General features: G+C 58.6%; 41 protein-coding genes, 1 tRNA gene, 2 rRNA genes, 7 pseudogenes and 1 riboswitch (1 of these 52 only partly in view). Of the genes and pseudogenes, 23 read left to right on the top strand and 28 right to left on the bottom strand.

What is annotated here, in order from left to right; all coding sequences use genetic code 11:
• The 6 genes from menD to ACTG2U_RS15800 all read left to right on the top strand — a co-directional run.
• A protein-coding gene (gene menD / locus ACTG2U_RS15825; protein WP_439974736.1) for a 2-succinyl-5-enolpyruvyl-6-hydroxy-3-cyclohexene-1-carboxylic-acid synthase crosses the window boundary here: on the top strand, positions 1-974 show its 3' portion. 784 nt of this gene lie to the left of the window's left edge; the window shows 974 of its 1758 coding nt (coding positions 785-1758); its start codon lies off the left edge, out of view; it ends in the stop codon at positions 972-974.
• The gene (gene menH, locus ACTG2U_RS15820; protein WP_439974735.1) at positions 934-1731 is read left to right on the top strand and encodes a 2-succinyl-6-hydroxy-2,4-cyclohexadiene-1-carboxylate synthase; all 798 of its coding nucleotides are present in this window, start codon (positions 934-936) and stop codon (positions 1729-1731) included. The genes menD and menH overlap by 41 nt, the downstream gene beginning before the upstream one ends.
• 110 nt (positions 1732-1841) lie before the next feature.
• The gene (menB, locus tag ACTG2U_RS15815; protein ID WP_005354934.1) at positions 1842-2702 is read left to right on the top strand and encodes a 1,4-dihydroxy-2-naphthoyl-CoA synthase; all 861 of its coding nucleotides are present in this window, start codon (positions 1842-1844) and stop codon (positions 2700-2702) included.
• Positions 2702-3631 (top strand): o-succinylbenzoate synthase, encoded by a 930-nt coding sequence (menC, locus tag ACTG2U_RS15810; protein ID WP_439974734.1) that lies wholly within the window; start codon positions 2702-2704, stop codon positions 3629-3631. The genes menB and menC overlap by 1 nt, the downstream gene beginning before the upstream one ends.
• Complete coding sequence (gene menE, locus ACTG2U_RS15805; protein WP_439974733.1) at positions 3624-5027, top strand: o-succinylbenzoate--CoA ligase; 1404 nt, start codon at positions 3624-3626, stop codon at positions 5025-5027. Before menC ends, menE begins: the two co-directional genes overlap by 8 nt.
• Before the next feature lie 299 nt (positions 5028-5326).
• A complete protein-coding gene (locus ACTG2U_RS15800) occupies positions 5327-6562 on the top strand; it encodes a winged helix-turn-helix domain-containing protein (RefSeq protein ID WP_042053627.1) in 1236 nt (411 codons plus the stop codon).
• Between the two features lie 2 nt (positions 6563-6564).
• Here the strand turns inward: ACTG2U_RS15800 and ACTG2U_RS15795 are convergent, their stop codons facing one another.
• From ACTG2U_RS15795 to ACTG2U_RS15760, 8 genes and pseudogenes are all read right to left on the bottom strand, one after another.
• The gene (locus tag ACTG2U_RS15795; RefSeq protein WP_139741655.1) at positions 6565-7116 is read right to left on the bottom strand and encodes a fimbrial protein; all 552 of its coding nucleotides are present in this window, start codon (positions 7114-7116) and stop codon (positions 6565-6567) included.
• A gap of 11 nt (positions 7117-7127) precedes the next feature.
• Positions 7128-8156, bottom strand: a complete 1029-nt coding sequence (locus ACTG2U_RS15790; protein WP_160880975.1) for a fimbrial protein — start codon at positions 8154-8156, stop codon at positions 7128-7130.
• 5 nt (positions 8157-8161) lie between these two features.
• A complete protein-coding gene (locus ACTG2U_RS15785; protein ID WP_139741653.1) occupies positions 8162-8893 on the bottom strand; it encodes a fimbrial biogenesis chaperone in 732 nt (243 codons plus the stop codon).
• Positions 8894-8903: 10 nt separating this feature from the next.
• The gene (locus tag ACTG2U_RS15780; protein ID WP_439974732.1) at positions 8904-11438 is read right to left on the bottom strand and encodes a fimbria/pilus outer membrane usher protein; all 2535 of its coding nucleotides are present in this window, start codon (positions 11436-11438) and stop codon (positions 8904-8906) included.
• A gap of 67 nt (positions 11439-11505) precedes the next feature.
• Complete coding sequence (locus ACTG2U_RS15775) at positions 11506-11895, bottom strand: hypothetical protein (RefSeq protein WP_128815986.1); 390 nt, start codon at positions 11893-11895, stop codon at positions 11506-11508.
• 99 nt (positions 11896-11994) lie between these two features.
• Positions 11995-12393 (bottom strand): annotated as a pseudogene (locus ACTG2U_RS15770) (fimbrial protein); the annotation flags it as partial.
• A 26-nt stretch (positions 12394-12419) separates the two neighbouring features.
• Positions 12420-13562: an IS4-like element ISAs18 family transposase gene (locus ACTG2U_RS15765; protein ID WP_041204923.1), complete on the bottom strand. Its 1143-nt coding sequence runs from the start codon at positions 13560-13562 to the stop codon at positions 12420-12422.
• A gap of 92 nt (positions 13563-13654) precedes the next feature.
• Positions 13655-13807: pseudogene (locus ACTG2U_RS15760) on the bottom strand (fimbrial protein); the annotation flags it as partial.
• An 886-nt stretch (positions 13808-14693) separates the two neighbouring features.
• Positions 14694-14780: riboswitch (cyclic di-GMP riboswitch) on the top strand.
• A 91-nt stretch (positions 14781-14871) separates the two neighbouring features.
• On the opposite strand from ACTG2U_RS15760, the gene ACTG2U_RS15755 reads away from it, so the two are divergent.
• From ACTG2U_RS15755 to ACTG2U_RS15745, 3 genes are all read left to right on the top strand, one after another.
• A complete protein-coding gene (locus tag ACTG2U_RS15755) occupies positions 14872-15189 on the top strand; it encodes a hypothetical protein (protein WP_005354947.1) in 318 nt (105 codons plus the stop codon).
• Between the two features lie 469 nt (positions 15190-15658).
• Positions 15659-18418 carry a collagenase gene (locus ACTG2U_RS15750; protein WP_439974730.1) on the top strand — a complete coding sequence of 920 codons (2760 nt, stop codon included), beginning with the start codon at positions 15659-15661 and terminating at the stop codon, positions 18416-18418.
• Between the two features lie 185 nt (positions 18419-18603).
• Positions 18604-19551: an ElyC/SanA/YdcF family protein gene (locus ACTG2U_RS15745; RefSeq protein WP_439974729.1), complete on the top strand. Its 948-nt coding sequence runs from the start codon at positions 18604-18606 to the stop codon at positions 19549-19551.
• An 84-nt stretch (positions 19552-19635) separates the two neighbouring features.
• Here ACTG2U_RS15745 and ACTG2U_RS15740 read toward each other — a convergent pair.
• From ACTG2U_RS15740 to ACTG2U_RS15730, 3 genes and pseudogenes are all read right to left on the bottom strand, one after another.
• A pseudogene (locus tag ACTG2U_RS15740) lies at positions 19636-20250 on the bottom strand (superoxide dismutase).
• 17 nt (positions 20251-20267) lie between these two features.
• Positions 20268-20747 carry a hypothetical protein gene (locus ACTG2U_RS15735; RefSeq protein WP_005354955.1) on the bottom strand — a complete coding sequence of 160 codons (480 nt, stop codon included), beginning with the start codon at positions 20745-20747 and terminating at the stop codon, positions 20268-20270.
• 174 nt (positions 20748-20921) lie between these two features.
• Complete coding sequence (locus tag ACTG2U_RS15730; RefSeq protein WP_005335957.1) at positions 20922-21938, bottom strand: chemotaxis protein; 1017 nt, start codon at positions 21936-21938, stop codon at positions 20922-20924.
• Positions 21939-22139: 201 nt separating this feature from the next.
• On the opposite strand from ACTG2U_RS15730, the pseudogene ACTG2U_RS15725 reads away from it, so the two are divergent.
• A pseudogene (locus ACTG2U_RS15725) lies at positions 22140-22857 on the top strand (SDR family NAD(P)-dependent oxidoreductase).
• On the opposite strand, the gene ACTG2U_RS15720 reads toward ACTG2U_RS15725, so the two are convergent.
• Positions 22844-24910: a tRNA(Met) cytidine acetyltransferase TmcA gene (locus ACTG2U_RS15720; RefSeq protein ID WP_439974728.1), complete on the bottom strand. Its 2067-nt coding sequence runs from the start codon at positions 24908-24910 to the stop codon at positions 22844-22846. The pseudogene ACTG2U_RS15725 and the gene ACTG2U_RS15720 sit on opposite strands and share 14 nt — an antisense overlap.
• The gene (locus ACTG2U_RS15715) at positions 24907-25218 is read right to left on the bottom strand and encodes an HlyU family transcriptional regulator (protein WP_042081878.1); all 312 of its coding nucleotides are present in this window, start codon (positions 25216-25218) and stop codon (positions 24907-24909) included. The genes ACTG2U_RS15720 and ACTG2U_RS15715 overlap by 4 nt, the downstream gene beginning before the upstream one ends.
• 136 nt (positions 25219-25354) lie before the next feature.
• Between ACTG2U_RS15715 and ACTG2U_RS15710 the strand changes: the two genes are divergently transcribed.
• From ACTG2U_RS15710 to ACTG2U_RS15695, 4 genes are all read left to right on the top strand, one after another.
• Complete coding sequence (locus tag ACTG2U_RS15710; RefSeq protein WP_005335965.1) at positions 25355-25561, top strand: bacterioferritin-associated ferredoxin; 207 nt, start codon at positions 25355-25357, stop codon at positions 25559-25561.
• Positions 25562-25705: 144 nt separating this feature from the next.
• Positions 25706-26185, top strand: coding sequence for a bacterioferritin (gene bfr, locus ACTG2U_RS15705; RefSeq protein WP_429013947.1), 480 nt, complete (start codon positions 25706-25708; stop codon positions 26183-26185).
• Positions 26186-26387: 202 nt separating this feature from the next.
• The gene (locus tag ACTG2U_RS15700) at positions 26388-28499 is read left to right on the top strand and encodes a DUF885 domain-containing protein (RefSeq protein ID WP_439974727.1); all 2112 of its coding nucleotides are present in this window, start codon (positions 26388-26390) and stop codon (positions 28497-28499) included.
• A gap of 88 nt (positions 28500-28587) precedes the next feature.
• Positions 28588-29046, top strand: coding sequence for a methylglyoxal synthase (locus ACTG2U_RS15695; RefSeq protein WP_005354960.1), 459 nt, complete (start codon positions 28588-28590; stop codon positions 29044-29046).
• Positions 29047-29135: 89 nt separating this feature from the next.
• Here the strand turns inward: ACTG2U_RS15695 and ACTG2U_RS15690 are convergent, their stop codons facing one another.
• Entirely contained in the window at positions 29136-30287 is a 1152-nt protein-coding gene (locus tag ACTG2U_RS15690) for an iron-containing alcohol dehydrogenase (RefSeq protein ID WP_439974726.1), read from the bottom strand.
• 143 nt (positions 30288-30430) lie between these two features.
• Complete coding sequence (locus ACTG2U_RS15685) at positions 30431-30886, bottom strand: hypothetical protein (RefSeq protein WP_439974725.1); 456 nt, start codon at positions 30884-30886, stop codon at positions 30431-30433.
• A 473-nt stretch (positions 30887-31359) separates the two neighbouring features.
• Here ACTG2U_RS15685 and ACTG2U_RS15680 point away from each other — a divergent pair.
• Positions 31360-32830, top strand: a pseudogene (locus ACTG2U_RS15680) (C69 family dipeptidase).
• 61 nt (positions 32831-32891) lie between these two features.
• Here ACTG2U_RS15680 and ACTG2U_RS15675 read toward each other — a convergent pair.
• Genes ACTG2U_RS15675 through ACTG2U_RS15665 form a run of 3 tightly spaced genes read right to left on the bottom strand, consistent with a single transcriptional unit; the run spans position 32892 to position 34494 of the window.
• Entirely contained in the window at positions 32892-33638 is a 747-nt protein-coding gene (locus tag ACTG2U_RS15675; RefSeq protein WP_123172293.1) for an SDR family oxidoreductase, read from the bottom strand.
• A gap of 57 nt (positions 33639-33695) precedes the next feature.
• A complete protein-coding gene (locus ACTG2U_RS15670; protein WP_042053656.1) occupies positions 33696-33941 on the bottom strand; it encodes a DUF3624 family protein in 246 nt (81 codons plus the stop codon).
• A gap of 22 nt (positions 33942-33963) precedes the next feature.
• Positions 33964-34494 carry an N-acetyltransferase family protein gene (locus tag ACTG2U_RS15665; protein WP_439974724.1) on the bottom strand — a complete coding sequence of 177 codons (531 nt, stop codon included), beginning with the start codon at positions 34492-34494 and terminating at the stop codon, positions 33964-33966.
• Positions 34495-34680: 186 nt separating this feature from the next.
• On the opposite strand from ACTG2U_RS15665, the gene ACTG2U_RS15660 reads away from it, so the two are divergent.
• On the top strand, positions 34681-36120 hold the full coding sequence (locus ACTG2U_RS15660) for a RimK family protein (protein ID WP_439974723.1): 1440 nt from the start codon (positions 34681-34683) through the stop codon (positions 36118-36120).
• Between the two features lie 84 nt (positions 36121-36204).
• On the opposite strand, the gene ACTG2U_RS15655 is transcribed toward ACTG2U_RS15660, so the two are convergent.
• On the bottom strand, positions 36205-37833 hold the full coding sequence (locus ACTG2U_RS15655; RefSeq protein WP_439974722.1) for an alpha-amylase family glycosyl hydrolase: 1629 nt from the start codon (positions 37831-37833) through the stop codon (positions 36205-36207).
• 109 nt (positions 37834-37942) lie between these two features.
• Entirely contained in the window at positions 37943-39910 is a 1968-nt protein-coding gene (locus tag ACTG2U_RS15650; protein WP_439974721.1) for a TonB-dependent copper receptor, read from the bottom strand.
• On the opposite strand from ACTG2U_RS15650, the gene ACTG2U_RS15645 reads away from it, so the two are divergent.
• Complete coding sequence (locus tag ACTG2U_RS15645) at positions 39899-40159, top strand: hypothetical protein (RefSeq protein WP_141108901.1); 261 nt, start codon at positions 39899-39901, stop codon at positions 40157-40159. The two genes, ACTG2U_RS15650 and ACTG2U_RS15645, sit on opposite strands and share 12 nt — an antisense overlap.
• Here the strand turns inward: ACTG2U_RS15645 and ACTG2U_RS15640 are convergent.
• Entirely contained in the window at positions 40156-40413 is a 258-nt protein-coding gene (locus ACTG2U_RS15640) for a DUF2442 domain-containing protein (RefSeq protein ID WP_439974720.1), read from the bottom strand. The genes ACTG2U_RS15645 and ACTG2U_RS15640 overlap by 4 nt on opposite strands.
• Before the next feature lie 258 nt (positions 40414-40671).
• Between ACTG2U_RS15640 and ACTG2U_RS15635 the strand changes: the two are divergent.
• Positions 40672-42643, top strand: a pseudogene (locus tag ACTG2U_RS15635) (LTA synthase family protein).
• 91 nt (positions 42644-42734) lie between these two features.
• Here the strand turns inward: ACTG2U_RS15635 and ACTG2U_RS15630 are convergent.
• Entirely contained in the window at positions 42735-43205 is a 471-nt protein-coding gene (locus tag ACTG2U_RS15630) for an Lrp/AsnC family transcriptional regulator (protein ID WP_005336001.1), read from the bottom strand.
• Between the two features lie 143 nt (positions 43206-43348).
• Here ACTG2U_RS15630 and ACTG2U_RS15625 point away from each other — a divergent pair, with 143 nt between their 5' ends.
• On the top strand, positions 43349-43867 hold the full coding sequence (locus ACTG2U_RS15625; RefSeq protein WP_043825993.1) for a cyclin-dependent kinase inhibitor 3 family protein: 519 nt from the start codon (positions 43349-43351) through the stop codon (positions 43865-43867).
• Here the strand turns inward: ACTG2U_RS15625 and metA are convergent, their stop codons facing one another.
• Positions 43868-44815: a homoserine O-acetyltransferase MetA gene (gene metA / locus ACTG2U_RS15620; protein WP_204380282.1), complete on the bottom strand. Its 948-nt coding sequence runs from the start codon at positions 44813-44815 to the stop codon at positions 43868-43870.
• A gap of 144 nt (positions 44816-44959) precedes the next feature.
• Between metA and ACTG2U_RS15615 the strand changes: the two genes are divergently transcribed.
• The 4 genes and pseudogenes from ACTG2U_RS15615 to yidA all read left to right on the top strand — a co-directional run bounded on the left by ACTG2U_RS15615 (position 44960) and on the right by yidA (position 50241).
• On the top strand, positions 44960-46198 hold the full coding sequence (locus ACTG2U_RS15615) for an HD-GYP domain-containing protein (protein WP_439974719.1): 1239 nt from the start codon (positions 44960-44962) through the stop codon (positions 46196-46198).
• A gap of 53 nt (positions 46199-46251) precedes the next feature.
• A complete protein-coding gene (locus ACTG2U_RS15610; protein ID WP_439974718.1) occupies positions 46252-47400 on the top strand; it encodes a competence/damage-inducible protein A in 1149 nt (382 codons plus the stop codon).
• Positions 47401-47650: 250 nt separating this feature from the next.
• Positions 47651-49317, top strand: a pseudogene (locus tag ACTG2U_RS15605) (FapA family protein).
• A gap of 114 nt (positions 49318-49431) precedes the next feature.
• A complete protein-coding gene (gene yidA / locus ACTG2U_RS15600; protein ID WP_043825990.1) occupies positions 49432-50241 on the top strand; it encodes a sugar-phosphatase in 810 nt (269 codons plus the stop codon).
• A 109-nt stretch (positions 50242-50350) separates the two neighbouring features.
• On the opposite strand, the gene ACTG2U_RS15595 is transcribed toward yidA, so the two are convergent.
• The 5 genes from ACTG2U_RS15595 to ACTG2U_RS15575 form a co-directional block, all read right to left on the bottom strand.
• Positions 50351-53434, bottom strand: coding sequence for a transglycosylase domain-containing protein (locus ACTG2U_RS15595; RefSeq protein WP_439974717.1), 3084 nt, complete (start codon positions 53432-53434; stop codon positions 50351-50353).
• 208 nt (positions 53435-53642) lie between these two features.
• Positions 53643-53960 carry a PTS system regulator TmaR gene (gene tmaR / locus ACTG2U_RS15590; RefSeq protein WP_005336024.1) on the bottom strand — a complete coding sequence of 106 codons (318 nt, stop codon included), beginning with the start codon at positions 53958-53960 and terminating at the stop codon, positions 53643-53645.
• A 400-nt stretch (positions 53961-54360) separates the two neighbouring features.
• A tRNA-Asp gene (locus ACTG2U_RS15585) sits at positions 54361-54437 on the bottom strand.
• A 95-nt stretch (positions 54438-54532) separates the two neighbouring features.
• Positions 54533-54647: ribosomal RNA gene (rrf, locus tag ACTG2U_RS15580) — 5S ribosomal RNA — on the bottom strand.
• An 81-nt stretch (positions 54648-54728) separates the two neighbouring features.
• Positions 54729-57618: ribosomal RNA gene (locus ACTG2U_RS15575) — 23S ribosomal RNA — on the bottom strand.
• Between the last annotated feature and the right edge of the window lie 53 nt (positions 57619-57671).

Genomic DNA, 57671 nt, shown 5'->3' with positions numbered 1-57671 from the left:
CGCTGGCGGAACAACTTGGCTGGCCGCTGCTGGCGGATCTGCAGAGCCAGATCCGCTTCGATAGCCGCAACCTCATCCACATAGATCTGGCGCTCAACGACCCTGCATTCGTCACCGAGCTGGGCCGCGCCGAGGTGCTGCTGCAATTTGGCGCGCGGCTTATCTCCAAGCGGCTTGGCCAGTTCATAAAACACCATTCATGGCAGGATTACTGGCTGGTGGATCCGCAACCGGCGCGGCTCGATCCCGACTACCGGCTGCGCAACCGGCTGCTCTGCAGTGCCAGCGCCTTTTCTGCGGCCCATCCGGTCACCACACAAGCCTCTTGGCACACATTGGCCGAGCTGCAACACAACGCCAGCCAGCAGATCGCCGCTGCCTGCGAGCACTTCTCCGAGCTCGGGGTCTGCCATCGCCTCAACCGCCTGATCGAAGGGCAACTGTTTGTCGGCAACAGCATGCCGACCCGACTGATGGATATGCTCGGCGAAACGGGCAAGGGGCCGAGCCGGGTGATGACCAACCGTGGCGCCTCCGGCATCGATGGCCTGATCGCCACCGCCTACGGATTTGCCCAATCGGTCGAGCCAGGCAGTGATGAGCCCACCACCCTGCTGCTTGGGGATCTCAGCGCCCTGCACGATCTCAATAGCCTCGCCCTGCTCAGCAAGGCGAGTCGACCGCTGGTGGTGATCCTGCTCAACAACGATGGCGGCAGCATCTTTCGTATGTTGCCGGTGCCCACCGAAGGGGAGCTGCTGGAGAGCTACTACCGGCTGCCCCACGGTCTCAGCTTTGAACATGCCGCCGCCATGTTTGGCCTCGCCTATCGGGCGCCGACCACCCTGCCCGAGTTCGAACGCGATTACCGCGCCGCCCTCCAACATGGCGTTACCTTGATCGAGATCCGGGTACCGAGCGAGCAGGTGGCCGATGATCTCAAGGCGCTGGGGGCCGCCATCCGTGGCAAATAAAAATGCCCATGTGCCGCTGGTGTTGCTGCACGGCCTGCTGGGGGATGGCGGCGACTGGCAACCGGTGATCGACCGGCTGCCCGCCATCCGCTGCATCGCCCTCGACCTGCCGGGTCACGGCCAGCATAGCGCTCTCAACGTCAGCGACTTTGAACAGAGCCACCAGTGGCTGGTCGCCGAGCTGGCCAGCCGCAACATTGAACGCTATCTGCTGGCGGGTTACTCGCTGGGTGGGCGACTGGCCCTCTATCACGCCAGCCGCGAGCCCGCCGGGCTGCGGGGGCTGCTGCTGGAGAACTGCCACCCGGGGCTGCCAGCCGGTGAGCGGGCCGCCCGCATCGCCCACGATGAGAGCTGGGCAGGGCGCTTCGAGCGCGAGCCTCTGGCTGACGTGCTGGCAGACTGGTACCGGCAAGGGGTGTTTGCCGATCTTGACGATGCGGCCCGGGCCCGCCAGATCGCCCGCCGCCTTGGCAACGACGGTCAGGGCATCGCCACCATGCTGCGCGCCACCTCGCTCGGCAAGCAGCCGGATCTCGCCCCCTGGCTCATGGCGAGCCAGCTGCCGGTCACCTGGGTGAGTGGCAAGCGGGATCACAAATTCCATCAGCTGGCTTGCCAGCTGGCGAACCAGGATCGCAGAATCAACCACTTGGTGCTGGATGGCGGCCATAATCTGCACGCCCATCAGCCTGATAACTTTGCCCGACTCCTCGCGGAGTGGGTCAACCAACAAGAAGAGACGAGTCATGATTGAAGCAATGACGGAAGCTGAACTGTATGCACCTGTTCAACATGCCAGGATTGCTCAACTCAGAGTTCAACTCGGTGCTCAACTGCACTCTCCCAGATCAGAAGGAAAAAACCATGATTGAAGCAATGACGGAAGCGGAACTGTACGCTCCGGTTGAGTGGCAGGATTGCTCCGCCGGTTACGAGGACATCCTCTATCACAAGTCCAACGATGGCATTGCCAAGATCACCATCAACCGTCCCCAGGTACGCAACGCCTTCCGCCCCCGCACCGTCAAAGAGATGCTGCAGGCGCTGGCCGATGCCCGTTATGACGATCAGATCGGCACCATCATCCTGACCGGTTTTGGCGAGAAAGCCTTCTGCGCCGGCGGCGACCAGAAGATCCGTGGCGACTACGGTGGATACCGCGATGACGAGGGGACTCACCACCTCAACGTGCTCGACTTCCAGCGCGACATCCGCACCTGCCCGAAACCTGTGGTTGCCATGGTAGCGGGCTACGCGGTCGGTGGCGGCCACGTGCTGCACATGATGTGTGACCTGACCATCGCAGCCGACAACGCCCAGTTTGGCCAGACCGGCCCGAAAGTGGGCTCCTTCGACGGCGGTTGGGGTGCTTCCTACATGGCTCGCATCGTCGGCCAGAAGAAGGCCCGCGAAATCTGGTTCCTCTGCCGCATGTACGATGCCCAGCAAGCCCTCGACATGGGTCTGGTCAACACCGTCGTACCATTGGCCGAACTGGAGCGTGAAACCGTGCGCTGGTGCCGTGAAATGCTGCAAAACAGCCCGATGGCGCTGCGTTGCCTGAAAGCCGCCCTCAACGCTGACTGTGATGGGCAGGCGGGCTTGCAGGAGCTGGCGGGCAATGCCACCATGCTGTTCTACATGACCGAAGAGGGTCAGGAAGGCCGCAACGCCTTCAACGAAAAGCGTCGCCCCGACTTCTCCAAATACAAGCGGAACCCCTGATGACACTCGCCCTGTATCGCTATCAACTGCCTTTTACCCAGCCACTGACCTTTCACGGCAAGGTGGAGGTGGCGCGCGAGGGGCTGTTGGTGCGCATCAACGACGGCTGGGGGGAAATCGCCCCCCTGCCCGGCTTCTCGAAAGAGAGCCTGCAACAGGCAGAGGCAGAAGCCCTTGCCGCGCTGGCGGCCCTGGCCGCCGGCGACACCCCGAACCCCGTGCTGCCGTCGGTGCAATTTGGCCTCGACTGTGCGCGCCGGACATGGCCCGAACAGAGCAACCCGCTGCCGGAGCCCTATCCCCTCATTCAAGGCTCCCCCCAGGAGCTGCTGCGCAACTGGAAAGAGTGGCTGCACCGCACGCCCGGCAAGGCCAAGCTGAAAGTGGCACGCTACCCGATGCGTGACGAGCTGGCGCTGATCCGCCTGCTGTGCGACCGCCTCCCCTCCCTCAAGCTGGTGCTGGATGCCAACCAGGGCTGGACTCGCGAGGAGGCGTGGACCTTCTGCGGCCACCTCGACCCGAATCGCATCGAGTATCTGGAAGACCCTTGCGCCGACTTTGCCGACATCGCCTTTGTCGCCAACCGCACCGGCATGCCGGTGGCGCTGGACGAACTGCTGGCACAAGGCAAGCCGTGGGAACCGATCCCGCAACTGCGCGCGCTGGTGCTCAAGCCTACCCTGCTCGGTTCACTCGCCAACTGCGAAGCCCTGATCGCCCGCGCCCGCGAACTGCGGCTCAAGGTGATCATCTCCTCCTGCTTCGAATCGGATCTGGGCCTGAACCAGCTCTTTCATCTGGCGAGCGAATGGGCTCCCGAACAGGCGCCGGGTCTGGATACCCGCCGCTGGATGGCGGGCAACCTGCTGGGGGAAGATGGCAAACCGGACCTGAGCCGACTGGAGCAACTGTATTACCGTGATTGAACCCACACGTTCACCCGAACAGACACCTTGCCCGGTACGCCACCGGGCAATCACAGCCCCGAACCGCATTGCCATCCACGCCGCCTCGCCCCTCAGTTACCGCCAGCTCGATGCCCGCCTCAACAGCCTGTGCCAACAGCTGAAACAAGCCGGAGTGCGCCGTGGCGAACATCTGGCTGCGGTGGTGCGCGGTGCGCTGGAAGATGTGCTGCTGGCGTGGGCCTGCGTACGCAGCGGCGTGGTGTTCTTCCCGCTCAACCCCGCCTTTCCTCTCGAAAAGCAGAGCGAGCTGGCGCTGCAACTCGATGCCGATGCCTTCTGGTCGGCAGGGGAGATCCCGGCAGGCAACTGGCAGCCCTTGCCGCTCGACTTCACGCGCGAACTGCCGGCAAGCGAGGAAGCGTGGCCGCTGGAATCGACCCAACTCAACAACATGATCCTCACCTCCGGCTCCAGCGGCACGCCGAAAGCGGTGGTGCACCGGCTCTGCAACCACCTTGCCTCAGCACGCGGCTCTGCCACCCTCATCCCCCTCGATGAGAAGTCCGGCTGGCTGCTCTCCCTGCCGCTGTTCCATGTCGGCGGCTACGCCATCCTGTTTCGGGTCTTTCTGGCGGGCGCCACTCTGGTGCTGGACGATCGCAGTCAGCCGCTCAAGGCGCGACTTGAACAGCAACCGATCACCCACCTCTCGCTGGTGCCGACCCAGCTCTGGCGCCTGCTGGCAGAGGGCTTTGACCCCGCCCGTACCCGCCTTCGTGAGCTGCTGCTCGGTGGCGCCGCCATCCCGCAGCCGCTGGTGAGTCGCCTCTGCGCCATGGGGCTCGAACCCAAGGTGAGTTATGGTCTCTCCGAGATGGGCAGTCAGGTCTGCACCGCTATACCCGGCGATACAGGCGTAGTTGGCAAACCGCTACCGGGACGGGAAGTGTGCATCAGGGAGCAGGAGATCTGCGTGCGCGGCGCCACCCTGTTTGCCGGTTACTACCGAGATGGCGAGCTGGAACTGCCCCTCGATGACGAAGGCTGGTTTCATACTCGCGACAAGGGGAGGTTCACTGCGGCAGGGGAACTGCTAGTAGAAGGGCGGCTCGATAACCTCTTCATCTCGGGTGGCGAAAACATCCAGCCCGAAACCATAGAGCAGAGACTGGTAGATCATCCCGCTGTCGCCCAGGCGCTGGTGGTCCCGGTGCCGAGCGACGAGTGGGGGCAACGCCCCGCCGCCTATATCGACTGGCACGGCGAGCCGGTTCCCGACTCCGAACTGGCAGCCTGGCTCCGCAGCACCCTGCCCGGCTTTATGGTGCCCGACCACTGGCTCCCATGGCCCGATCTTGGCGGCAATCTCAAGCCACAGCGAAAACAATTTCAGAATATTATTAGGTCGCAATAATTATTCATGCGACAAAAACTGACACCATGGAGCCATCCAAATACACATATGACTCAAAATAAAATGCTGGTGGTATCAAAATCCTCCTCCTCAGTCTGAATAAGTGAGAACGATTACATAAACGGCCTTTTTTGCACATTTTTTGAACCAAATTAATTGGCTGTAGTACCATACCCTCCACCATGCATTTAGTAGGAAAGCTAACCATATGATAATAAAAGAAATTGACAATTTATCATTATTTGAACAAAGACTGCATGGTGGTAAAATGCACTCCTTGGCAGTAAGACGAGTCACACATGAGTAACAAAATTTATAAAATTGCAGAGGATATCTTTTTCTCCGCTGCAATATTTCGACTCTCGAAAGGGGACAAGGACATCAAGCTCAGCAACAAGGAAGCCGAGCTACTCGAAATGTTATGTGATGAGGCAGGCACTGTCATTCCAAGAAGCAAACTGCAGGATGCCTTGTGGCCAAATCAGGACAATACCGATACCAATTTGAACCGGCAGATACTCTCGTTGAGAAGAAAGCTGGAATCCTTCGGCTTGATGGATGCGATCGATACCATTCCACGGGTTGGCTATATGTTTTGTGCTCCGATTGAGCTCGCTGGGGAAAGTGAAGAGCCAGCACCAGCGGAAGAAATTCATGCGCCGACGCCTTCCCCTGCACCTCAAGCCAGGCGGCAATATACTCGCCGCAAATATGACCGATATTTCAGCCCAAAGCGTATTTTGCTGTTTGCATTGCTGCTGGTCTCGCTGACTTCACTAGCCCTCGTCATTTATAACTATGCGACAGCAAATACACTACGCACTATCAATTTAGGTCAGATTTCTCTCTATATGACCAGCGAGACAGAAAAAGCACTGAATGTGAAAATAGATTCACTGACGCCCTTGATAAAACCTGTTTCACGTAAAGCTGATGAGCAGATTTCAATTCTGGTTGGAAAAGAAGCCATCAGCTATTTTTCCATCAACAATAGCAGCAGGAAATTATCCGAAAATATCTTCCTGTTGCGTAGCGGTCACCCGGTGGCCGAAGAAGTTCAATGCGTTATCACAACCATGAACCAGCAGGGAAATAATGTTTCCAACAACTATTACAATAATCAAGAAACCACAGTCAGATATCACAGAGATTGTCAGGCACCAGACAACTGGGTAGAAATGACCAGAAAGAGTAAATATATTGTGACCATGAACAGAGAAATAGTAGTGGCTACCGTGATAGCCACTGACAATCAGGGAAAGACGCTGTTCAATCTGGATTCTGTTGGGGATCTGGAGCGGGATAATGGCGATATTTCGGTCGAGATAAAAAATACTATTGTCAATTTCATTGACCAGCAGGCGCTGACCAATAACGCTATGGTCGCCACTCTGGTCGCGGCGCTAACTCCCCCCAAACAAAAAGCCAAGTTCATTCAATTGCCTGGAGGTATTTACCTTTCCAGTTATCTAGGTGGCGTCATCACCTGGCCCAGCCATGGCAATACAAAAGTCATCCAGCGCAATGACTTCTGAGTTTATTCATAAGCAACGATGAAATTGGCGACGGCAGAATAGTCGCCAGGCTGGATGTTTTTGGCGGTCAATGCAGCAGGATGTCCTTCAACCCTGGCAAAAAATTGAAGCTCATTATCTGCCGCACCACCTAGCAGATAGCCGCGGGAGGCACTACCCAAATTCAGAGGTGATTGAGCCACGTCATACAGGCGGATGCCTGCCCCCCTGGCAATCCCAGCCGTGAATGCCAATCCGCCGCTTAGTTCGGGATCCTGCGAGCCAGTAAAGGTCACCTTGGCCATGCGGAAAATACCCGGCTTGCAATTGGTCAGACGAATGGAGAACGGCACTAGCTCCGCGACTCCGTTGGCATAGAGTTCCTTCACATCAACTACCCCCATCGCGACCTCCTGATCAAGGGATTCAGGGGAAACCACACAGGGTTGGTCGATGATCCGGCCATGGAGATTGACTGTATTGCCCAGCAACTCCAGATCATCGCCAGCACGAGGGGCCGCCGTCACAGCCAGCACCGGGCAAAGCGCCAAACCTATCCACAATGTCCGCAACATATGACAACTCCTCACTGGAACTCGGCAACGATGGTGGCTGTCGCATAGAAATCGCCCGCCGGAATATCTGCACCTGTCGGGGTTACCGGTGCAGCGATAAAGCCCCAATCACCGATATTGCCCTGCATGGAAACCGGATAGAATTTGTTTAACTGCAACGGTGAACCATCCAGCTGCTTGAATTTTATTCCCAAATCGGGAATAACCTTGTTACCCGTATAGCTGTCACTGGTTGTTCTCAAATAATCCTGGCTGAATGAGGCTGGTCGTCCTGAGATACCAAGGTTTATTTTCAATGCATCACCTTCAAACGCGCCCCCCTTACATTGGAAAGTTAGTGGCACAGCTCTTTCAAAATTATTACCATCCAATCCTGTTCCAGGTAAATCGCCAAACTCGACTTCGATAGTTTGCCCGCCATTGATTACACATTCTTCTGGTACATATAAAATTGCAGATGTAATCGTAATTCTAGACATTGGCAAACTATTAAAGTCTGTAGTTGTAGCCCCTAGACGACCATACATCTCTACAACTTGACGATCTGATATTTGCACACCATTAATTATTTGTTTTCTCACGCGAAAAGTTACCTTTCCACGGCTACCACTTTCGAAATTATTTATTCTTGTCTCTTTCCCTTTAGTACAAGAGTAATTTGGGTAATCGTTACTTTCATTCGGAAATGGGGCTGTAACAAATTTTTTCTTCCAACCGGCTATCCAAATTTCGACTTTCATATCCAAAAAGTCATTCAGTTTTACAAAACCATCACCAACTTGAGGCAAGCCATCCGTCATTGTTGCTTTATAGTACACTGGAGATTGCGGAATGCTTCTATCTGGGCAGGTAACGATACCTGAGTATTGCCCTCTCAAATTCCACTCAAATGCCTTGGTAGTAAAACCAGGTCTGTTTTGAATGTCAGCCTTGTCCAACGATATATAGTAATTATGGGTTGGGTTAGGCGTCACATAGCCATTTGCCAATGCCGTTCCTGCCAACAGCATAAGACTTGAACAGAAGATGGAACGTAGCATAAGGCTTACTCGCTCTTCACGGCTTTACAGGCATTGCCTGTGCACTGGTATTTGATATCCATATATCCGCCGTAGTCATTGACATAGCTGATCACAAATTCATTGCCCAGGGTTTCCGGGATAGTGACCGTCAGCTCTGACTTGGGAGAAACCATAAAGGCGGAGAAACCCTTGATAGTGGTCCGCTCCTTGCCCTGCGGATGACCTAGGCCCACATAGGTGATGTAGTAAGGGGTCGGGTTGTTGACCTTGAGGGCTTTGCCCTGCTTGGTGATCAGCACCTGATCCTGCCAGACTGCCCCACGCTCGGGCAGAATGGCCTCGGGGCGGTAGAACAGCTTGATCTTGGACTGCACGGCAATCTGCATCACGTTGCTCTTCTCGCTCTTGGGCGGGATCTCGCGCAGGTTGAAGTAGTAGATGGACTCACGATCCTTGGGCAAGCTGTCGATGGCCGGCACACTGGCGATGCGCACGATGGACTTCTGGTTGGCATCCACCCGCTGTACCGGCGGCAGCACCACGAAGGGAGAAGAGATCTTCTGGCCTTGGGCATCTTCAATCCAGGCCTGCGCCAGGTAGGGCAGCTTCTGGTTCTCGTTCTTGATGTTGAGGCTGATGGACTTTGCGCCGCCCGGATAAACGGCACGAGTACGATCCAGCACAATGGCGGCACTGACGTTGAGTGAGGTCATGCCAAGCGCAGCCAGACAGATATAAGAGAGCAGCTTTTTCATCGGTATCCCATTACTTGCAAGTGAGAGTCTTCATCGACAGATCGGTTACTTGTTGCGGCGCCACTATCTTGCACTGGCGGGCCCCGCCCCAGGAGAGTTCAAACGCTTCATTCGGTTTCACCCCGGTCAGATAGACCAGGCCATCTTCATCCACCACCGAGAGCACACGGCCGGAATCCTTGACGACGGTGGCACCAAACGGCGGCACTGAGCCATCGGGTAGTCTGACACTGGCCAGCAGCTTGAACCCTTCGGCAATTTCGAAGGCATTATACCCAATTGCGCCCTCGGTCAGGGTTCCCTGCTTGATGGCGTTCATCGCATCGATGTCGTCGCTCAGCTGATCCACATCGACCCGGGTGTCGCTCTTGCGATAGTCGGTCATGTCGCTGATCACCGCGACGCCAAAGCGGTTGGTCACGGCGCGGCCATTGTTGAAAGAGACGCCGGAGGTATTGTCGGTATCCACCATCATGCGGGTACCGCCACGACGTGTCGCCTCATGCAGGGCCGCACCGTGCTGGGTCGCCGTCAGACCGCCGCGCAGGCTGGCACCAACCGAGGTGTATTCGCTCTGCACGCTGTAGGCATTGAGGCTGACCGCTCCGATGTCGCTGTTGTGGTTGTAGTAACCCCGCGCCACGGCGTGGCCATTGCTCTGCACGCCCGCCCCCAGCTGATAGGTATCATCCGGTCGACTGTAGTCCTGATAGGTGGCCAGGTGAGTCACCTTGCCGTTGGAGGACTGCACGCTGTATCCCGCGCTCTTTCTGTCCCCTATTGGCACGCTGAGGGTCAACATGACGCTCTTGTCATCCTCGTAGTTCTCGGTCTTGGTCTTGTAGGCCGACACATAGACGGAAACATCCTTGAAGCTGCCGATGTTCACGTTCTTGTTGATAGTGAGGCCGTAGCGATCCTCTGCCTCGTGATCCCAGTAGGTTCTGTGGGTGTAGTCCAGATAAACCGTCAGCGCCTTGGCTGCATCCTCCGCCCAGAAGGTCTTGTTGGCGGTGATGGTGTAGAGCTCCTTGTCACCCCAGGTGTTGTAATCATCGCTCGAGGTCGTAGTGTTGTTCTCCAACCGATCCTTGTTATTGAGGAACTGCGACATGGTCATGAAGTCATGTTGGGAGAAGCGATAACCCGCGAAGGTGATCGAGCTGTTGTATTCATCAAACTGCTTGGCGTAGTTCACCCGTACCGACTGGCCAATCTTGGTCGACAGGCCCGGCAACTTGGCGATGGACTGGGTCAGGTCGGCGGAAATAGCGCCGAAGGCATAGAGATCACGACCGATCCCCAATCCCATGGAGTTGTATTCACCCGCAATCAGGCTGCCGCCGTACAGCGACCAGGAGTTCGCCACCCCCCAAGAGAAATCACCGGTCACAAAGGCAGGGCCGTGCACATCGTGCACCGAATCCGTCTGTTCGGAAGGTGCACCAACCGCCAGGTTGTATCGGACATAGCCAGGGCGAGTCAGGTAGGGAACGGTTGCCGTGTCTACCTGGAACGAATTGACACTGCCATCTTGCTCCTCTACCCGCACATCGAGACGGCCGCGCACCGAGCTGTCCAGCCCCTGGATGCGAAACGGGCCCGCCGGCACGTTGGTTTCATAGATGATCCGGCCGGACTGGGAGATGGTGACCTTGGCGTTGGTCTTGGCAATACCGCTCACTTCCGGCGCATAACCCTGCAGACTAGGCGGCAGCATGCGCTCGTCATTGGCCAGGTTGACGCCGGTATAGCGGAAACCATCGATTAACTGGGAGTTGAGCTGCTGCTCACCCACTGTTAGCTTGGCGGCCATGTTCGGCAGCGGACGATAGGCATAGATACGGTTCAGCTCGGTCGACGTCCGCTCATTATCACCCCAGTAAGAGCTGGCCTGATAGTCACCCCGCAGACGCCAGGCGCCGTAGTTGACCCCCAGCGTACCATAGCTGCTGATATTGCGATTGGAGTAACCATCGCCTTCGTTGACCTGGGCATTGATGTTGTAATCCAGCATCATCCCCGGGATCCCTTCATCCCATTGCTCGGGCGGAATCCAGTTGGGATCGCTGTACTTCATCCACGCCTGAGGGATGGCAATACGCAGCAAGCCGTTACCGATATCGTTCGAGATCACTACGCCGTCCAGCGCCAACAGGTTGGCACACTGGCCATCGTGCCAGGTATCGATCTTGGCGATGGCCTCGTCGGTCAGCGCCAGCTTGGGAATCACCTCTTGCGGCAGGCAGGCTACCCCACCCTTTCCCTTGCCAGTATCGCTCTCGTAGAAAGGGATTTTCTGCAGGGGCAGCTTGTTCTTGTTGACCTCGATCTCGAGGTAGTAGTCGCCGGGCAGGATGTAGCCTTCGTCGGCAAACTGGGAGAGGTCGATCTTGGTCCGCTCATCCAGATCGAGCGCATCAATATTAAACTCCGTTTCTGCCCATGCGTGATTTGCCACCGCCATCAGGCCGGACACGCATAGCATAAAAGCCATTTTTGAATAATGTTTTTTTCTCACAGAGTCTGATGTTGAAACGCTCATATTTTCACTCTAGGAATTGCATAAAGGTCTCACGTAATGAGGTATCTACACTAAGCAATTGGTTTGCTTACATATAATTGAGTTCTAACAGCGTCGTACTGTCCGGAAGAAACAGCTGACTGCTGATGAGCCCCAAATTGAATTCCAGATCACTGTTGACGATATCCGAGACAATAAAACGCTCACCGGATACCTTGTGATATTGGCCGTTATTGAGAATGCCCAGCTCATCGCTCATGGCACCACGCACGGACATGGAAATAAAAGGCAGTGATGCCACCGTCGCCCCGTCAACCTGACAACCGCTGATTTTCAACGTGCCCGGTTGCTGAGCCTGCAGTGGAATGCTGCGCAGCACCTCCAGCGTACAGCCCGATTCGGCTAGTCCATCCGTGAGTTCGTTGGCGTGGACTGATCCCGCCATCATCACCAGCTGCAGCACCATGGCCGCCATCATTGAAGTTTTCATGATTAGGGTTCGATGTGAGGAAACAGAATGTGTGAAGTTGTGGTGGCTCGCACCACCACAACCCTTGTCACACGTTAAGGCACTCTATTACTCGTAGGAGAGAGTAAAGTTGGTCACTGCAGTGAAAGCACCGGCTTTCAGCGGGTTGGTGTCTTGGCTTGCATAGCCTTTCAGCACGGCGCTAAAGGGCAACTCGTTGTCACCGTTGACCAGGCCGAAGGCGGCAGTCGGGGTACCCAATACGATCGGAGCACCGCCCGGAGCGGTCATCTTGATACCGGCACCCGCGGCGTCACCACCACCGATCACCAGCAGGCTGGAGTCTACCGGGTCTTTGGCACCACTGAAGGTCACCTTGACGGCATCTTCCTTGTCAGAGATTTCACAGTTCAGCAGCTTGATGCTGAACGGCTTGGAGCTGGACTCACCACCGTTGGCCAGCTCTTTGGTGCTGATCTGGCCCATTTCAACTACCTGGTCAACAGCTCAGAGATCCCCTCATTTTTAGAGACTCAAATAATTCCAAGTGTGCGGGTATATAAGCGGTGTTGCTTCAGGTAGTAGATAAATTTATCCATCAACAAGACCGCATTGGCTTCTTTCATTTTAGGTAACAACTGGTAATAGATGACCCCTTGCCGAAAGAACGAATAGGTTCGGCTCTTGCTGGTATTGACCTTGATCGTTCTCTCTAGACCGACACTGTCTCCAGCCTTACCCAGCAGCGTCAGCAAGACGATGGCCAGGGCACTGAATAAAAACAGTCGGTCGCGCCGGACCGGATTACTGATGTGCACATCTCCCATACCCATGCCGAATTTGTAATCTTTGATATCACGAAAACTGGTCTCGATACCCCAGCGCTGGCCGTATAGTTGCAACGCCTTGGCGGCGCTCAGGTCGGTCCGGTTACTGGCCAGAAACCACGCGTCTTTCATGCCACTCTTATGACAACAATAGACCCGTTCGACAGGCTGTCGCTGCCCAGTTAGCTCCACCGCTTTGAGGGTTCGGGTGCGCCCGGTCGGCGTTAGCCAGTCCCGAGCTGGAACCTGCTCTACACCAGGGTAACCAACCAAAACATTTCCTTTAAATCTAATGAGATAAGCAAAGCCTAGCTCTTGCTCCAGGCGTTCGAACAGCTCCATGTAACCAAAGCCGCGGTCAGCTACTACCGTCACGAAGATACCCTCTGGCAACGTCTGCTTGAGCTTGGTGAGCAGCTCTTTCTCATGGGCATTGCGTTGCCCTTTGAGCAACGATTTCCGATGGGTTTTCCACAGCAGCGGAGTACTGCGACCGTGGTTGGTTTGCAGGCTGATAACCAAGGTACTGTGATCATCGGCATCGAATTCGGTCCAGTCCATGGAGACTACGATCTCGGTACGTTCACCGACCACATAGGGCACCCAATCGTCAAAGAGGCTCCAGACATTGAGCTTGGTGTTAGTGAGCAGGCGATCCACCTGTTTAACCGCATGTTTACGTTCGAGACCGTTGGCCAAGGAGAGGCCACTACCGATGGCGTGGATGGCCAGTGAACCTGACTCGATAACCCCGAGGGTAGCATTGGCGAGGGAAAGAACACGCTTAGCATGCATGTCCTGTCCAAATATATCGTCGATGTGGTTGAGGATTAGTTCGTGGTTAAACATGGGGATAGTCTGTTGGGTATTAGCTGGTCAAGGATGGCGATCATACCTCAGAAGCCGCGCCACGCCTCGCTCATATGAGGGGATGGTTAAGGGTCAACAGACTCAGGGGCTACAGAACAAGGGGCGTTGATGATTTCACCGTTAAAAGTGACTTTACCGGAACCGGCACCACCAGCAGCAAAAGCGGAGCCGCACAGCAGCATGGAACCAACACCCATAGCAACCAGAATTTTATTAGCTTTCATTCGTTTATACCTACATTAACGTGTGTTGTACTGCATCACTCCAATCATGCTGGAGTCACGATATTAAGTGATGCCGCGATATACTGCACAGCAACTGTTGGCGTTCGCCTCTCATTAAGCCGATGAGAGGTCATGCCAATAATAAACTGTGCCTCTTCAGGTTTATTTAAATAAGCAAAAGCAACACACAGCATCAGGGTAGTTCCCGCTACACCTCAACTGCACAACTACATACGTCCTTGTCGTCTGTGCAGAAAGCCGCATTCCGCTTTTGCTTGACGAACAAATTAACGACTCGTTTGATGCACATCAAATACATTTTGATTTGTATAAATTTTTTTATAAACACTTAAAAAACAATGACTTAAGCCAACAACAAAACATAAAGCGATATCATGAAATAAATAAAGTTCATATAAAGGACATCTATTGCAATATTCTCAGACTGTGAATTCAAAGTCGCACACAAAATTTCAACAAGAACACAACAAAGATAATCTATCTATTTTTAACAATAGTTATCAACCACTTCATAAATCGCCCCCTAAAGAGGTAATCAGGTAATCAGGTAATCAGGTAATCAGGTAATCAGGTAATCAGGTAATCAGGTAATCAGGTAATCAGGTAATCAGGTAATCAGGTAATCAGGTAATCAGGTAATCAGGTAATCAAATTATTGGCAGCCCACACATAAATATATATCTACTACATTACATATTAATCATAGATATGACGCGCTAATATAGAGGCTTGCCCGCAATATTCACAGGCAAGATTTGAGATAAAAAATAAATATACGTTATTAATTATGCAGACTAACTGTGATCCATCTCTCATGATTTTTAAGCCGATTGATTTCTCAAAGTGGAGTGTTATCATCTAGACATAGAGTAAAGGGCAAACCGATCGAAAGGTCGGGACGCAAAGCCACCGGTCTAAGGGTTTTGATACCTAAGACAGCGGAGCTGCCATCTGAGAAGAGTGATGTTATTGCCGATTTATGGCATTACTCTTTGATTGCGTTGCCCTTTTCGTACAACACCTGTGACGAAAAGGACATAGATATGAAAGCTCAACACACCGCCTCCCGTTTAGTTCGCAAGACAGTTTTCTCTGTATGCACCTCCTTGCTGCTTGGTACCGCCTTGTTGCCATCCACAGCTTCTGCGGCTGATGGCTCAGTGACGTTTACTGGCACTATCTATGAATCTCCATGTGATTTTTCTGACAGCAGCGTGACCTGCTATTCAGGCATGAACAAGCAAACCATGCCTTTGGCTCACTTGCAGCAAGCCGGTCAAATCAGCTCAATTAGCAGCACTATCAGCTACAAAGTGACCAATGCCAGCAACATGGCGATCGTGACTGTCAGCTATCTCTGATGACTCATCTGTAGTGACGCTGAAATTGGCGCGAAACAGATGAGCAGGTGGTGTTGAAAGCAACTCTTATCAGGTCGCCTGTGCTACCCATACAGGCGGCCAATATCTTTTCATCCCGCCTCCTCACGAACAAATAGCTGGTTTTGCTGATTGAGTCACCAGTCATCATCCGCCCAGATAATGTGGCTTAAGCCATAGGGACATCTCGCTTTTCCTGGTCATTTGCTGCATGTCTCGTGTTGATTAAATGAGATCTGACACGCACTTTACACAACTAACAACTTCTTCAATAAAGTCGCATGTGAGCCCTCACTACGGCAGCAGGAGTTCAAAAACAGCAAGCATATAAATCAACGCTATATCATTGATTTATATGTTATTTAAAAAATGTTGATATTCTTTTGAGTCCCTGTAAATTGCCTTGCGATTACTCGCAAGACAATACACAAACAAGAACAAAGGGATAAAAATGAACCGTTCAGGTACCGGGTGGCTGCTGCTGGCAGGCCCCCTGCTTTTGGCTACATCCTCGGCGCAAGCCAACTACTCCCCCAATGACTGGCGACAGTATCAGCTGACTGGCGAATCGAGCCGGCAACTGGCCGCTCGCATCACAGAGATCACCTACGAGCTCAAGGCGCGCAGCAGCAATGCTCCTTACCAGCAGCTCAGGGTCTACCGTCGCTTCGACTGGCAGAGTAGCGATCTCGCCGCACTGGCCGAACAGCAGTGTGGCGAGCCGCAGCTCAAGGTAGATGCGGGCTGGCAGATCCGCTTCGTGCGCTGTGAAGATCGGATTCCGGCGGGCAAGCTGATCCCGGCCAGCAGTTATGACTTTGGTTATGGCCTCAAGCAGGGTCGCTGGGAGCAACTGGCGGGCACGCCGACCGCCCAACGGCAGGATCGCCTGCCACTGCCACAAGCCATCATCCTGGGTCAGAGCGAAAGGGAGCTGGATCGCTGCGAACTCAACGCACAAGGCCGCTGCACCGAGTCGGAGTGGCACTATCAGCCGCAGGATTGGCAGCAGTTGCAGGTACTTGAAGAGACCCCGAGCGAGCGGGATGGCCGGTTGGAGCAGATCTTTTTCCGTCTGCAACCGGTGGCAGGCAGTCAGGCAGCCGCTCAGGTCAGCGAGATCCATGTCTGGCGTCGTTATCAGTGGCAGCTGGATCAGCTCACGCCTCAGCAGGAGTGTGATGAGCCGCAGGAGCGCAAGGAGGGGAGCAACACCATCCGCTATCGCATCTGTCGTCAGGTGATCCCCGCTGGCAGCGAGGTTCAGGTAACGTTGCAAGATAGCGGCTACCAATACCCGGTCGCCGGCGGCGAGTGGCAGCCCCTGCCAGAGAGCAAAGAGTGGCAGGAAAGTCGGGTGCTCAATCGCCCCATCGTGCTGGCCAGCAAGGAGGAGCAGCTGGAGTGCCGCCGCGCCAACGGTCGTCTCTGCTCCGAGCCAGAGCAGCCCGATGTGGATCTGCTCGACAGCGATGCCGCCAAACTGGTGGCCGACGTGAGCGGCCAGAACAGTCCTGCCTGGCAGGCGGATTACGGCCACGATGATGCCAAGCTGATGGCGGTGGTGCGCGGCATGCGTGCCCTGCTGGCGGCCAACCAACCGACCCATCCGGCAATGGACAAGCTGCTCTACTATGTGCGCGCCCACAACTACCACGGCGGCGTTGGCAAAGAGAGTGATCAGGCCGCCCGGGCACTGGCCGGGGTGATGATTGATCTGCTCAACCACCCATTGCTGCTGGGTGCCGAACCACAGGATCAGGCTGGCACAGTGCTGGAAGCCTGGAGCGTAGCGGCGCAGGGACAGCTTGGCCAAGCCGCCTTCCGCCAGAGTGCCGCCCCCATGCTGGCCCAGCTCAACCAGGCGCTCGGCTATGCGGTGCAACATGCGGCGCAGATCAATGGCCACAAACCCTGGGCCGATGGCCTGTTCGAGCTGCTCAATCTGGTCGATCAGAGCGCCTCTTACGGTCAGCAGGCTGACTTCAGCGCTGCTGTGCTGCAACAGGAGGCGGCATTGCGCCAGAGCCTGCTGCAACTGGGCCTGAGCGAGCTGGCCCTCTGGAAACAGCGCGATGGCTCACGGGATCTGTTTATCTTCAACAACGTCCTCGATGCCCATAGCCGTCTCTACCAGATGATGCGCTACCTCCATCACACCAGCCCGGATAAGGCGATCGCCTACCGCCAACAACTGGATCACGATGTCATCGCCATCATGCGCCAACAGAGACTGGTCCCGGGCGGCCAGCATCCGGCCACCATGCTGGAAGAGGTCTCCCTGACCCTCTCCAGCTACTACCTCACCTACACGGATCGCACCAGCGAAGCCTGTGTCAGTGGCGAGTTTGCCGGGCTTTGTACCCCGATCCGCATGGAAGATATTCTGCCGTTCGAGCACACCTGCTCGCCCACCCTGCGTCTGCGCGCTCAGGATCTGACCCAGTCTCAGGCCGAAGGGATCTGCCGCGAGCTGGGTGACGAGGAGCAGCGCTTCCACCAGCAGATGGAGACAGGCTGGCAACCGGTGGCCGATGATCACAACGAAGCGCTGGAGCTGGTGATCTTCAACTCCTCCGCCGACTGGGGCCGCTACGGCAGCGCACTGTTTGGTGTCTCCACCGACAATGGCGGCATCTATATCGAGGGGGATCCGGCTCGCCCCGGCAATCAGGCCCGCTTCTTCGCCTATGAGGCGGAGTGGAAACGCCCTGCCTTCCAGGTGTGGAACCTGCGCCACGAGTACGTTCACTATCTCGACGGCCGCTTTAACCAGTACGGCAGCTTCGGCCACTATCCGCTCAACCGCACTACCTGGTGGGCAGAGGGGATTGCAGAGTACATCGCCCACGGCCAGTGCTTTGCCCGTGGTCTGGATAACGTGGCAAACCGCCCCGCCAACCAGCGTCCGACACTGGCGGCGATCCTCCACCTTGACTACGACCAGGGTGGCGAGATGGTCTACTCCTGGTCCTATACCGTGCACCGCTTCCTCAACGATACCGGTCGCGGCGCCAGCTGGCTGGCGCTGGCACAGGCGCTGCGCAATCCGGATCGGCAGCAGGCGATGAGCGACTTCGAAGGGGAGCTGGACCGGCTGATCGCCAACGACAGCGACGCCTATCAGGCGTGGCTCGCCCGGGATCTGCTGCCCTGGTGGCAAGCAAACAAGGAGTCAGACGCCTGCAAGGGCAATGACTCCGCCCACTGATAAACCTTCACCTAACAGAGGGGCTGCCACCGCAGCCCCTCGCTTTTTCCCCCGCACTCCCTCTTCTGCTGCGACAACCTCTGCCCGAATGAGGTGCCCGCCCGTTATCAAGCCTGACGCCAGCGGCCGAGTTGTAATAGAATGCCGATAGCCACTCCCAACTTCAGACCCTGACCGCACCGCGCATGAAGAAGTTTGCCAAGATCCTCCTCGCCTGCCTCGTTTTGCTGCTGGCCCTGATTGCCATGCTGCTGGGCTACAGCGAGTGGATCGTCTCGGATGCCCGTCACTACACCTACGATCAGGTGGACAAGGTGCCCTACAACCGGGTTGCGGTGGTGCTGGGTACCTCCAAATATCTCTCCGGTGGCGGCCCCAACCACTACTTCAAATACCGCATCAAGGCGGCGGCCGAGCTCTACAACAATGCCAAGGTGGACTTCATCATCGTCTCCGGTGACAACGCTACCGTGCAGTACAACGAGCCACGCCAGATGCGCCGCGCCCTGATCAAGGCGGGCATCCCCGCCTCCGCCATCTATATGGATTTCGCCGGATTCCGCACCCTCGACTCAGTGGTTCGCGCCAAGGAGGTGTTCGGCCAGGAGCGCTTTACCGTGGTCTCCCAGGGCTTTCATAACGAGCGGGCCATTTTCATCGCCCGCCATTTCGGTATCGATGCGGTCGGCTTCAATGCCGAGGACCCCAGCGCCTATCAGGGGATCCGCACCCGGGTGCGGGAAGTCTTTGCCCGCCTGATGGGGCTGCTCGACCTCTATGTACTGGACAAGGGGCCCAAGTTCCTCGGGGCACCGGTCCCCATCGGTCTGCCTGTGCCTTGCCAGTCACTGAGCACCATCGGCAGCCTGCAACCCTGCCTCAAACAGCCTAAACCGGCGGTGGATGAGGCAAAGCCAGCGGCATTATCTGCCGCGGTTGCCACCGAGTCGGCTACTCCATCAGCCTCGGCCGTGACGGAACAAGTCACGCTAGCTTTATCCGCTGCGGCAACGACTGAGCCGGTCACTCCCGCCAAATCCGCGGCAGAAACCGCCGCCGAGATGCCCAGCGCGGCCTTGCCCACATTTCCGGTGGCCCCTTCAGCCGCCAGCGTCAGCACTGCCACACCATAAACAGACGACCCGCCAACTGGCGGGTCTTGTTATTGCAGCGCGGGTTGTGGCGGCTGTACTGCAAACCAATTCCCAGCGACCAAGTCAGCCTCGCGCCGCCTGATAGCGGCGGGCCACTTCGGCCCAATCCACCACCTGATAGAAGGCAGCGATATAGTCAGGACGCTTGTTCTGGTACTTGAGATAGTAGGCGTGCTCCTACACATCCAGCCCCAGGATCGGGGTATGGCCATGCATCAGGGGACTATCCTGATTGGCACTGCTCTCCACCTGCAATCTGCCCGCCTTGTCCACCACCAGCCAGGCCCAGCCGCTGCCAAAGCGGCTCAGAGCCGCCTGAGTGAAAGCCTGCTTGAAGGCATCGAATCCCCCCAATTCCCGCTCGATGGCCAGAGCCAGTTCACCATCCGGCCCACCGCCCCCCTGCGGGCTCATCACCAGCCAGAACAGGGAGTGGTTGGCATGGCCGCCGCCATGGTTGCGTACCGCACCCTGCAAGGTGGCGGGCAAAGTATCGAAGCGGCGCAGCAGCTCCTCTACCGGCAGTGCGGCCAGCTCGGGCGCCGTTTCCAGTGCGGCGTTGAGGTTGTTGATATAGGTCTGGTGATGACGGCTATGGTGGATCTCCATGGTCAGTGCATCGATATGGGGCTCCAGTGCGTCGTAGGCATAGTTCAGGGCTGGCAGGGTATGGCTCATGATGACCTCTGTTCGGATTAATGGAGCCGGGATGAGGGCTCGCTCTGACACAGGCAGTGACCGAGCGAGCGCATGATCCCGGCGTGGCTGCCGTGGCGCTGTACGAACGTCAGCAACTCGGCACGGGTTGTGCGGGTATGGCGCAAAGCAGCCTCTCGCAGGCGAGAGGAGCAAGCGGGGGAGTGACAGGTTGCCAACAGGCAGTCGTGCACATAGCAGAGCAGGTCGGCGGCGCGATCGGGCAGAGTCATGGCCACCAGCAGATCCGCCAGATTGTGGTGAGCCACCACCAGCGCCGCCACCGCCTCATCGGCGTCATGCCACTGCACCAACTGCTGACGAGCCAGCCAGAGCGCCTGCTGATAATGAGCCAACGCCTGATGATACTCGCCGCAGTCAAACAGCCGGTTGCCCTCTCGGGTCTGCTGTTTCCAGTGACTCATGCTGCTGCCACCTTCGGTCGACTCGACCCACCCCTTCACCCAGGTTGCTGTCATATGCTTCACACCAACAAATGATAATAATTATCATTACACAAATCATATCCGGGAGACAAGGGGCGTCGGGATCGCAGCAAACAGCCAAAACAGCGCGGCCACTCCTTGGCAAGGAGTGGCCGCTTGAGGCACCGGTCAGTGAATTCGACCGGCTAATTGGAAGTTAACGGCAGGTCAGATGTTGTTGGCTGGCGAAGGCGGGGCAATTCCAAGCAGCATGTGATCCATCATCCCCACCATGCGCCCTATCTCGGGCTTGGTGATGGTATCGTTGGCCCCCAGTTGCAGGGCTTTCTGGCGGTTGTCATCGCTCATCAGGGAGGAGAACATCACGATGGGCATCTCCTTGTAGGAGGGGGTATCCCGCAGTCGCTTGAGCAGGTGCATGCCATCCATGCGCGGCATCTCCACATCGGTGATCACCGCATTGACGAAGCCGGTCACCGGCATTCTCTCCTCCTGGGCCAGACGATCGAAATCCGTCATCATCTCCAGCCCCTCTCCCCCGTCCTTGGCCGTGATCACGTTGTAGCCAGCTGTGCGCAGGGTGGTCTCGATCATCTTGCGGATAAAGGCCGAGTCGTCCACCACCAGAATGGTTTTGCCCTGGCGCAGCGCCATCATGCGATCGTCGATGAGCACCTTGCGATCCTGGGTGACGTCGTACTTCTCCATGCTGAGTTCGGGGTTGATATCGGCTATGATCTTCTCGAAATCGAGGATCATGATGAGGTTGCCATCACGCCTGACCACGGCCACCACGCAGTCGTTCTCCCCCGCCTCCAGAAACTGGCTGGGGGACTCCACATCCTCCCAGGAGACCCGGTGGATCCTGCTGACACTGTCGATCAGGAAGCCGTTGGCCATCTTGTTGAAGTCAGTGACGATCACCACCTTGTGGCTGGGGTCAGGGTTGGTCTTGATGCCGAGCCAGCCCGCCAGATCCACCAGCGGGATCAGCCTATCCCGCAGGGAGAAGACCCCCACCATATGACGCTGGGCGTTGGGGTAATCTGTGGTCTCCGGCACCCGGATCACCTCGCGCACCTTGGCGACGTTGATCCCGTAATAAGCGGTTTTTTCACGGCCGTCCGGTAGCTGCTTCTTGAGGTGAAACTCGATGATCTCAAGCTCGTTGGTGCCACTTTCGGTCAGGATAGATTTACGCTCTTCCCCATCTTTGGACATCATGGTGACTCTCATTCTGGTTGCGCGGGCAGCAGACCGCTGCGGTTTTCCCTCAGTATAGGAATGGAATTCACCCAACGGCTCGGATCTCGGCAAGATTGCATCGTTAACCGCTTGATCCCGCAGGCTGGCACGATCGTATCTGCCAATCAGGACAACATTGGCTGATGGTGAAATCCATCATGTACTCACAAGGATCCTAATATGAGTGAAGGCATTGTCGTGATTGGCGCTTCTGGGGATCGGGGCGGCTCTGGTAACACACTGGTTGGCGGCGGGTGTCGGGCCAGTGATTGCCATCAGCCGTCAGCCCACACCTGCTGGCCTCTCATCGCCGGGTCTGCACTGGCTATGTTGTGATTACAGCGATGAGCAGATGACAGAAGTGGTGGCGCGCATCGCGGAGTTGGCACCGAGACCGCACAGGGTGGTGATCTGCAACGGCATCCTGCATCAGGGGGAGATCAAGCCAGAGAAGCGGCTCGAAGCAATCAATCTCGATGCCATGACCCGTCTCTACCAGACCAACGCCCTGCTACCGCTGCGCTGGATCAGCCAGTTGTTACCGCTGTTTGGCCGCGAGCCTTGCACTCTGGCCGTTCTCAGCGCCCGGGTCGGCAGCATTGGCGACAACCGCGCTGGCGGCTGGTATGGCTATCGTGCATCCAAGGCAGCCCTCAACATGCTGCTCAAGTGTGCCGCCATCGAGCTGGCCCGGCGGGCCCCCGGCGTCAAATTGCTGGCTTTCCACCCCGGCACAGTGGATACCCAACTCTCTCGCCCGTTTCACGCTAATGTACCGACGGGAAATGTGCAAAGTCCCGAGCTGGTAGCCGACCATCTGATTAACCTGATGAACCGGCTGCAACCGGATGGCGAGCTGAGCTTTCTCGACTGGCAGGGCAAACCTATCGAGTGGTAGAGGAACTCAAGAGACGCGCCAGCAGCGCCCGCAAACTCTTGATCACGGCGGGCTTGCCCGCCAGTTGCAACCTCGCAGCCAGTCTTCCCCAGTCGGCATATTGCCAGATGGCTGCGATCAGCAGATAACGCTCTTCAGGAGTCCGTGAAGCCAACACATCCAGATTGCGCGCCAGCCACAACTGCAAGCTCGACTGGCTCAGTTCGAACGGCTTGTGATGCAGGGCAAAGCACTGAACCTCATCGCGCTCGAACTCGCCAAGCTCCGCTGCGGTGACGGTACTGCCTTGCAGGCATTGCCATACCAACTCGGGATCCAACAAGCTCAACTCACCCGCCAGCAGGGTCGGCAGCTGGCGTACAAAACGCTGCTGCCACTGATCCAACTCGGGCTCATGTTCGGGTTTCAGCGCCTTTAGCAGCAGGGCTGCGTGGCAGCCGCTGGCGGCATCCCGCTGCAGGCCGATGCGCAGCACCGCCAGCCCGGCCTTGCGCCAGAAGGGGAGCAGGTCGGCGCTGGCCGAAAAGGCAGAACCGAGGTAATCGATCCCCACCTGACGATAATGCTCTTCAAGCCTGCCAAGCAGTAGCGACCCCAACCCGTGGCGGTGCAGCTCGGGGTGGATGGCGATACGCATCACCCGGGCGTAGCTGCGCCCCCCCGCCGTTTTGAAACCTGCGTGGGCCAGCAACGACTGGGGCAGCAGATGGCCGCGCGGACGGCGGCGACCGGCCCAGATCGCCTCGGCAAGTTCAGGGTCTATCCCCCCTTCCCGCGCCACCAAGGCCACTCCCTGCAGGCTCGCATCCTGCTCCAGCAGATGGATGTCGAGATCCGGGCTCTCCAGCAGGGACCTGAGATCACTCGGCGTTGTCTGGTAGTGAGCCAGCACCAGCAGGCCAAAGAGCTGGTTGAGCAGCGCCTCGTCGCTCGCCAGCGCCTCCTGACAGATAAGACGCCAGCTCGGGCTGGTCGGTGGCAAGGGAGTTGCCACTTCGGCATTGAGGCCGAGCAGGCGGAAAATCAGCGGCTCCAGCGGATCACGCTCACTCCAGCGAATGGGCTCAGAGAGGTGGATCTCCAGCCACTCCGGGGTCTGGCTATCGAGCACCCGTTTGAAGCGCAGGTGAAAACCGCGCCCCGTCCCCTCGTAACCGTGCTCGGTGGTGGCAAACACGATGCGGCTGTGGCGGGCCAGCATGGCTTCAAGCAGCGGGGTCGGAATGGCGGCCGCTTCATCCACCAGCAGCAGGTCGGGATTCATCGCCTCGTGCACCAGCCGATCCGGCGAACAGTAGCTCAACCCGGTCAGCTGTTCCTGCGTGGTATCTAGCCCGCAAGCGGCGTGGGCAAACAGGGTCGCTACCGTCGCCTGCGAGGGGGCCGTCACCACTATGTTCAGCGCGGGCTGCTGGCGCAGCAGCTCGGCGGCAGCCAGCCCCAGCAGCGCACTCTTGCCACGACCGCGGTCGGCGCTCAGCACCAGTGGCCGACGACGATGGCCCTGCAACACCTTGTGGATGGCGGGCAGTGCCCGTGTCTGATCGCTGCTCAGCCTGCGTTCGGGCCCAATCGGTTGCCATGGCTGCGCGCAAACCGGCGGCTCCAGAGAGAGGGCGGGATCACCTTCCAGCAACCGCACCAGTCGGGCGATAAAGCCGTGGCCGGCCCGGCTCGCCTCCTCCGGCTGGGCCACCAGCCGGATCCTGTCGGGATCCGGCCATGCAGGCCACTCTACTCTTGGCGGGGTCAGCAGCAACAGCAAGCCACCGGCGCATAGAGTGCCCGCCAGCGCCCCGAAGGCATCGGGGTGAAAGCCGCTGAAGGCGTTGAATACCAGCGTGTCGCACTCCTGACCGAGCAGTTGCAGCGCCTTGGCGGCGGGTTGAGGGGCATAACACTCGGGCCCGGCACCCAGCCAAAAAACGGTCTCACCGAGCAGGGATTGGGCGCGGGCAATGCACTCGGCCTCCTCCCCCTCCAGCCAGATCAGGCGCCGCTCACCGGCGCGGGCCAGCGCCTCGCGCAGCAGGGTGACCTCTTGCTGTGTCATGAAGCTTGGCTGTCAGCCGATTTGCGGGGCTCGAACATGCGATCTCCCATCTGATCGATAAAGGTGTGGGCCTTCTGCACCATGAAACGCTCGGCATCGGCCGGATTGGCAAACAGATCGGAGCGGATGAAACGGTGGGTTTGCAGCACGCCGTCCAGCTCCTTGGTGATGCGGCCCGCCAGCCGATACTGGCCACCTTCTGCCATGGGCTCCGGATAGATGAGATAGCCGGCATATTCGGTGGGAGTGACTTCCGGCGCCTTGGTCGGCTCGCCCCCGAACAGGGCGCTGAACAGTTTCTTGAGCATGGTGATCTCCTCTGGTTGCCAGCATTGTCCCCAAGGGGTTGCACAGTGGCAAGCAGGGGATCTTATTACCAATGGTTATTTGCACTACGAACCATTCTCATTTAGATTTCATCTCATTCCACAAGAGGTGACCATCATGTACGTCTGTTTGTGCCGCGGCATCACAGATACCCAGATCCGCAAAGCGGTGCAGTCAGGTAAAAGCGAATTCCGCCAGCTCAAGCAGTCGCTCGAGGTGGGCGCCCAATGTGGCAAATGCGTGCGCATGACCATGGAGATTATCGCCGCCGAACTCGACAAGATGGAGCAGGAGCAACCCGTGCTCTACTACGAAGTGGCCTGATCCGGACACCTATTTTCTGATGCGACCCGCCAACAGGGTCACCCCTTTTCTCAGGCGAGCTGGCTCGCCGGACCTCTTGTTGTCACTTTTCTGGACTAAGCTCTAACGATCGAAGCCTCAGGCACGAACCAAGGAGCACTGTCGATGAAAGGAGATCCCAAGATCATTGCCCACCTCAACAAGGTGCTGGCCAATGAGCTGATTGCCATCAACCAATACTTCCTGCACGCCCGCATCTACGATGACTGGGGCCTCAAGGCGCTCGGGCACAAGGAGTATCACGAGTCCATCGATGAGATGAAACACGCCGACGAGCTGGTAAAGCGGGTGCTGTTTCTGGAAGGGCTGCCCAATTTGCAGGATCTGGGCAAGCTGCGCATCGGCGAGACCGTCGAAGAGATGCTGCGCTGCGACCTGTCGCTGGAGATGGATGCCATCCCCGACCTCAAGGTAGCCATCGCCTACGCCGAGTCGGTGCAGGACTACATCAGCCGCGACCTGTTCCAGGAGATCTTGGAAGATGAGGAGGAGCACGTGGACTGGCTGGAGACCCAGCTAGAGCTTATCGATCGCATCGGGCTGGAGAACTACCAGCAGTCGCAACTGCACCACGGCTCATCCTGAATAGTTATGGCATGAAAAAACGATTAAAAAACCCGCTCAGGCGGGTTTTTTAATGTCTGGCTGCATAGCTTTTCACACCACTTATCAGCATGAAAAATAAGCGTATTTTTGCTATTCAGATCGCAAAAACAGACGCTTGGGAGTTGCACTATTGGGGCCCCTCACAGGGACATACAATAACAACATGTGAAAGGACTACATCATGCACTTCCTACCCAACAAGCTCGCGCTAGCCTGCGCCATTGCCCTGTCTCTTGCCGCCTGCAATGACAACAGCTCGAACGCACCGGCAGATCCTGCAGCCACCAAAACATCCCTGATGCAAACCATGGATGAGGCCCTGCGCGAGAGCCAGTCGCTCGACCCCTACGGTTTTGCCATCGATGCCGCCAGCATCGCCAAGCGCAAGGCCCTCGACAGTTCCCTGCTCAAACGGCTGGATGCCCTGGACTCGAGCGTTCTGAGCGAACGGGACCGGTTGTTCTACGACATGATCCGCTGGGATCTGCAGATCAACCTGGCGGGTTACGATCTGCCCCAATCCCAGATCCCGATCCATCACTTCCGCAACCGCGTGGTGGATCTGGCAGATGACGTCGGAGCAGCCCCTGCCAGCGGCAAAGCGGCTCGCACCGTCAGCAGTGGCTTCGACTATTTCGAGCACAGCTCGGCCGACAGGGTCACGCCGGGTGATGGCGCATGGCGACGGGATCTCGACCGCACAGACACAGCGCCGGCACTTGCAATGGCAACTCGAGCAAAGACAACAATGACCCCGCTGGCCTGGTATCAGGAACACCTCACCTGGCTCAAGGCCTATGATGTCTATCTTGCCGAGGTGAAACACCAGTTCGAGCTGGCCAGTATTCAGGGCAACACCTTGCCTGATGAGCTGGTAGACCGGCTGCTGGCCCAGCTCAACAGCAAGCTGGATGGGGAGGCGATCGCCGGCTCCTACCTCGGCTGGCAGCAGTTGCCGGGGGATGCCGATGCCACACTGCGAGCAGACTACAAAGCCGTGTTGGACAGCATCAACAGCCGTTATCTGGCGCTGCGCGACTATCTGGATTACCAGCATGGCGGCGCCTATGCAGTGCGCTTGGGTAGTGGCGAGTGTGACGACGGTTTCTGTGGCATGACCAACGGGCGAGACTGGTATAGCTGGCTGCTGAAGAAGCACACCACCACCAATATGACACCCGAGCAGATACATGAGCTGGGATTGAGCGAGGTAGAGCGGATCTTCGCTGCCATGGTCAAGGTATGCCATACCGTCGGCAAGTGTGACAGCGACGACGTGAGCCAGAGCAAGCAGAGCGGCCAAATCTACGCCTTCTTCCGCTATCTGAACGATCCAGCATTCTTCTATCAGAACCCGCTAGAGGTCTGGTCCGCCGGCCTCAACCCGGACAATGCAGCCGGGGCGATGCTGAGCGGGCCACAGCAGCAGGCGCTGGCCGAACACGAGCGGGCACTGCAGGAGTACAACATCTTCAAGAGCAAGGCTGCACTGGTACTGCCGGACTTCTTCGATGCCGAACGTACCATTCCCAAACTGGATTACGAGGTGGTGCCCGTCTCCTATGAAGATGCGCCATACGGCGGGGTGGCCTGGTATCAGGACGGCAACCCGCAGACCGGCCGCAAGGGGCAGTTCTTCCTCAACACATACTACCCCTATGGTCTGCAGAGCTGGAACATCAGCACCCTGCTGGCCCACGAGGCGGCGCCGGGTCACCACTTCCAGATCACCATCGCCCAGGAGCTGGCCGCCAAGGACCCCGACTTCCCGCAGTACGTGGCTAACGCCTCCTACACCGCCTATGCGGAGGGCTGGGCGCTCTACACCGAATACCTGGCGGATCACGACATGGGGCTCTATCAGGGACGGGGCCTCTATGATCCGGCGGTGGGAGACGTGAAGGTCGAGGGATCATCCGCCTTCAACAACCAGTTGCAATACTTCGGTCGCCTCAACGAGGAGATGCTCAGGGCGATGAGGCTGGTAGTGGATACCGGTATCCACTGGTATGGCTGGAGCCACGATCAGGCTGTCAACTACATGAAGGAGAACTCGGCGCTGGGGGCGGGGGACATCAGCTCCGAGGTGCCGCGCTACATGGCCTACACCGGTCAGGCGACCTCCTACAAGGCAGGCCAGCTGGCGCTGATCCGGATGCGGGAATCGGCAGAGCAGGCACTGGGCGGAGGCTTTGACCTCAAGGCGTTCCACCATCATGTGCTGGAATACGGCATGTTGCCCATCTCGGTGCTGGAGCAGAAGAACAAGCAGTGGATTGAACAGTCGAAGTGATCACAGTTACGGCGCCCGGCAAGGCAACGGGCGCCGCTTTCGATTAGGATACGGCTCTCTTCCAATAACAATGCTACGGACGATTTCCATGGAACAGATTGCACGCGAGATGGCGCCCCACAAACGGGTGGCACTGGTGGCTCACGACAACATGAAGACCCCTCTGCTGAACTGGGTGATGCGCCGCAAGGAGGAGCTCAAGCTCCACCATCTCTATGCGACCGGCACCACCGGCACCATGCTCGGCAAGCAGGCGCAGCTGCCCATCACCTGCCTCTTCTCCGGCCCCATGGGGGGCGACCAGCAGCTCGGCGCCCTGATCGCCGAAGGGAAGATCGATGTGCTGATCTTCTTCTGGGATCCCCTCAATGCGGTGCCCCACGATCCGGACGTGAAGGCGCTGCTGCGCCTCGCGGCAGTCTGGAACATCCCGGTCGCCACCAACGAGGCGACCGCCGATTTCATCATGGACAGCCCCCATATGCGGCAAGCGTTCAGCGTACAGATCCCGGATTACGCCGGTTATCTGAAGGCACGCACCGAGTGATCGGCTAACCCGTCATACAAGAGGGCCGCAACAAGCGGCCCTCTTTAATTGGGAAAATGAATCAGCCAGGGACACAAACCGGCGCCGGCTTATAGCGCGCGGGCGAGAATGCGTGCCACCCGATCCGGGTCGATATCCTGCTGCTCACCGAGCGCGGTGCGCCCCACCCGCTTGAGGTTGGAGCAGACCGCCGGAATGCAACTTTCGCTGAGGCCATAGTCGGCCAGCCGGGTACCCAGTCCCATCTTCTGGAAGAACTGCTCGGTGCGGATAGTCGCCTCTTCGATGCGCAGGGCCTTGTCCTCGCGGGTCGAATGCCACACCCGCTCGGCAAACTGGGCCAGCTTGTCCTGCTTCTGGCTCGCCCGCTCACGGAGCAGTGAGGGGAGCACCACCGCCAAGCTCTGGCCGTGGTCGAGCCCGTAAAGCGCCGTCAGCTGATGACCGATGGCGTGAGAGGCCCAATCCTGCGGCACCCCGCAACCGATAAGGCCGTTGAGCGCTAGACTGGCCGCCCACATCAGATTGGCCCGCACCTGATAGTTGGTCGGCTCCGCCAGCGCCCTGGGGCCGTTCTCCACCAGCACCTGCAGCAAACCTTCCGCCAGCCGATCCTGTACCTCGCCTCCCACCGGGAAGGTGAGGTACTGCTCGGCGATATGGACGAAGGCATCCACCACGCCATTGCCGGTCTGGCGCGGCGGCAGGCTGTAGGTGGTGGTCGGGTCGAGCACCGCAAACTGCGGCTGCACCAGCGGGCTTCTGAAGGAGATCTTCACATCCCCCCGGCTCACCACCGAGGTGGGATTGCTCTCGGAGCCGGTGGCTGGCAGGGTCAGCACACAGCCCATCGACAGCGCCTTGTGCACACTCGCCTGTTTACCGCAGATATCCCAGGGATCATCCCCCTCGTAGCAGGCGGCCGCCGCAACAAACTTGGTGCCATCCACTACCGAGCCGCCACCGACCGCCAGCAGGAAGTCGATGCGCTCGCGTTTCACCTGCGCCACCGCCTCCATCAACAGCTCGAATCTGGGGTTGGCGCCGATGCCGGAGAACTCCTGCCACGTCACCCCCTCCAGCGCCCGGGTCAGCTGCTCATAGACGCCGTTTTGCTTGATGCTGCCTCCGCCATAGAGCACCAGCAGCCGGCTGCCGGGCGGGATCAGTTCGGGCAGGCTGGCGATCTGCCCCTCGCCGAAACAGATACGGGTCGGATTGGCATATTGGAAGTTGTACACGGCGGACTCCTCGACTGGCTCAATGCGCGGACATTGTGCGCCTGTGGGGAGGTGAGGTCAAAAGAGGTGGCAGAAGCTTGCCCATCGGCGGTCGACACTGGCCCATCGGTGCCGACCGGGTAGATCTCAGAACAGCGGCAGGATCAGGCAGTTTTGGCCTCATCTTTGGATGAGCTCTTCTTGCCGGTCAGGCGATCCATTGCCTCTTTCAGCATCGCCTCTCGCTGCTCGTTGAGCGGCTTGCTCTGCTCCGCACGCTCTTCCTGCGTCAGCTTCTTGTTATCGGCGATGGTCTTGAGCTTCTCTTCGATCTCGTTGAACTTCTTGCGATCGAAACCAAGCGCCTTGTCCACCAGCTGCTGCACCACGCCCCCCTTGTCGGAGCTCATATCCAGCGCCGGTGGCAACTTGTTGTTCTTGGCCAGATGTTCGTAGGTCAGCACCTGCTGGGCCTGGCCGGTCATGCGCTGGGTGGAGAGGCTGACCATCTCCTCCCAGCCACCGCCCTGACCGCCGCTACTGGCACTGTTGAGGGTAGCGAGGGCGCGGTTGTTGGAGGCGCTCTGGGCAAGCTGCTGGCTGTAGGGTTTGATATCCATGGGGGCTCCAATTCAGTGCGCATCTGCGGCAATGGGCACAGGCTGATCCGGTCACATGGGGCGTCAGGCCCCACCATTATCAATTAAACCAGCAAGTTACAGGCCAACTTGTCAGATAGTGCGAGATCCAGAGATATGGCGGATCTCACCACGTCCCCCACGCAAACTGGCGTCAGAATCATGACTCATCTGCTGCCAGTTCACGCTGTTTTGGCACATTTCGCCGTCCGCGTACCACGACGCCAGAGAAAAGTCAGGAACCGCAGCTCGATCACAAAATAAACAACCACTCGGGAATACAATTTTGGCGCACATCACAACCAGCCAGCCGTGTCATGGATGATCTGTTCGAAAAACCAATAACAGGCAGACCAATCTGCCGTGCTCACTCCGCTGCCAGTTCGGAGTTGCAGCCTCCCCACACCTCATCCCCTCGTCTGACTCTCACTCACCACAACCCTTCGGGTACACCTATGAAAAAACACACCTTGAGTCTTCTCTCCGCCACCCTGCTCACCCTGCTTGGCACCAGTGCCGACGCCTGTACCGGCCTCATCGTCGGCAAGGGAGCCAGCTTGGACGGCAGCGTAATGATCGCCAGAAACGAGGATTTTGGCGTCAACAACTGGAACAAGTACCTCGCCTTCCGGCCCGCGCAGCAAAATGAGGGCAAACTCTGGAAACTGGGCAACGGGCTGGAAGTGCCGATGCCCAAAGCATTTTTCGCCTACTCCGCCATCCACGACTGGGATGCCACAACCAGCGACCCGGCAGGCAAATATTATGAGGAGCGCGGCATCAACGAGTTCAACGTCGCCATCTCGGCCACCACCAGTGCCGAGGTCAACGACAAGGCCCAAAAAGCCGATCCGCTGATCGAGAAGGGAGTGATTGAAGCCATCATCCCGACCCTGATCCTGCCGCAGGCCAAGACGGCCAAAGAGGGGGTCGAGCTGCTCGGCCGCTATGTGGAGCAATATGGCGCCGGTGAGGGCAACAGCCTCTATGTGGCGGATGTGAACGAGGCCTGGCTGATGGAGATCGGCTCCGGCCACCACTGGATCGCGGTGCGGGTGCCGGACGACAGCTACGCCATGGTGGCCAACGGCCTGCGCATCCACGGCGTCAATCTCGACAGCGCCGATGTGCTGCACTCGCCCAAGCTGCTGGAGTTCGTGCGCGAACACAAACTGCTGGATAACGCCGATCCGAAAGATTTCAACTTCGCCAAGGCGTTCGGGGTGATTGCCGATCCCTACAACGTGGATCGGGAGTGGCTCGGCAAAAATGCTGACCGCCTCCCACAAACAGGCGACCCGGCAGACGCAATATCCGCTCTTTATGAAACCAGATTCCCCCATCGCCGTGCCGGACGTGGCCAAGGTGCTGAGCGCCACCTATGACGGCACGTCTCTGGCGGGCAAGGCAGAGCGGCCGATCCGCGTCGATCGCCAGCTGGAATCCCACGTCATCCAGCTGCGCAAGGAGATGCCCAAAGAGCTGCAGGGGCTCATCTGGCAGAGTTACGGCGTGCTGGCCGAATCTGTGATGGTGCCGCTCTACAACACCCTGGAATCCTACCCCCTGCCCTATCGCACCGGCAGCGACAGCTACTCCGATGACTCCGCCTACTGGCAGTTCCGCAGCCTGACAGCGCTGGCCAGCGCCGATCCGGACAAATACCTGCCGCTGCTGCGAAACGTCTGGAGCAAGGAGAGCGCCAAGCTCTACAAGGAGGTCGCCGTGCTCGACAAGAGCCTCAAGCAGGCCTACGCCAGCGACAAGGCCACCGCCATCGGGCTGGCCGCCGACTACTCCTATGGCCAGTTGGAGCAGACCTATCAGATGGCCAAAGATCTGCGCTACAAGCTGATGACGGATCTGACCAAGCGCAACGAGAAGAAGTACTCGGAGGAGGAGTTCAAGAAGATCATGAGCCTATGAACGGCTCGCCAACGCAAAGAGGCTCCCACGGGAGCCTCTTTTGTTTCAGCCAATCCAGCGATCAGCGACGGCTGATATTGAGCGGGCCGAAGGTCTGCGCCACCGGCATGATCTCGATGCTGTTGATGTTGACGTGGGCCGGTTGCTGGCTCACCCAGAGCACGGTATTGGCGATATCTTCCGGCTGGATCGCCTCCACCCCCTGATAGACGGAGGCCGCCTTGGCGTCGTCACCGTGGAAGCGCACGTTGGAAAACTCGGTGCCGCCGCACAAGCCCGGCTCCACGTTGGTGACGCGGATGGCGGTGCCCGCCAGATCGGCGCGCAGGTTTAGGCTGAACTGCTTCACGAACGCCTTGGTGGCGCCGTAGACGTTGCCGCCCGGATAGGGGTAAGTGCCGGCGATGGAGCCGATGTTGATGACATGGCCGCGATTGCGCGCCACCATGCCCGGCAGCAGCAGGCGGGTGAGCAGAGTCAGACCGCTGATGTTGGTGGCGATCATCTGCTCCCAATCTTCCAGATCCGCCTTGTGGGCCGGCTCCAGCCCCAGCGCCAGACCGGCGTTGTTGACCAGCAGATCCACCTCGCTCCACTCGGCTGGCAGAGCGGCGATGGCCGCGCGGGTGGCCGCCTTGTCCTGCACGTCGAACGCCAGCGGCAGGAACTGCTCGCCCAGCTCGTCAGCCAGCGCAGCCAGCCGCTCGGCGCGGCGACCGGTGCCGATCACCTTGTAGCCCGCCTGCACCAGCTGGCGGCTGATGGACTCACCAAAACCGGACGAGGCGCCCGTTACCATTGCAATCATCTGAACCTCCATTAACTCAACCGATATTGTTATTTATGTTGTTGAAACCAATCTGATTTATTCATCGCTCAATTCACGTCCGGTCGCCTTGCGCCAGACAAATACCACCAGATGGAGCAGCAACAAGCCCGAGCCACCCAGCGCAAACAACAGGCCGGTGAGGGCGTTGACCGAGGTGTCGGCACCGCACCACCACCAGACCAGCCAGCCACTCAGACCAATGATGAAGGTCTGGATGGCGCAGACCGGGCAGCGCCCCAGCTTTGCCCTGATGGCGGTGGCAAGACAGTTGTCGCAGCTCATCCTGCTCCTCGATTCTGCTCGTTCAACATGCTCCGTTGGCCTGCACAGACGGCTTACGCGCCTGAGAGCGAGCCACTCTGCGCCGCTCACGCTCCTCGTCGCTCACCAGCGGCAGCACCAGTCGGTGGGCGTGCTGGTCGCGGCCATAGTAGTCCGCCAGCCGCTGCTGGGGACGAAATCCCAATCCCTGATAGAGCGCCAGCGCCTCTTCGTTGGCGTCCCCCACTTCGAGGCGAATCGCCCCCCAGCCAGCAGCCTTGCCCTCGCGGATCACCTGCTCCAGCAGACGGCGGGCCCAGCCCAGACGACGCACCGTCCAGCGGATGGCCAGCGCCTGAATGACCAGCCGATCCCAGCCTCTGTGCTCCAGCAGGCAGAGATAGCCCATCAGCTGATGTTTCTCGTCCAGCAGCAACAGGGTGCGCCCCTTGGCGTGGGCCAGCAGATAGTGCCAGCGGCTGCGGCCAAAGGCGACTTCGGGAGGAAAACAGTAGCGTTCCAGATTAACGATGGCGCCCAGATCATCGGTTCGGGCCGCACGTACGGTCAACACGGGGAGTCCTTGTTCGGTTATTTATCCTCAGCACCAAAAATGCGACTTGTATCACAAGTTACCAAGGCGTCATATTAGGCACTGTAACCTCTTGTTTCCCCTCGCGCCATTGTCGTGCTTGTCGGTGCATCGAAGCCCACTGGGGATCCTGCCTGTTCAGGCAGTCTGATCTGTGGAGCCGAAAATATGAGTACCTATGTCATCGTCGAAGAGCTGGGCGACTGGCCTTGCCATGCCGATTATCTGCTGACCGCCCGCACCTATCTGCAACATGGCGTGCCGACCACCGGCGGCCGACCCCGCATCATCAACCTCTGCCGCAATCTGGAACACCTTAGCGCAGGCTACTACTGCTCGCTGCTGGCCCAGGCCCGCGGCCACCACTGCCTGCCGGGTCTGCAGGCCATCAGCCGACTGCAACCCCAGCAGCCACCGGCCAAGCTGTGGCGCAAGGCACAGGGGTGGCTGGCCCAGCAGAGCGAGGATCGGATTAGAGTGCGCGCCATCTTCGGCCAGTGCGAACAGAGCGAGCTGGCAGGGCTGGCGCGTTATTACTATGGCCTGAGCCAGCTGCCGCTGCAGGAGCTGACCCTCAAGCGCGGCCGCCACGGCTGGTCGGTGCGCCAGCAGCAGAGCTTGTCGCCGCTGGAGCTGAGCCCAAGTGAAAAAGAGTTGATGCTGCACCACGCCCAAGCGCTGGTGGGCACCGGTGATGAGGAGCAAGCGGCGCCGCTCTACCAGCTCGCCATTCTGGTCGACCCCGATGATGGCCGTGCCAGCAGTGACGGGCTGGCGCTGGAACGCTTTATCCGAGCTGCCGCCGCCCAAGGTATCCGTGCCGAGATCCTGCCACCGTCGGCCATCGAACGGCTGCCGGAGTTCGACACCCTCTGGCTGCGTGCCGAAACCGCAGTCGGCCACTACACCTTCGAATTTGCCCACCGTGCCGAGCAGCTCAAGATGCCGGTGATCGATAGCTCCCGCGCCATCCTCGCCTGCAGCAACAAACTCTATCTCTACGAGCTGATGGTGCGCAGCGGCGTGCCCATGCCGCCAACCATGGTGGTGACCCGTCGCGGCCGCCACCACGTTGACGAGCTGGTGCAGCGGCTCGGCCTGCCGCTGATGGTGAAGGTACCCGACGGGGCGCAGGGGCGCGATCTCGCCATGGCCAGCTATGAGCAGCAGCTGGCCCGCCTGCTGGACGAGGGGCTGGGCCGCTCCGCCCTGCTGCTGGTGCAGAGCCGGATCCCCGCCGAGTTTGACTGGCGCATCGGCTTTCTCGACGGCTCGCCGCTGTTCGCCTGCCGCCGCTACCGGCCCGAACCCGGCAACCGCATTCGCCGCCGCAAGCACCCCCTCGACATGAGCCGCATCGAGGCGCTGCCGCTCAACGAGGTGCCGGAGCGGGTACTGCAGACCGCCCGCCGTGCCGTGCATCAACTCGGTAATGGCCTCTACGGGCTCGATTTGCGCCAGCAAGGGCGTGACTGCGTGCTGCTGGAGATCGTCGACAACCCCTGGATCCGCGGCGATATCGAAGACAAGGAGGCGCAGGATCTCTACGAGCGACTGGCCCGTGCCTTCCGCCAGCGGCTGGAAAACCGGGGCCAGACCACCGTATAACCCCGCCATGACCTTGTCACCCACAATGACAGAGAGGGCCCCGCGACGGGGCCCTCTCTCATATCAAAGCGTGCTGTGGCTGACTTATTGCAGACGCAGGAAACGCCCGCTCAAGGGCGGTATCTCCACCGTTACGCTACTGCCGCCGATGGCCAGACTCTCGCCGCTTTGCAGATCCACCAGCGCGCTGCCGCTGCGCAGTTTGCCCGCTGGCAGGTTGTAGCTGAGCGCCGTGGTGGAGAGGTTGAGCAGGTAGACTATCTGCTCCCCCGCCGTCTGTTTGATGTCACCATAGAGACTGCCCTCGGCCACCAGTTTGACTCGCTCTCCCTGATAGAGAGCGGGGTGGGCGGCACGCATCGCCAGCAGCTGGGCCAGCCACTCTTTCAACTCGGCTTGTTCGCTACTTGGCACAAAGCCGGTGACAGCGGGCACCTTGCCGTCGCTACGGGCCACATGGTCGTCGCACAAGCCCTGCGCCGCACAGTCACCACCAACCTTGGCAGCAAAGCCCGGCACCTCGTCGCCAAACTCCTCGCCATAGTAGAAGGTAATCGGGCCGGAGCGAGCCGCCATAAAGCTGAAGGCCGCCTTGTGGCGCTGCCAGTACTCGGTCGACTTGAAGTTACCGCGCTCCAGCAGATCGCCAAAACGCACCAGATCGTGGTTGCCCAACATCAGGTTTGGCATGGCGTGATTCGGGTAGTTCTCCACCTTGTTCCAGCTGGCATCGAGCACGCTGGCCCCCTGCCCGCCCTTGCCGGACTCCTCCACCGCCAGCGCCTGCAGGATGCCGTAGCGTAGCGGGAAGTCAAAGGCCGAGGAGAGCGCCGGATTGTCGCTGCTGCCGTAAGCCTGAGCGCGAATGTCATCAGCCCCCTTCCACACCTCGCCCACCATGTAGCCAAGGGTGCCCCACTGCTGACCGGCGGCCTTGCGCGCCGCACTGGCCTGCTCCACCTCGCTGCGAATGGCGCGCCAATCATCCAGCCCAAGCTGATAGGCCTGATCGAGGCGCCAGCCGTCGATGCCGTACTGCTCGACCCAATAGCGGGCCACCTCCTTGAAGTAGGCGAGGCTCTCCGGCTTGCTGTAATCCACCAGCTGGCCGGGATAACCCGCACCGCCGCTGGTGAGGGCTGGCAGACGCCCCTCTGGCGAGGGCTTGCTCACCCCTACCTTGTTGACGTGGCCAAACACCCCGTCGAGGAAGACATAGAGGCCGCGCTGGTGCGCCCCGTCCACCAGCTGTTTGAGCTTGGCATTGCTGCCGAAGTTGGGGTCTACGTTGAAGAAGTCGCAGGCGAAGTAGCCGGTGGCATCGAGCTTGTTATCGCCGCCTTGCCCCGCGCAGGAGTCGAACACCGGGGTGAGCCAGATGGCGTTGACGTTGAGACTCTTGATGTGGTCGAGACTGTCGATGATCCCCTGCAGATCGCCGTTGTGCTGGGAGGGGCCATAGCCGACGCCGTAGTTGGCACTGCCGTCACCATCGGCAAACGACTCCACCATTACCTGATAGATCCGCAGGTTGCAGGCGGGTTGATCGTCGCCATAGCAGGCACGACTGGCCGTGGCGACCGGAGGGTGGGTGACCGGCGGAGTGACGACGGGGGAAGAACTCTCCCCACCTGAACTACCGCTGCCGCCGCAAGCCGCAAGTAACAGGGCGGCCCCGAGCAGGCCGCCATAGCGTAACGTTCCCTGTTTCATTGTTATGTTCCCGCTGTGAGAGCAGGCGTCTGATACGCCTGTTTTTCACCATGATAGCGATGCTCACACAGCGGTGTCTGTGACTGAAAACGTTATCTGACTCAACTGGTTAGAGCACCCCTGCCGAGGCAAAACGGTAGTTGAGCGAGAGCCAGTAGGAACGGCCCGGCTCGGGGATGCGGCCGCTCTGCTCATAGCCCAACCCCGCCTGACTGGCGTGCACTGACTTGGAGAGGTGCTCGTAGTAGAAGGTGTCGAACAGGTTGTCCACCCCGGCCGAAAGCTGCCACCCCTTGGCAAACTGCCAGGCGCCGCTCAGGTTCATGGTGAAGAAGCCCGGAGTCTCCCCCTGATCCTGACCCGCCACGGTGCCGGAACCGATGTCCACCCGCTCCTGCGCCGCCACCGCGCGCCCCAGCAAGGTAAAGCTCAGCGCTTCATCCGGCTGCCAGCCCAACGCCAGCTTGCCATCAAGGGGCGGCATCTGGGCCAGCGGCTTGTTGTCGCTCCGGTTTTTCCCATAGACCACCGCCAGACCGCCATCGAGGCGCCACTGCTCGGCAAACTGCCAGCGCCCCTCCAGCTCGCCACCCCGGGTCTGGGCATCGATGTTGCGCACCTTGTTCGACTTGCTGTTGTAGAGCAGGTAGTCCTTGATGTCGGCGCTAAAGAGGGAGAGGGTCAGATCCAGCTCGCGGCTGCGCAAAGCCAGCCCAGCATCCCACTGGCGGCTGCGCTCCGGGTTAAGGGTGAACGGGGTGCTGTCCTTGCTGCGCTCCCAGTAGTCCGGCGTCCGCTCTGCCTGCCCCCAGGCCAGATAGCTGGACCAGCGGGGCGACCACTGGTACTCATAGCGACCAAAACCGCTGTCGAGGTGTTCGGTCTCGCTGTAGAGAGTCTGATCCCCTGCACCATAGCGAGTAGTCTCGACCCTATCCTGACGATAACCGCCCTTGTAGCTGTGAGCCCCCTGCTGACGACCCAGTTCGGCGAAGCCGCCCTGCTGTTCAAAACGCAGGGTGCGCTGGCGATCCTTGGTGGCATAGTCGACCCCACTCCGACTGCGGTGTTGATCCCGGTTGCTGTCGAACCCGGCAGTCAGCAGCCAGTCGGCTGGTAGGGCGATATCGTTGGCCCAGCGCCCGCCGGTATTGCGGCGATCCGGGTTGGATAGCATCTTCATGCCGCTGTTTTGCCGCAGGCTGAAGTTGTCCATGATGTGGTCGATGTAGTTGTCCCACAGGATCAGCTCGCTGCGCTGCCAGTGAGTGGTGATCTGCTCCTGCTTGAGCTTCAGCCCGAAGGATTCGCGATCAAACATGGGGCCATCCATGGTGCGGTCCGCATAGGCGGCGCGGGCATTGCTGCGCTCGGCGGTCAGTTCCAGCCAGGTGTGCTCCCCCGGCGTCCAGCCCAGCTGGGCGGTGCCGTTCTCGCGGCGATAGAAAGAACGCACCTTGTTACCGTGACCATCGCGGTAATCGTCGCTGTCGGAGTGGGTGAACTGACCGCGCAGATAGCCGTCGGTCGAACCCGCCGTCATATCCACCATCTGATCATCACGGCCAAAGCTGCCATAGAGGGCCGAGGCATCGGCCTTGAGACCCGGTGCGGTGAACTCGGGTCTGTCCCGCTCGAACAGCACAGTTCCCGCCAGAGTAGCCCCCTGCTCGAGAGATTGCGGCCCCTTCAGCACCCGGATCCGGTCAAAGGATTGGGGGAACACATAGGCCGTGGGCGGGTCCATCCGGCCGCCACACCCACCGGCCAGCATGCCACCATCCATCTGCACGTTGAGGCGGGACATCCCCATCCCCCGCAGCACGGGATCGCCACCGAGCCCCCCTTTGCGCACCATGCTCATGCCGGTGACATTCTTCAGATAACCGGCGCCGTCGGCAGCGGGCATGGGGGAACCGGGCTTCTTGGGATCCAGTGTCACTTCAAGTGTGCTGGCGGGGCGGGTTGCCACCACCACCATGGGATCCAGCTGTTGCACCGACTCCTGACCGGCAGCGCCGTGACAGGCGAGCCCGCCCACCAGCAGGGCAAGGGGTGTGCGCATATGACAAGCCATACATTTTCCTTATGTATTTGTTTATTTTGTTATTTTCATTCAACCGACCAAACCTTTCAGCAAGGGAAAGGTTTGCCATCAGGCCGCAAAAAAGGCCTGCGGCGCGAAAGCGGCAAGCCTCTGTCAGGTGAAGCGAAGGCAAGTTGGCAAAATGTTGCGCAGGTTTTACCCAAGTTGGCTCAGAAAGGCAAACGGGCAAACATTCCAGTAACAGGAATCTGGCGTTGGCTCACAAAAAATGGGGATTAGCTGAAGGCTTCCCGCTCATCGATGGGAGAGATGAGGTGATAGACCTCATGGGCTGACAAGGTACATCCGGCGGGCCACTCCAGCTGGTGGTGGCGATTGATGAAGACCCGGGCGCAGCGCCGCTCCGAATCCAGCGCCGCAAACAGCGGCTGGGTGCGCCAGGGGGTCAGATCCAGCGCCCCCGTGGTACCGTCCGAGAGCACCACGAACAGGCTCCACCCTTGCAAATATTCCACATCGATAAAGACCGGCATCCCTTCGGCTCCGATTGAGAAAATTCGCGGCAATTATAAACACCAGCTCCCCATCCATACGCGCTGTGGCTCACATTTTACCCAGCAGGTTATGCTGTGCTCATTAAGCGCGCGACATCACATTTTTAGATGATAAATGTGTTAATTCCGGCTTTTAACAAAATTGAATGCAACCTTAACCAGTTCGATCTGTCATAACCTCACAACAAGTAAAAAACGTCTGTGGACAGACGTTTAGAGTCTCATTCAGGAACAAACATGACAGATCTAAAACAGCGACTCGGCCCGTTCTGGCCCTTCGCCATCTTCTGCGCGCTCGCGCTTTTCTCTCTCTCTTTCAGCCGAATCGCCCTCGGTCTCTGGCAACTGGAACGGGTGGATGCCGTGGCCGGTTGGCAGGAGATGCTGCTGCAAGGGATCCGGGTCGACTTTGCGACCCTCTGCTGGGTCTGGGGTGTCCCCGCCATGCTCACTCTGCTGCTGGCAGGCCCCCATGCCATCGGCCGGGGCTGGCTGCAACTGATGCGCGTCTGGCTGACCGTCGGACTCTGGCTGATGCTGTTCCTCGAGATCTCCACCCCCTCGTTTGTCACCGAGTATGGCGTGCGTCCCAACCGCCTCTATGTGGAGTACCTCATCTATCCAAAAGAGGTGTTCGCCATGCTGTGGGCGGGCCGCAAAGCCGAGCTGCTGCTGGCGGTACTCTTCAGTGGCGCCGTGCTGGCCGGTGGCTGGTGGCTGGTGGCTGAGCGGCCGTCTGGTGCGTGGCCTCAGCTTCCCCCGCTGGTATCTGCGTCCTGCCTTCGCCCTGCTCATTCTGGCCATAGGTTTTCTCGGTGCCCGCTCCAGTCTCGGCCACCGCGCCCTGAACCCGGCCATGGTCGCCTTTGCCGAAGATCCGCTGGTCAACTCGCTCACCGTCAACTCCGCCTACTCCCTCTTCTTTGCCATCAAACAGATGGGCGCCGAGGAGGATGCCGGCCAGTTTTACGGCGAGATGACGGAGCAGAAGGTGCTCGAGGTCATGCGCAAGGAGAGTGGCCGTCCGGCCAGTGATTTCAACTCAGATCTGCTGCCCAGCCAGACCTTCAACCAGGCGAGCTTCCAGGGTAAACCGAAGAATCTGGTGATCCTGCTGCAGGAGAGTCTGGGTGCCCAGTTTGTCGGCTCCCTCGGTGGCCTGCCGCTCACCCCCAACATCGATGCCCTGTCGCAGCAGGGCTGGGCCTTCGAGCAGCTCTACGCCACCGGCACCCGCTCGGTGCGTGGTATCGAGGCAGTACTGACCGGCTTCACGCCAACCCCGGCACAGTCGGTGGTCAAACTCGGCAAGAGCCAGACCAACTTCTTCACCATCGCGGATCTGCTCAAACAGCGGGGTTACGACACCAGCTTTATTTATGGCGGCGAGAGTCACTTCGACAACATGCGCAGCTTCTTCCTCGGCAACGGCTTCACCACCATCGTCGAACAGAAGGATTTCGACAATCCGGTGTTCAAGGGCTCCTGGGGCGCCTCTGACGAAGATCTGATGGCCAAGGCCGACGAGACCTTCAAGGCGCTGCACAAAGAGGGCAAACCCTTCTTCAGTCTGGTGTTCAGCTCCAGCAATCACGATCCGTTTGAATTCCCGGACAACCGCATCGAACTCTTCGAGCAGCCCAAGCAGACCCGCAACAACGCGGCCAAGTATGCGGATTACGCCATCGGCGAGTTCTTCAAAAAGGCGAAACAGTCCGAATACTGGAAGGACACCCTGTTCCTGGTCATCGCCGATCACGACAGCCGGGTCGGTGGCGCCAGTCTGGTGCCCATCCCCCGCTTCCATATTCCGGGGGTTATCGTGGGCGATGGCATAGTGCCGAGAAAGGATTCGCGTATCGTCAGCCAGATCGACATGGCGCCGACCCTGCTCTCCCTGATGGGGATCAGTGCCGACTACCCCATGCTCGGCAAGGATCTGACCCGCATGCCCGCCGACTGGCCGGGGCGCGCCATCATGCAGTACGACAAGAACTTCGCCCTGATGCGCGGCAAGGATGTGGTGATCCTGCAACCGGAACGGGCGGCAGAGGGCTATGTCTACGACAATGCCAGCGAGAAGCTGACACTGGCGGCGCAGCCGGACGCCTTGAAGGAGGATGCCCTTGGTCTTGCCCTGTGGGGCAGCATGGCCTATCAGAAGAGTCTCTATCAGACGGCCAAGGATGAACGCACCGCCGCCAATTGAGCCGCTCGTGCTACTTCAACCCATAGCAGAATAGAAAAAACCGCCAGCTGGCGGTTTTTTCCATCTATCCATACCGTCGGCCCACTGGCCATTATGGCTGGGGAAAGCAGGGAAGGGAGCGGCTGAACTTGTGCTCGAATACCAGCGAGGTTTCGAGGTGCACCACCTCCTCGCGGGAGGTGAAGTGATCAAAGACGAAGTTGCGCAGGTGCTCGGTATCGGAGACACACAGGTGCACCAGAAAATCATCCTTGCCCCCCATGTGGAACAGACTGATCACTTCGGGCAGCGCCAGAATGGCATCGCGGAAGGCATCGATGATCTGGCGGCTGTGGCGGGCCAGCTGCAGGGAGACCATTGCCTGAATGTGACCCCCGAGGGCCTGATAATCCACTTCACAGTGCGCTCCCTTGAGCACGCCATCCTGCTGCAACTTGCGCACCCGCTCCAGACAGGTGGAGGGGGCAACGCCCACCAGCGCGGCCAGATCCTTGTTGGTCATGCCCGCATCCCGAAACAGATGGGCCAGGATATCCAAATCCAGTTGATCCAGGTTTCTCATCTTAACTCCTTGAACCGCTCAATTTTTTAGACTCTGCCCGTAAACCGGGGCAAACACAACGGCCATTGACATCCCCCCTGCCCCGCCTATCCTTGGCGCCATTCACCGGCCGCAACCCTGCGGCCACCACGCGAGGATCCGCCATGCACCCGTATCACCCCTTCTGGAGCCTTGAGGTTCCCCGTGTCGACGGTCAGCTGCTGCTGACCCCCTGCCCCGGCACCCAGCAGGTGCCGCTGACCCTGGCGCTCGATCAACTGCGGTTGGCCGGTGCCCACGGAGTGGTGACCCTGATGACAAGCGCCGAGTTGATCCGACTCGAACTGGCGCAGCTCGGCCAGCAGGTCGAGCACGAAGGGATGCGCTGGTTCCATCTGCCCATCGAGGATGATCTGGCACCCGATGCCGACTTCGAGGCTGCTTGGCAACAGGCGCTGCCACAGCTGCGCGAGCTGCTGGGAGATGGCAAACATCTGGTCATCCACTGCAAAGGGGGCAGCGGTCGCACCGGTCTGGTCGCCGCCGCGCTGCTGATGACCCTCGGCCAACCACAGCAAGAGGCGATGGCTGCCATCAAGGCCCACAGACCCAAGGCGTTTACCCTGGCCTGCCACCGCCAATGGCTCGACCAGCTGGCCGAGCGGCTGGCGCAGGGCGACTGACTACTTGCCTCCCTGGTCGTAGGTAAAGACCTTGCCGATATCTTCCACCCGATAGCTGGTGAGCTGATAGACGTAGTAGTTGAGCCAGTTGGCAAACAACAGATGACCGTGGCTGCGCCAGCTGGCGCGCGGCGTCTTGCTCGGATCGTTATTCGGGTAGTAGTTGACCGGAATGGCCGGGTCGAGCCCCGCCGCCAGATCCCGCTGATACTCCCCGTCCAGCGTCAGGGCATCGTACTCCGGGTGCCCGGTGACAAACACCTGACGACAATCCTTGGTCGCCGCCAGATAGACCCCCGCCTCTTCTGACTCGGCAAAAATCTGCAAGTCGGTCTGGGCACGGATCAGATCGCCATCAAACGCCGCGTAACGGGAGTGGGGTGCGACAAACTCGTCATCGAAACCGCGCAGCAGCGGCTCGTGCTCATCGAGGCGATGGTGGCGATAAACCCCGGAGAGCTTCTCGCCGTGGGTCTGCTTCTCCATACCATACAAGGCTTTCAGCGCCGCCTGCACCGCCCAGCAGAGGAACAGGGTGGAGGTGACATGCTGATGGGACCACTCGATGATCTCGACGATGCGCGGCCAGTAGACCACCTCCTCGAACTCCACCAGCCCGAGCGGCGCCCCTGTGATGATCATGCCGTCGTAGTTGTTGCCACGCACCTGCTCGAAGTCGTGATAGAAGTTCTCCAGATGCGCCTGCGGCGTGTTCTTTGACTCCCTGTCATCGATGCGCAGCAGATCCACATCCACCTGCAGCGGCGAGTTGGAGAGCATCCGCATCAGCTGGATCTCGGTCTCAATCTTCTTTGGCATCAGGTTGAGGATCAACACCCGCAGCGGGCGGATGTTCTGGGTGACGGCCCGGGATTCCGTCATCACGAAGATGTTCTCCTGCCCCAGCACTTCGGCGGCGGGTAACTGATCCGGGATCTTGATCGGCATGCTTACTCCCTGTACTGCATCAGTAAATATGTCTGGACATCCAGAAGCCTATAATAAAGCTCCTGCCCTGTCATCAGATACCTTTTGTATTCACCCCCGCCTTTGACTAGCATACGGCTCAGTGTGTCTCCTGCTTCCAAGATAATGACCGGTATCAAGATTTCCGTAGATCGACTGCAAGTCGGCAACTATGTATCCCTGCCACTGGGGTGGCGCGAACACCCGTTCCTGCTTTCCAGCTTCAAGATCAAAAGTGAAGAAGAGATCGAGCTGATCCGCCGTCTCGGCCTGAAACTGGTCACCATCATTCCCGACAAGAGCGACGTTCCGCCCAAGCCTCTCAATCAGGTACAGCCTCAGCAACAAGAGAGCGCAGACGCCGCCCAGCGCCAGGCCCAGATGCAGCAGGAGAAAGATCGCCGCATCGAGCAGTTGCAACTCTATCGCCGCAATCTGCAGCAATGCGAGAAACAGTTCCAGCAGTCGCTGGCCCAGGTGCGCAGCGTGATGAGCAAGATCCAGTCCCGCCCCCTCAATGCCATCGGCGAGGCGCAGGAACTGGTCAACGCCATGACCGAGCAGCTGCTCTCGGTTGACGAGATGGTGCTCCATCTGGTCTCCGACAGCGAGGATGGCAACAACCTCTACTTCCACTCCCTCAATGTGAGCGTGCTCAGCATGCTGCTGGCCAAGGAGTGCTGCATGACGGCCGACGAGATCCGTCAAGTCGGCATGGGGGCGCTGTTCCACGATATCGGCAAGCTGAAGATCCCGAGCCAGATCCTGCGCAAGACCGAGCCGCTGACCAAGCCGGAGCAGAATCTGATGGCCCAGCACCCGCGCTACGGGCTGGATCTGCTCAATCTGGCCAAGGATTTCCCGGCCGAGGCGAAGGGGATCGTGCTCCATCACCACGAATATCTCGATGGCAGCGGGCCGGAAGGGCTCAAGGGTGGCCAGCTCGATCCGCTGACCCAGATGGTGTCGCTGATCAACGAGTACGATAACCTCTGCCACATGCAGGCCAAGGTGCCCTACTCGGCCCTGAGCGGCCTCTACAAGCAGCGCAAGGCGCAGTTCAATCCGGAGTACCTCAGCATGCTGATCCGGTTGATGGGGATCTATCCCCCCGGTAGCGTGGTGCAACTCTCCAATGGTCAGGTGGGGCTGGTGATGTCGGTCAACGCTTCCCGCCTGCTCTACCCCTCGGTGCTGGTCTACGATCCGCGCATCCCGCGTCAGGAAGCGGCCATCATCGATCTGCAGCAGGCCGAACTCTCCATCGCCAAGGTGATCCATCCCAAGCGGTTGCCGCCGGCGGTGTTCGAGTACCTCAACCCGCGTACCCGGATCAGCTACTACTTCGAGCACAACAAAGCCTGATTGTGTTGGCCCGAGGCCAACCGTTGCCACCCGTTTAATCCAAGGAGCCTGCCATGCGTATCGAGATCATCAGTACCGGAGACGAAATTGTGACGGGTCTGGTGGTGGATACCAACGCGGCCTGGCTCAGCGCTCTGCTGCTGGAACAGGGCTGGCAGGTGCGCCGTCGCCTGACGGTGGGGGACAACCTCGCCGACCTGAAAACGGTGCTGCAAGAGAGTGCCAGCCGCGCCGAGGTGGTGCTGGTGTGTGGCGGGCTCGGGCCCACCGCCGACGACCTCACCGCTCAGGCGGCAGCCGAGGCCTTTGACCAACCGCTCACCCTCTTCCCCGACTGGCTCGCTACCATCGAAGCGCGCTACGCCAGCCGTGGCCGCCCCATGGCCCAAAGCAATGCCAAACAGGCATGGCTGCCACAGGGGTGCGAAATCCTCGACAACCCGGTCGGCACCGCCTGCGGCTTTGTGGTGCGAAGTGGCCAGAGCCAGCTCTTCTTCACCCCGGGCGTGCCGTTCGAATTCAAGCAGATGGTGCGCGAGCAAATTCTGCCGCGCCTCAAACAGCTGGCCGGGGCACAGATCGATACCGAGCTGCGTCGCTTTTACACCTTCGGCGTCTCGGAGTCGGCCCTCAGCGATATGCTGGATGCCGAACCCTGGCCAGCTGGTATTGAGCTGGGTTACCGCTCCTCCATGCCCCTTATCGAGCTGAAACTGATCGGCCACGGCGCCAGTGCCGCTGACATGGAAAGTGCAGAGCGCCGACTGCTGGATACGATCCGCCCCTGGCTGGTTGGCAGCGGAGATACGGAACCGGCGCAGCAGATCCTTGCGCTGCTGCAAGACAAACCGCTGACTCTGCTGGAGGGGGAGAGTGGCGGTGCGCTGCTGGCGCTTTGTCACGGCCATCCCCGGCTGGAGGCCAACTTCAGCACGCAACTGGCCGATGAGCTGGCGCAACTGCCGACAACCGATGCGGGCCTGCAACTGACCATAGGGCGAAAAGGGCCAGAGGGGGTGCCACTGCTGCTCAGCGCCGATGGCAAGCACATCGGTCAGACGGTCAAGGTCAGCCACCCCGACCCGGAGAGTCGCCGCAAGATCCTCGCCTTTGCCGCCCTCGACATGCTGCGCCGCCATATGCTGGGTGAGCCGGTACTCGGCGATTACCTCACCCTGGCCAGAACAGCCCAGCGCAGCTGATAACCACCGCCCCTGCCAGCGACCCTATGTCGCTGGCGCTACGATCCGTCTTTTCACTACGTTTCCAAACAGCACCCACATTTATCTGGCCGCCATCACCGATTTGACTTCAATTCATTGACCATTCAGAGGAAATATCTGAATACTGCCCACTCTCAGGGTTGGCGACTCGCTTTATTAATCATTGAGAGATTAAATGACAGTAGAGGAACGAGCAGATCGTTCCGTTCTCATCCAGCAAGGAGATGCGGTGTTAAGCAAAGAGTGGTTGCTGCTATCAAGCGATATGGAACTGGTCTGCCTGCGGATTGCCGCCGGTCTCACCAAACCTGTCACGGAACAGGATGTGCAGGCTCTGCTGCTCGCTTCCAACTGTCGCCGCTATCAGCCGCTGCCCGAGGGGATCAAACAGGCCATCAGCCTGCTCAATACCCTGCTCACCAACCCTGCCGCCCCCGTCCCCGCCAACCCCATCCCTGTCGGCAAGCGTCAGGATGCCCGACTCGCCGTAATCGTGGAGAAGGATCGCATGAGCGCCATCGCCCAGATCACTGCCGACTGGGGTGGCAAGTATGTGACGCTGGAACAGCTGAAAGAGGCGATCGCCATCAGCGAAATCAAACAGGGGGTGAGTGAGCAACTGCTCACCGCTGCCATCCAGTCAGCCAAGGAGGCCGCCCCCGGCAGTCAGCTCAAGCTGGTGATTGCCAACGGCCAGCCTGCCGTCAATGGTCAGGACACTCGCTATGAGCGGCTGGTGGAGACCCCGGCCGAACGGATCCTCAAACCGCAGGAGTTAGGGCATGGCAAGGTCGACCTGCGGGATCTCGGCTCCATCGTCACCGTCAAGGCAGGCGCTCCGCTGATGCGCCGTCATCCGGCCACCGTCGGGGTACCCGGTTTTACCGTGACCGGTCAGGACCTGCCCGCCAAGGATGGCAAAGACAGTCCGATGAGCGCTGGCGAGGGCACCTTCATCTCCCCCGACGATCCCGACCTGCTGATTGCCGGTCGGGCTGGCCTGCCCTGTCAGGAGAAAGCGGGCATGAAGGTGGACGAGGTGCTCAGCGTCAAACAGGTGGATGCCCGCCACGGCCATATTGATTTTGAAGGGGGCTTAATCGTCAGCGGCGACGTCAACCCGGGCATGAAGATCCGGGTCAGCGGTGACATCGTGATTGGCGGCTTTATCGAAGGAGGCTGGATCGAGGCGGGGGGCAGCATCACGGTACGCCACGGCATCATTGGCCGCCGCAACGAGCAGGGGGAGTACCTTTGCCAACTCAATGCACAAGGGGAAATCCACGCCAGCTACGCCCAGTATGCCCAGCTGGAAGCGGGGGGGATATCCAGATCCAGAGCCAGCTCAGCCACTGTTACTCCCGCAGCGGACAAGATATCAAGGTAGGTGACAGTAACATGCGCAAAGGCACTCTGCTGGGGGGGACCAGCATTGCCAATCGCCTGATCATGGCTCCCAGCCTGGGGGCCGAGGCCGCCAACCATACCCGGCTGCAGATCCTCGGCGGCTACTTCACCCACAAGGAGCAGGAACACCAGCTCAAGCTGCGCCAGCAGGCGTGTCAGGCCCAGCTGGAGAAAATCAAGGAGCTGGTCATGAAGTTGCTGCAACTGCCCGGCGACAAGCGCAATCCGGATACCCTGCGCAAGCTCAAACCGATCCGGGACCATCAGCTGGCCGAACTGGCCCAGCTCGATGAGCAGCTCACCGCCAACCAGGAGGAGCTGCGAAACTTGATGGCTCAGATGGAGGTCATTGCCACCCAGCACCTCTACTCCGGCATCGAGGTCGAGATGGCCAGCTTCAAACGCAAGGTTACCATCACCCGAGGCCCTACCCGCCTGACCATCCATGATGAAACCCTGGAGATGACCCCTTACGAGGGACACAAATAGCTCAACCGGCACGGCCCCATCGCTGAACCGGTCGTGATCCCGCCGCCGATTTTCGCTACACTCGCCACTTCCTTGGCCCCACCGGGCGGGCCACCCAGACTCAGGTAGTGAGAGATGTACAAGCTGATCGCATTGGATATGGATGGCACCCTGCTCAACCCGCAGGGCCAGATTACTCCCCGCACCCACGCCGCCATCAGTGCCGCGCGCGCCAAAGGGGTAACCGTTGTGCTGGCCTCCGGCCGCCCGCTGGAAGGGATGAGCCGCTATCTGGAAGAGCTCGGCCTCACCACAGAGCATGACTACGTCATCTGCTACAACGGTGCCCTGGTGCAGCAGGTGGCCGATCAGCGCATCATCCGCAGCCAGCTGCTGACCGGCAGTGACGCCAGCGCCGTCGCCAAACTGGCTGACGAGCTGGAAGTGAACGTTCACGGTTTCTCGGTCACCCAGGGTCTCATCAGTCCCCGTGTCAGCACCTATACCGAACACGAATCCCGCCTGATCGGCATGCCGATCAATCTGATCGACTTCGCTACCCTGCCTGCCGACGAGCAGATCATGAAGGTAATGATGATCGACGAGCCGCCCCAGCTCTCCCGCGCCATCGAGCGACTGCCTGCAGAGCTCTATGAGCGCTATACCGTGGTACAGAGCGCCCCCTTCTTCCTCGAGTTCATGAACAAGCAGAGCAACAAGGGAACCGGCGTGGCAGCGCTGGCCGAGCACCTGGGCCTGACCGCCGCTCAGGTGATCTGCGTCGGGGATGCGGGCAACGATCGCCACATGATCGAATACGCAGGCCTCGGGGTGGCGATGGGCAATGCCACCGACGAGATCAAGGCGCTCGCCCAGCACACCACTGCCCGCAACGATGAAGATGGCGTAGCTCAGGTGATCGAGCAGTTCGTACTGAACGCCTGATCGTAATCGAGCGCTGCTGCGTCCGATGAGGATATAAAAACGGGGAGGCTGTCAGCCTCCCCGTTTTTTCTGGTTAGTTATCTGCGTGATGAGCGTTAATTCGCTCGCATCACTGGTTCGCCAGACACTGGGTATGGGAGCCTGGTTGCAGGTAAGGCGTCAGCAGGGGAGCCATCCCCTTGAGCACCTGCACCGGCAGCGCCGAGGTGAAACGGAACTTGTCAGACTGGCTACCCGGTACATAGGCGGTCAGGGTACCGAAGTGATCCTCACCCAGATAGAAAACGAAGGTCGCGGTGCGGTTGCGCGCCAGTGAGCTGGTCACGTTGCCATAACGACCCACGGTTTCAATCCGGTTATCCCCGGTTCCGGTCTTGCCCCCCATCTGCAGCACAGTGCCATCCGGCAGGGTAAAGGCACCGGCGATACGTCTTGCCGTGCCCCCTTCAACCACTTTGGAGAGCGCACTGCGCAGGGCTGCCGCCACCTCTGCCGGCATCACCCGGGTGCCCTCGGTGTGCTGCGGCTCAAACTCGGTCTCGAAGGGCGTCCCCTTGGCGAACGAGAGGTGCTCGATACGCAGGGTTGGCGAGCGGATACCGCCATTCTGGATAATCCCCATCAGCTCAGCCAGCGCTGCCGGGCGATCGCCGGAGCTGCCCAAGGCGGTCGCCAGCGAAGGCACCAGATGGTCGAACGGGTAACCGAGCTTGGCCCAGCGCTGATGGATATCGAGGAAGGCTTCAACCTCCAGCATGGTGCGGATCCGGCTGTCACGGGCACTGCGATGACGGGTCTTGAACAGCCAGCTGTAGACCTCCTGCCGCTCGTCACGACTGGCCGCCACCGCGTCGGCAAAGGTCGCCTTGTCGAACTCCTTGAGATAGGCCAGCAACCACAGCTCCAGCGGGTGAACCCGGGCGATGTAGCCCTGATCCGGCAGTGAATACTTGCCCGGGCCATAGCTCACATAGAGCTGATTGACCCGTTTCGCACTCAGCTTCTCGCGCGGCAACCGCTCCGCCAGGAAGGCAGCAAATGCGGCTTCGCTGGCTTCCGGCATCAGGTAGCGGTGAACCGCCGCCAGACGTACCGCACTCGGCTTGAGACCGTCGAGGAAGGTATCGAGCTGCTCCTCGGGAGTCTTGCCGCGATATTTTCGCCAGAAGCGCAGCAGATAGGTCTGGCCCTCTTTGTCGGCAAATTTGGCCAGATACTCCTGACGACCGGGATCCTTGTCATCCTTCAGCAACTGGGCACGGTTGCCCTCCTTGTAGAGGCTGTAGCGCACGATATCGCGCATCAGCCGCACAAAGGGCAAGTTAATCGACTCACGCAGAGAGTCACGCAACGTCGGAATACGATTGTTATCCTCGCGGCGGAAGTTGTTGAAGGTGTGCATGCCGCCACCGGTAAAGAACCCTTCGTTGGGGCTGGCGGAGTATTTGCGATCCAGCGCGGCTTCCAGCATCACAGGCAGGCTCTTGTCCTGAGCCGTCATCAGATAGGAGATGGCCCAGCGGCTGAGGTTGTCCTGAGAGACGGCAGCCAGCTTGCGCAGATTCTCGACCGGCATCCCGGCATAGTTGTCGTGCAGCTCGGCTACGATCTCCAGATAGGTAGTCAGCACCCGCAACTTGGCGGTTGAGCCCAACTCCAGCTTGGAACCTTCGTTGATATCGAACGGCTGATCGGTGTTGTCGGTCTGAACCCGCACCTTGAACCCTTCCGGCGACTTCTCGAACAGGGTGAAGCTGTAGCGCACATCGCCGGTCTTCTCCGGCGAGAGCAGGCGCTCACCAAACAGCCCTACCTGGGCGGCAAACGTCGGATCGGCCAGCTGTTGCAGATAACGGGAGATTTCGTTCTGCAGCGGCATGTTGAGGCTGGTATCGGCGGTCAGATCCATCCGGTCGAGGTCATAGAGCTGCACCCCGAGCTGACGGCTCAGGCGAGTACGGGCAACCTGCAACCCCTTGTTATTGTTCACCCGGGTGATAGCAGGGGACTGCAGGAAGTCACGGAACGTAATCTTGGCCTTGAGCGCCGCCTCCATCAGTGGCGGCGTTATCATCCCCTCCTGCACAAACAGGCGCAGGTAGCTGTCGGTCAGGGTAGCCAATGCCTCTCGCCCCTGAGCCAGATAGTAAGAGGGACGGCGGTGCGCAATCATCAAAGAGACAACCTGACGCAGGGCAAGCCCCTGCTCGGCCAGTGGTGCGTTCTGGTTGCGGGCGGGGTCCAGCAGACGGTTCACGTCATCGACATTGGCACCAAACCAGACCCAGAGACCATCCCCCAAACCATGCACCTCACCATATCCCGGCGCAGCCGAGAGCGGTACCGAGTTGAGGTAGGCCCAGGCGACCAGTTTGCGCGCTTCCAGCGTCTCTGGCCCGAGACGATAGGCCCGCACGCTGGCAGAGGCCATCTGACGGATCTTCTCGGTCGGCGACAGGGTCAGGCCATCCGGCGAGTGGCGATACTTCTCCACCTGGGTCGCCAAGGTACTGCCACCGGCAGATTGATCCTGCATATCGAGCGCCTTGCCCACCTGAGATAGTGCCGCCTTGGCAAAACGGGGCCAGTCGACCGCCGGGTTGGCCAACGGCTCTTCATTGCTCAGCAAGTCGCGGTTCTCGATAAACAGCAGCGACTGGATGACGAGCGGCGGAATGGAGTCAAAATCCGGATAGTGATGGGTCGGATACTTGAATTGATAGAAAGGTTCTGCGCGGCAATCGTGCAACGTCAGGCCAGCCTGCACCTTCTCGGTATAGGGCACGAAGAAGCCACGACTGGCGTAGTCATAGAGCGCGTCGGAGAAATGCACCTGCTTGCTGACTTCATAGCCCCGCTGCAGCAAACGCTCCTGCATCATCGGCAGCTGCACATAGCCGAGCCGCTTGTCGAACGGGCCATCCTCAGGGAAGGCGATCTGCTTGCTCTGACCAGGCTCGACCTGATAGGTGAGCTTGGCGGCATAGCGGGAGATCTCCTGAGATTGCAGCTTCGAGGTTTTCATCTCATAGCCAACCAGAGCGATCACCGCCCCCAGGCACAATAAAAAGAGAAAACAGAACAGCCAACGCCACCAGGGACGGCGCTTGCGCTTTGGGTTCCCGTCCGAGGTCTGGACAGATGAATCTTGAGATGCCACTTGTGTCAAATCCGTCTGTTCTGATGCGCCCATATCAGCCCCACCATGGTTGCGCAATTTATTGTGTTTCACTCAAGCTTAGTCTTTTCAAGTCAATGGCTTGAAACAATTGACCGCTTTGTGGTGATGGTAACAGGGCAATTCTAAAAAGGGGAGCCGATTGTTGCAGGAGTGGCAGAGATCCGAGCTGATAACAAAACACCGGCCAGTGGCCGGTGTCTCTTAAGCGAAAGCGCAACGCTTATTTGTGAGAGCTCATGCCCTTCAGCTTGGTGCTCAGCTCTTTACGCTCTTTGGAGAGCTCGGCGTTCTTGATGATGTGGTCATCCACGCGCTCTTCATAGTCGGCACGCATGTTGGCGATGATCGCCTGCACATCATCAATGCTCATACCCGGCTTGATATAGTCGCTCAGGTTGTCGAGCAGCAGCACGCGCTTCTGGTTGTCACGGATCTTCTTCTCGTTATCCGCAATTTCACGCTTGAGTTTGTTCTGGCGACGGGACATACGCACATATTCCAGTACATCGCTGAAGGTGGACTTGTTTACTTGTTCCATATCGATACCACTGACTTAAGGTTGATAAAAACTGGCCAAGTTACACCTGGAACCCGGCAAACCCAGCGCGGGACAGGCAAACTCAAGATGCCCTTACTCTACCGAGTTATAAGCGAGATACAACCCTAATCGCGCGCCATGAACAGAGTTTGGCCAAAAGTAAACCAGTTAAAATGGCCAGTAATCCATCAGGTAAGGGCTTGATATAGATAGAAAATGGAGGAGATAACAGGGTTTTAGTTCTCTTCCTGCAGATAAATGCTAACACTGGCTGTTTAACACGCTAAAAACAGCAGAGCCCAGTCTCACGACTGGGCTCTGCTGTGCAAATCTGTGGTTCTTATGGACAAAACCGCCCATAGCAAAAAGGCCTTCCCAATCGGGAAGGCCTTCAAATTAGTGGCGGAGCGGACGGGACTCGAACCCGCGACCCCCGGCGTGACAGGCCGGTATTCTAACCGACTGAACTACCGCTCCGCATTCGGTTAGCTTGCGCTAAATTGTTTGCCGCTTTTTCTGAGGTGTCATCCTCGCAGCCGGCTATGTATTTTCACATCACCGTTTAATTGGGTGCCTGGCAGTGTCCTACTCTCGCATGGCGAATGCCACACTACCATCGGCGCTACCGCGTTTCACTTCTGAGTTCGGCATGGGATCAGGTGGTTCCACGGCGCTATGGCCGCCAGGCAAATTCTTCAATCTGTGAAAGCTGATGTAAGTAATTCGTTCGTATTTGCTACAAGCCTTAGAACACTTCTTGGGTGTTGTATGGTTAAGCCTCACGGGTAATTAGTACGGGTTAGCTCAATGCATCGCTGCACTTACACACCCCGCCTATCAACGTTGTGGTCTCCAACGGCCCTTTAGGACCCTCAAGGGGTCAGGGATGACTCATCTCAGGGCTCGCTTCCCGCTTAGATGCTTTCAGCGGTTATCGATTCCGAACTTAGCTACCGGGCAGTGCCACTGGCGTGACAACCCGAACACCAGAGGTTCGTTCACTCCGGTCCTCTCGTACTAGGAGCAACTCCCTTCAATCATCCAACGCCCACGGCAGATAGGGACCGAACTGTCTCACGACGTTCTGAACCCAGCTCGCGTACCACTTTAAATGGCGAACAGCCATACCCTTGGGACCGACTTCAGCCCCAGGATGTGATGAGCCGACATCGAGGTGCCAAACACCGCCGTCGATATGAACTCTTGGGCGGTATCAGCCTGTTATCCCCGGAGTACCTTTTATCCGTTGAGCGATGGCCCTTCCATTCAGAACCACCGGATCACTATGACCTACTTTCGTACCTGCTCGACCTGTCCGTCTCGCAGTTAAGCTGGCTTATGCCATTGCACTAACCTCCTGATGTCCGACCAGGATTAGCCAACCTTCGTGCTCCTCCGTTACTCTTTGGGAGGAGACCGCCCCAGTCAAACTACCCACCAGGCACTGTCCGCGAGCCCGATTCAGGGCCCTGCGTTAGAACATCAAACATACAAGGGTGGTATTTCAAGGACGGCTCCAGCGCAACTGGCGTCACGCCTTCAAAGCCTCCCACCTATCCTACACATGTAGGTTCAATGTTCAGTGCCAAGCTGTAGTAAAGGTTCACGGGGTCTTTCCGTCTAGCCGCGGGTACACCGCATCTTCACGGCGAATTCGATTTCACTGAGTCTCGGGTGGAGACAGCATGGCCATGGTTACACCATTCGTGCAGGTCGGAACTTACCCGACAAGGAATTTCGCTACCTTAGGACCGTTATAGTTACGGCCGCCGTTTACCGGGGCTTCGATCAAGAGCTTCGCTTGCGCTAACCCCATCAATTAACCTTCCGGCACCGGGCAGGTGTCACACCCTATACGTCCACTTTCGTGTTTGCAGAGTGCTGTGTTTTTGATAAACAGTCCCAGCCATCTGGTCACTGCGACTCCCAACTGCTCCATCCGCAAGGGACTTCACTGTCAGGAGCGAACCTTCTCCCGAAGTTACGGTTCTATTTTGCCTAGTTCCTTCACCCGAGTTCTCTCAAGCGCCTTGGTATTCTCTACCCGACCACCTGTGTCGGTTTGGGGTACGATGACTTGTAATCTGAAGCTTAGAGGCTTTTCCTGGAAGCAGGGCATCAATGGCTTCCACACCGTAGTGTGTTCGTCTCGTGTCTCAGTGTTGTGTCTCCGGATTTGCCTAGAAACACCACCTACGCACTTTCACCAGGACAACCGTCGCCTGGCCCACCTAGCCTTCTCCGTCCCCCCATCGCAATTACAAGTCGTGCAGGAATATTAACCTGCTTCCCATCGACTACGCCTTTCGGCCTCGCCTTAGGGGTCGACTCACCCTGCCCCGATTAACGTTGGACAGGAACCCTTGGTCTTCCGGCGAGGAGGCTTTTCACCCCCTTTATCGTTACTTACGTCAGCATTCGCACTTCTGATATCTCCAGCATACCTCTCGATACACCTTCGCAGACTTACAGAACGCTCCCCTACCACTCACACATAAGTGTGAATCCGCGGCTTCGGTGCCTGGTTTGAGCCCCGTTACATCTTCCGCGCAGGCCGACTCGACTAGTGAGCTATTACGCTTTCTTTAAATGATGGCTGCTTCTAAGCCAACATCCTAGCTGTCTGAGCCTTCCCACATCGTTTCCCACTTAACCAGAACTTTGGGACCTTAGCCGGCGGTCTGGGTTGTTTCCCTCTTCACGACGGACGTTAGCACCCGCCGTGTGTCTCCCGGATATTACTTACTGGTATTCGGAGTTTGCATGGGGTTGGTAAGTCGGGATGACCCCCTAGCCCAAACAGTGCTCTACCCCCAGTAGTATTCGTCCGAGGCGCTACCTAAATAGCTTTCGGGGAGAACCAGCTATCTCCGAGTTTGATTGGCCTTTCACCCCCAGCCACAGGTCATCCCCTAACTTTGCAACGTTAGTGGGTTCGGTCCTCCAGTTGATGTTACTCAACCTTCAACCTGCCCATGGCTAGATCACCCGGTTTCGGGTCTACACCTTGCAACTAGACGCCCAGTTAAGACTCGGTTTCCCTACGGCTCCCCTATACGGTTAACCTCGCTACAAAATGTAAGTCGCTGACCCATTATACAAAAGGTACGCAGTCACCCCGAAGGGCTCCCACTGCTTGTACGTACACGGTTTCAGGTTCTATTTCACTCCCCTCACAGGGGTTCTTTTCGCCTTTCCCTCACGGTACTGGTTCACTATCGGTCAGTCAGGAGTATTTAGCCTTGGAGGATGGTCCCCCCATATTCAGACAGGATGTCACGTGTCCCGCCCTACTCGATTTCACATCAAGGTTGTTTTCGTGTACGGGGCTATCACCCTGTATCGCCGGCCTTTCCAGGACCGTTCCACTAACTTCCAAGATGCTTAAGGGCTAATCCCCGTTCGCTCGCCGCTACTGAGGGAATCTCGGTTGATTTCTTTTCCTCGGGGTACTTAGATGTTTCAGTTCTCCCGGTTCGCCTCTGTTACCTATGTATTCAGTAACAGATACCCGAGTTATCTCGGGTGGGTTTCCCCATTCGGAAATCTGTGAGTAATAGCGTCTCTTACCGACTTCTCACAGCTTATCGCAGGTTAGTACGTCCTTCATCGCCTCTGACTGCCAAGGCATCCACCATGTACGCTTAGTCACTTAACCATACAACCCCAAGAAGTGTCGGTGAAACCGACGCGACTTGTTGCTGTACAACA

Source organism: Aeromonas sp. 95A (genome assembly GCF_051919235.1).
GTDB lineage: Bacteria > Pseudomonadota > Gammaproteobacteria > Enterobacterales > Aeromonadaceae > Aeromonas > Aeromonas veronii.
The sequence above is the reverse complement of the archived record's forward strand: the minus strand, read 5'-3'. Positions and strand labels throughout refer to the sequence as shown.

Excerpts from the sequence above, each read along its gene's own strand:
- menH (WP_439974735.1), top strand. The coding sequence starts at position 934 with ATGATCTCAAGGCGCTGGGGGCCGCCATCCGTGGCAAATAAAAATGCC.
- menB (WP_005354934.1), top strand. The coding sequence starts at position 1,842 with ATGATTGAAGCAATGACGGAAGCGGAACTGTACGCTCCGGTTGAGTGG.
- menC (WP_439974734.1), top strand. The coding sequence starts at position 2,702 with ATGACACTCGCCCTGTATCGCTATCAACTGCCTTTTACCCAGCCACTG.
- ACTG2U_RS15800 (WP_042053627.1), top strand. The coding sequence starts at position 5,327 with ATGAGTAACAAAATTTATAAAATTGCAGAGGATATCTTTTTCTCCGCT.
- ACTG2U_RS15795 (WP_139741655.1), bottom strand. The coding sequence starts at position 7,116 with ATGTTGCGGACATTGTGGATAGGTTTGGCGCTTTGCCCGGTGCTGGCT.
- ACTG2U_RS15790 (WP_160880975.1), bottom strand. The coding sequence starts at position 8,156 with ATGCTACGTTCCATCTTCTGTTCAAGTCTTATGCTGTTGGCAGGAACG.
- ACTG2U_RS15785 (WP_139741653.1), bottom strand. The coding sequence starts at position 8,893 with ATGAAAAAGCTGCTCTCTTATATCTGTCTGGCTGCGCTTGGCATGACC.
- ACTG2U_RS15780 (WP_439974732.1), bottom strand. The coding sequence starts at position 11,438 with ATGAGCGTTTCAACATCAGACTCTGTGAGAAAAAAACATTATTCAAAA.
- ACTG2U_RS15775 (WP_128815986.1), bottom strand. The coding sequence starts at position 11,895 with ATGATGGCGGCCATGGTGCTGCAGCTGGTGATGATGGCGGGATCAGTC.
- ACTG2U_RS15765 (WP_041204923.1), bottom strand. The coding sequence starts at position 13,562 with ATGTTTAACCACGAACTAATCCTCAACCACATCGACGATATATTTGGA.
- ACTG2U_RS15755 (WP_005354947.1), top strand. The coding sequence starts at position 14,872 with ATGAAAGCTCAACACACCGCCTCCCGTTTAGTTCGCAAGACAGTTTTC.
- ACTG2U_RS15750 (WP_439974730.1), top strand. The coding sequence starts at position 15,659 with ATGAACCGTTCAGGTACCGGGTGGCTGCTGCTGGCAGGCCCCCTGCTT.
- ACTG2U_RS15745 (WP_439974729.1), top strand. The coding sequence starts at position 18,604 with ATGAAGAAGTTTGCCAAGATCCTCCTCGCCTGCCTCGTTTTGCTGCTG.
- ACTG2U_RS15735 (WP_005354955.1), bottom strand. The coding sequence starts at position 20,747 with ATGACAGCAACCTGGGTGAAGGGGTGGGTCGAGTCGACCGAAGGTGGC.
- ACTG2U_RS15730 (WP_005335957.1), bottom strand. The coding sequence starts at position 21,938 with ATGATGTCCAAAGATGGGGAAGAGCGTAAATCTATCCTGACCGAAAGT.
- ACTG2U_RS15720 (WP_439974728.1), bottom strand. The coding sequence starts at position 24,910 with ATGACACAGCAAGAGGTCACCCTGCTGCGCGAGGCGCTGGCCCGCGCC.
- ACTG2U_RS15715 (WP_042081878.1), bottom strand. The coding sequence starts at position 25,218 with ATGCTCAAGAAACTGTTCAGCGCCCTGTTCGGGGGCGAGCCGACCAAG.
- ACTG2U_RS15710 (WP_005335965.1), top strand. The coding sequence starts at position 25,355 with ATGTACGTCTGTTTGTGCCGCGGCATCACAGATACCCAGATCCGCAAA.
- bfr (WP_429013947.1), top strand. The coding sequence starts at position 25,706 with ATGAAAGGAGATCCCAAGATCATTGCCCACCTCAACAAGGTGCTGGCC.
- ACTG2U_RS15700 (WP_439974727.1), top strand. The coding sequence starts at position 26,388 with ATGCACTTCCTACCCAACAAGCTCGCGCTAGCCTGCGCCATTGCCCTG.
- ACTG2U_RS15695 (WP_005354960.1), top strand. The coding sequence starts at position 28,588 with ATGGAACAGATTGCACGCGAGATGGCGCCCCACAAACGGGTGGCACTG.
- ACTG2U_RS15685 (WP_439974725.1), bottom strand. The coding sequence starts at position 30,886 with ATGGATATCAAACCCTACAGCCAGCAGCTTGCCCAGAGCGCCTCCAAC.
- ACTG2U_RS15675 (WP_123172293.1), bottom strand. The coding sequence starts at position 33,638 with ATGATTGCAATGGTAACGGGCGCCTCGTCCGGTTTTGGTGAGTCCATC.
- ACTG2U_RS15670 (WP_042053656.1), bottom strand. The coding sequence starts at position 33,941 with ATGAGCTGCGACAACTGTCTTGCCACCGCCATCAGGGCAAAGCTGGGG.
- ACTG2U_RS15660 (WP_439974723.1), top strand. The coding sequence starts at position 34,681 with ATGAGTACCTATGTCATCGTCGAAGAGCTGGGCGACTGGCCTTGCCAT.
- ACTG2U_RS15655 (WP_439974722.1), bottom strand. The coding sequence starts at position 37,833 with ATGAAACAGGGAACGTTACGCTATGGCGGCCTGCTCGGGGCCGCCCTG.
- ACTG2U_RS15645 (WP_141108901.1), top strand. The coding sequence starts at position 39,899 with ATGACAAGCCATACATTTTCCTTATGTATTTGTTTATTTTGTTATTTT.
- ACTG2U_RS15650 (WP_439974721.1), bottom strand. The coding sequence starts at position 39,910 with ATGGCTTGTCATATGCGCACACCCCTTGCCCTGCTGGTGGGCGGGCTC.
- ACTG2U_RS15640 (WP_439974720.1), bottom strand. The coding sequence starts at position 40,413 with ATGCCGGTCTTTATCGATGTGGAATATTTGCAAGGGTGGAGCCTGTTC.
- ACTG2U_RS15630 (WP_005336001.1), bottom strand. The coding sequence starts at position 43,205 with ATGAGAAACCTGGATCAACTGGATTTGGATATCCTGGCCCATCTGTTT.
- ACTG2U_RS15625 (WP_043825993.1), top strand. The coding sequence starts at position 43,349 with ATGCACCCGTATCACCCCTTCTGGAGCCTTGAGGTTCCCCGTGTCGAC.
- metA (WP_204380282.1), bottom strand. The coding sequence starts at position 44,815 with ATGCCGATCAAGATCCCGGATCAGTTACCCGCCGCCGAAGTGCTGGGG.
- ACTG2U_RS15615 (WP_439974719.1), top strand. The coding sequence starts at position 44,960 with ATGACCGGTATCAAGATTTCCGTAGATCGACTGCAAGTCGGCAACTAT.
- ACTG2U_RS15610 (WP_439974718.1), top strand. The coding sequence starts at position 46,252 with ATGCGTATCGAGATCATCAGTACCGGAGACGAAATTGTGACGGGTCTG.
- yidA (WP_043825990.1), top strand. The coding sequence starts at position 49,432 with ATGTACAAGCTGATCGCATTGGATATGGATGGCACCCTGCTCAACCCG.
- ACTG2U_RS15595 (WP_439974717.1), bottom strand. The coding sequence starts at position 53,434 with ATGGGCGCATCAGAACAGACGGATTTGACACAAGTGGCATCTCAAGAT.
- tmaR (WP_005336024.1), bottom strand. The coding sequence starts at position 53,960 with ATGGAACAAGTAAACAAGTCCACCTTCAGCGATGTACTGGAATATGTG.